This is a genomic window from Nocardia sp. FDAARGOS_372 (genome assembly GCF_002554515.1).
GTDB lineage: Bacteria > Actinomycetota > Actinomycetes > Mycobacteriales > Mycobacteriaceae > Nocardia > Nocardia farcinica.
Map to the genome: position 1 here is coordinate 4981678 of NZ_PDDW01000001.1, position 56599 is coordinate 5038276.

55 protein-coding genes and 1 tRNA gene (2 of these 56 running past the window's edge) are annotated in these 56599 nt (G+C 69.3%); 20 read left to right on the forward strand and 36 right to left on the reverse strand.

The genetic code is table 11. The features are described from left to right. Positions 1-2293 carry the 3' portion of a serine/threonine-protein kinase gene (locus CRM89_RS23360; protein ID WP_195013564.1) on the forward strand. Its footprint begins 1328 nt before the window's first position, so 2293 of the gene's 3621 nt are visible here — the last part of the coding sequence; its start codon lies off the left edge, out of view; it ends in the stop codon at positions 2291-2293. Between the two features lie 34 nt (positions 2294-2327). Here CRM89_RS23360 and CRM89_RS23365 read toward each other — a convergent pair whose 3' ends face one another. After that, the gene (locus CRM89_RS23365; protein WP_060593801.1) at positions 2328-3644 is read right to left on the reverse strand and encodes a class I SAM-dependent methyltransferase; all 1317 of its coding nucleotides are present in this window, start codon (positions 3642-3644) and stop codon (positions 2328-2330) included. Next, positions 3641-5098 (reverse strand): FAD-binding oxidoreductase, encoded by a 1458-nt coding sequence (locus tag CRM89_RS23370; protein WP_011206818.1) that lies wholly within the window; start codon positions 5096-5098, stop codon positions 3641-3643. The genes CRM89_RS23365 and CRM89_RS23370 overlap by 4 nt, the downstream gene beginning before the upstream one ends. Positions 5099-5288: 190 nt before the next feature. On the opposite strand from CRM89_RS23370, the gene CRM89_RS23375 reads away from it, so the two are divergent. After that, on the forward strand, positions 5289-5723 hold the full coding sequence (locus CRM89_RS23375) for an SRPBCC family protein (RefSeq protein ID WP_011206819.1): 435 nt from the start codon (positions 5289-5291) through the stop codon (positions 5721-5723). A gap of 18 nt (positions 5724-5741) precedes the next feature. Here CRM89_RS23375 and CRM89_RS23380 read toward each other — a convergent pair whose 3' ends face one another. From CRM89_RS23380 to CRM89_RS23390, 3 genes are read right to left on the reverse strand one after another with little or no spacing between them, the layout of a single operon-like run. Then, on the reverse strand, positions 5742-6089 hold the full coding sequence (locus tag CRM89_RS23380) for a VOC family protein (protein ID WP_098086235.1): 348 nt from the start codon (positions 6087-6089) through the stop codon (positions 5742-5744). A gap of 27 nt (positions 6090-6116) precedes the next feature. Further along, entirely contained in the window at positions 6117-6932 is an 816-nt protein-coding gene (locus tag CRM89_RS23385) for a MerR family transcriptional regulator (RefSeq protein WP_098086238.1), read from the reverse strand. Between the two features lie 58 nt (positions 6933-6990). Next, a complete protein-coding gene (locus tag CRM89_RS23390) occupies positions 6991-7569 on the reverse strand; it encodes a hypothetical protein (RefSeq protein WP_060593798.1) in 579 nt (192 codons plus the stop codon). 129 nt (positions 7570-7698) lie between these two features. Here CRM89_RS23390 and CRM89_RS23395 point away from each other — a divergent pair, with 129 nt between their 5' ends. Then, complete coding sequence (locus CRM89_RS23395; protein ID WP_011206823.1) at positions 7699-8031, forward strand: YbaB/EbfC family nucleoid-associated protein; 333 nt, start codon at positions 7699-7701, stop codon at positions 8029-8031. Positions 8032-8046: 15 nt separating this feature from the next. Continuing rightward, positions 8047-8655: a recombination mediator RecR gene (recR, locus tag CRM89_RS23400; RefSeq protein ID WP_011206824.1), complete on the forward strand. Its 609-nt coding sequence runs from the start codon at positions 8047-8049 to the stop codon at positions 8653-8655. Between the two features lie 134 nt (positions 8656-8789). On the opposite strand, the gene CRM89_RS23405 is transcribed toward recR, so the two are convergent. The 10 genes from CRM89_RS23405 to CRM89_RS23450 all read right to left on the reverse strand — a co-directional run bounded on the left by CRM89_RS23405 (position 8790) and on the right by CRM89_RS23450 (position 19614). Then, positions 8790-10415: an ATP-dependent DNA helicase RecQ gene (locus tag CRM89_RS23405; protein WP_098086241.1), complete on the reverse strand. Its 1626-nt coding sequence runs from the start codon at positions 10413-10415 to the stop codon at positions 8790-8792. A 90-nt stretch (positions 10416-10505) separates the two neighbouring features. Beyond that, positions 10506-11990: a PP2C family protein-serine/threonine phosphatase gene (locus tag CRM89_RS23410; RefSeq protein ID WP_098086243.1), complete on the reverse strand. Its 1485-nt coding sequence runs from the start codon at positions 11988-11990 to the stop codon at positions 10506-10508. Between the two features lie 15 nt (positions 11991-12005). Further along, complete coding sequence (locus tag CRM89_RS23415) at positions 12006-12707, reverse strand: GAF and ANTAR domain-containing protein (protein ID WP_197534139.1); 702 nt, start codon at positions 12705-12707, stop codon at positions 12006-12008. Positions 12708-12870: 163 nt separating this feature from the next. Further along, positions 12871-13518 (reverse strand): hypothetical protein, encoded by a 648-nt coding sequence (locus tag CRM89_RS23420; protein ID WP_098086245.1) that lies wholly within the window; start codon positions 13516-13518, stop codon positions 12871-12873. A 109-nt stretch (positions 13519-13627) separates the two neighbouring features. Further along, entirely contained in the window at positions 13628-13831 is a 204-nt protein-coding gene (locus CRM89_RS23425) for a hypothetical protein (protein ID WP_060593792.1), read from the reverse strand. A 234-nt stretch (positions 13832-14065) separates the two neighbouring features. Next, the gene (locus CRM89_RS23430) at positions 14066-14776 is read right to left on the reverse strand and encodes a type 1 glutamine amidotransferase (protein ID WP_060593791.1); all 711 of its coding nucleotides are present in this window, start codon (positions 14774-14776) and stop codon (positions 14066-14068) included. Between the two features lie 14 nt (positions 14777-14790). Further along, positions 14791-16029: a MurT ligase domain-containing protein gene (locus CRM89_RS23435; protein ID WP_011206831.1), complete on the reverse strand. Its 1239-nt coding sequence runs from the start codon at positions 16027-16029 to the stop codon at positions 14791-14793. 64 nt (positions 16030-16093) lie between these two features. Next, positions 16094-16723 (reverse strand): pyridoxamine 5'-phosphate oxidase family protein, encoded by a 630-nt coding sequence (locus CRM89_RS23440; protein WP_060595045.1) that lies wholly within the window; start codon positions 16721-16723, stop codon positions 16094-16096. Between the two features lie 39 nt (positions 16724-16762). Next, positions 16763-18454 (reverse strand): FAD-dependent oxidoreductase, encoded by a 1692-nt coding sequence (locus CRM89_RS23445; protein ID WP_228786811.1) that lies wholly within the window; start codon positions 18452-18454, stop codon positions 16763-16765. 110 nt (positions 18455-18564) lie between these two features. Continuing rightward, a complete protein-coding gene (locus tag CRM89_RS23450) occupies positions 18565-19614 on the reverse strand; it encodes an EamA family transporter (RefSeq protein ID WP_229434836.1) in 1050 nt (349 codons plus the stop codon). Between the two features lie 106 nt (positions 19615-19720). Here CRM89_RS23450 and CRM89_RS23455 point away from each other — a divergent pair, with 106 nt between their 5' ends. Further along, complete coding sequence (locus tag CRM89_RS23455; protein ID WP_041560580.1) at positions 19721-20617, forward strand: LysR family transcriptional regulator; 897 nt, start codon at positions 19721-19723, stop codon at positions 20615-20617. A gap of 3 nt (positions 20618-20620) precedes the next feature. On the opposite strand, the gene CRM89_RS23460 is transcribed toward CRM89_RS23455, so the two are convergent. Both CRM89_RS23460 and leuA read right to left on the reverse strand, forming a co-directional pair. Next, positions 20621-22195 (reverse strand): MinD/ParA family protein, encoded by a 1575-nt coding sequence (locus CRM89_RS23460; protein WP_098086247.1) that lies wholly within the window; start codon positions 22193-22195, stop codon positions 20621-20623. A 287-nt stretch (positions 22196-22482) separates the two neighbouring features. Beyond that, positions 22483-24276: a 2-isopropylmalate synthase gene (gene leuA, locus CRM89_RS23465; protein WP_041559760.1), complete on the reverse strand. Its 1794-nt coding sequence runs from the start codon at positions 24274-24276 to the stop codon at positions 22483-22485. Positions 24277-24540: 264 nt separating this feature from the next. On the opposite strand from leuA, the gene CRM89_RS23470 reads away from it, so the two are divergent. The 4 genes from CRM89_RS23470 to CRM89_RS23485 all read left to right on the forward strand — a co-directional run bounded on the left by CRM89_RS23470 (position 24541) and on the right by CRM89_RS23485 (position 29729). Beyond that, positions 24541-25308 carry a sulfite exporter TauE/SafE family protein gene (locus CRM89_RS23470; protein ID WP_086840555.1) on the forward strand — a complete coding sequence of 256 codons (768 nt, stop codon included), beginning with the start codon at positions 24541-24543 and terminating at the stop codon, positions 25306-25308. 71 nt (positions 25309-25379) lie between these two features. Beyond that, positions 25380-27056 (forward strand): alpha/beta hydrolase, encoded by a 1677-nt coding sequence (locus CRM89_RS23475; RefSeq protein ID WP_229434838.1) that lies wholly within the window; start codon positions 25380-25382, stop codon positions 27054-27056. A 91-nt stretch (positions 27057-27147) separates the two neighbouring features. Then, the gene (locus CRM89_RS23480) at positions 27148-28767 is read left to right on the forward strand and encodes a GMC oxidoreductase (protein ID WP_060593783.1); all 1620 of its coding nucleotides are present in this window, start codon (positions 27148-27150) and stop codon (positions 28765-28767) included. Between the two features lie 104 nt (positions 28768-28871). After that, positions 28872-29729, forward strand: coding sequence for a hypothetical protein (locus CRM89_RS23485; RefSeq protein ID WP_011206841.1), 858 nt, complete (start codon positions 28872-28874; stop codon positions 29727-29729). A 3-nt stretch (positions 29730-29732) separates the two neighbouring features. Here CRM89_RS23485 and CRM89_RS23490 read toward each other — a convergent pair whose 3' ends face one another. From CRM89_RS23490 to CRM89_RS23500, 3 genes are all read right to left on the reverse strand, one after another. Continuing rightward, a complete protein-coding gene (locus tag CRM89_RS23490; RefSeq protein ID WP_011206842.1) occupies positions 29733-30944 on the reverse strand; it encodes a low temperature requirement protein A in 1212 nt (403 codons plus the stop codon). A gap of 99 nt (positions 30945-31043) precedes the next feature. Further along, entirely contained in the window at positions 31044-31499 is a 456-nt protein-coding gene (locus CRM89_RS23495; RefSeq protein WP_011206843.1) for an SRPBCC family protein, read from the reverse strand. A gap of 245 nt (positions 31500-31744) precedes the next feature. Then, positions 31745-32317 carry a TetR/AcrR family transcriptional regulator gene (locus tag CRM89_RS23500; RefSeq protein WP_011206844.1) on the reverse strand — a complete coding sequence of 191 codons (573 nt, stop codon included), beginning with the start codon at positions 32315-32317 and terminating at the stop codon, positions 31745-31747. Between the two features lie 70 nt (positions 32318-32387). Here CRM89_RS23500 and CRM89_RS23505 point away from each other — a divergent pair, with 70 nt between their 5' ends. Beyond that, entirely contained in the window at positions 32388-32954 is a 567-nt protein-coding gene (locus tag CRM89_RS23505; protein ID WP_060593782.1) for a dihydrofolate reductase family protein, read from the forward strand. Positions 32955-32974: 20 nt separating this feature from the next. Beyond that, entirely contained in the window at positions 32975-33547 is a 573-nt protein-coding gene (locus tag CRM89_RS23510; RefSeq protein WP_060593781.1) for a dihydrofolate reductase family protein, read from the forward strand. Here CRM89_RS23510 and CRM89_RS23515 read toward each other — a convergent pair. Beyond that, positions 33544-33948: a secondary thiamine-phosphate synthase enzyme YjbQ gene (locus CRM89_RS23515; RefSeq protein WP_098086252.1), complete on the reverse strand. Its 405-nt coding sequence runs from the start codon at positions 33946-33948 to the stop codon at positions 33544-33546. The genes CRM89_RS23510 and CRM89_RS23515 overlap by 4 nt on opposite strands. A 163-nt stretch (positions 33949-34111) precedes the next feature. Between CRM89_RS23515 and CRM89_RS23520 the strand changes: the two genes are divergently transcribed. The 3 genes from CRM89_RS23520 (at position 34112) to CRM89_RS23530 (ending at position 37519) form a co-directional block, all read left to right on the forward strand. Next, positions 34112-35377 carry an aspartate kinase gene (locus CRM89_RS23520; RefSeq protein WP_011206847.1) on the forward strand — a complete coding sequence of 422 codons (1266 nt, stop codon included), beginning with the start codon at positions 34112-34114 and terminating at the stop codon, positions 35375-35377. A gap of 3 nt (positions 35378-35380) precedes the next feature. Next, positions 35381-36415: an aspartate-semialdehyde dehydrogenase gene (locus CRM89_RS23525; RefSeq protein ID WP_098086255.1), complete on the forward strand. Its 1035-nt coding sequence runs from the start codon at positions 35381-35383 to the stop codon at positions 36413-36415. A 189-nt stretch (positions 36416-36604) separates the two neighbouring features. Continuing rightward, positions 36605-37519, forward strand: coding sequence for an aminotransferase class IV (locus CRM89_RS23530; RefSeq protein ID WP_086840564.1), 915 nt, complete (start codon positions 36605-36607; stop codon positions 37517-37519). A gap of 3 nt (positions 37520-37522) precedes the next feature. Here CRM89_RS23530 and CRM89_RS23535 read toward each other — a convergent pair whose 3' ends face one another. After that, on the reverse strand, positions 37523-38866 hold the full coding sequence (locus tag CRM89_RS23535) for a serine hydrolase (protein ID WP_228800313.1): 1344 nt from the start codon (positions 38864-38866) through the stop codon (positions 37523-37525). Positions 38867-38950: 84 nt separating this feature from the next. After that, positions 38951-40198: an APC family permease gene (locus CRM89_RS23540; protein ID WP_098086258.1), complete on the reverse strand. Its 1248-nt coding sequence runs from the start codon at positions 40196-40198 to the stop codon at positions 38951-38953. Positions 40199-40369: 171 nt separating this feature from the next. Here CRM89_RS23540 and CRM89_RS23545 point away from each other — a divergent pair, with 171 nt between their 5' ends. After that, the gene (locus CRM89_RS23545) at positions 40370-40801 is read left to right on the forward strand and encodes a Fur family transcriptional regulator (protein ID WP_011206854.1); all 432 of its coding nucleotides are present in this window, start codon (positions 40370-40372) and stop codon (positions 40799-40801) included. A gap of 78 nt (positions 40802-40879) precedes the next feature. On the opposite strand, the gene CRM89_RS31105 is transcribed toward CRM89_RS23545, so the two are convergent. After that, positions 40880-41026: a hypothetical protein gene (locus CRM89_RS31105; protein WP_157838324.1), complete on the reverse strand. Its 147-nt coding sequence runs from the start codon at positions 41024-41026 to the stop codon at positions 40880-40882. A 463-nt stretch (positions 41027-41489) separates the two neighbouring features. Between CRM89_RS31105 and CRM89_RS23550 the strand changes: the two genes are divergently transcribed. After that, positions 41490-42365 (forward strand): aldo/keto reductase, encoded by an 876-nt coding sequence (locus tag CRM89_RS23550; protein WP_011206856.1) that lies wholly within the window; start codon positions 41490-41492, stop codon positions 42363-42365. A 248-nt stretch (positions 42366-42613) separates the two neighbouring features. Further along, positions 42614-42961, forward strand: coding sequence for a DUF397 domain-containing protein (locus CRM89_RS23555; RefSeq protein ID WP_098086261.1), 348 nt, complete (start codon positions 42614-42616; stop codon positions 42959-42961). A 254-nt stretch (positions 42962-43215) separates the two neighbouring features. On the opposite strand, the gene CRM89_RS32055 is transcribed toward CRM89_RS23555, so the two are convergent. Together CRM89_RS32055 and CRM89_RS23560 are read right to left on the reverse strand one after the other, a co-directional pair. After that, on the reverse strand, positions 43216-43347 hold the full coding sequence (locus tag CRM89_RS32055) for a hypothetical protein (RefSeq protein WP_256385952.1): 132 nt from the start codon (positions 43345-43347) through the stop codon (positions 43216-43218). 72 nt (positions 43348-43419) lie between these two features. Continuing rightward, a protein-coding gene (locus tag CRM89_RS23560) for an IS3 family transposase (RefSeq protein WP_371391985.1) occupies positions 43420-44585 on the reverse strand; the annotation gives its coding sequence in 2 pieces (ribosomal slippage) (positions 43420-44303 and positions 44303-44585; 1167 coding nt in all). 591 nt (positions 44586-45176) lie between these two features. Between CRM89_RS23560 and CRM89_RS23565 the strand changes: the two genes are divergently transcribed. Then, the gene (locus CRM89_RS23565; RefSeq protein WP_098086264.1) at positions 45177-45398 is read left to right on the forward strand and encodes a helix-turn-helix domain-containing protein; all 222 of its coding nucleotides are present in this window, start codon (positions 45177-45179) and stop codon (positions 45396-45398) included. Between the two features lie 88 nt (positions 45399-45486). On the opposite strand, the gene CRM89_RS30520 is transcribed toward CRM89_RS23565, so the two are convergent. The 8 genes from CRM89_RS30520 to CRM89_RS23600 all read right to left on the reverse strand — a co-directional run bounded on the left by CRM89_RS30520 (position 45487) and on the right by CRM89_RS23600 (position 51766). Beyond that, the gene (locus CRM89_RS30520) at positions 45487-46086 is read right to left on the reverse strand and encodes a HEPN domain-containing protein (protein ID WP_127516287.1); all 600 of its coding nucleotides are present in this window, start codon (positions 46084-46086) and stop codon (positions 45487-45489) included. Between the two features lie 5 nt (positions 46087-46091). Then, positions 46092-47144, reverse strand: a complete 1053-nt coding sequence (locus tag CRM89_RS23570; protein WP_098087100.1) for a ParA family protein — start codon at positions 47142-47144, stop codon at positions 46092-46094. A 197-nt stretch (positions 47145-47341) separates the two neighbouring features. Beyond that, positions 47342-48130 (reverse strand): toll/interleukin-1 receptor domain-containing protein, encoded by a 789-nt coding sequence (locus CRM89_RS23575; protein ID WP_098086267.1) that lies wholly within the window; start codon positions 48128-48130, stop codon positions 47342-47344. Between the two features lie 488 nt (positions 48131-48618). Continuing rightward, positions 48619-48930, reverse strand: a complete 312-nt coding sequence (locus CRM89_RS23580; RefSeq protein ID WP_098086269.1) for a type II toxin-antitoxin system PemK/MazF family toxin — start codon at positions 48928-48930, stop codon at positions 48619-48621. Further along, the gene (locus CRM89_RS23585) at positions 48927-49169 is read right to left on the reverse strand and encodes a ribbon-helix-helix protein, CopG family (RefSeq protein WP_098086271.1); all 243 of its coding nucleotides are present in this window, start codon (positions 49167-49169) and stop codon (positions 48927-48929) included. Before CRM89_RS23585 ends, CRM89_RS23580 begins: the two co-directional genes overlap by 4 nt. A 522-nt stretch (positions 49170-49691) precedes the next feature. After that, positions 49692-49765: transfer RNA gene (locus tag CRM89_RS23590), tRNA-Pro, on the reverse strand. Positions 49766-49825: 60 nt separating this feature from the next. Further along, positions 49826-50644 (reverse strand): hypothetical protein, encoded by an 819-nt coding sequence (locus CRM89_RS32060; protein WP_076573695.1) that lies wholly within the window; start codon positions 50642-50644, stop codon positions 49826-49828. Between the two features lie 162 nt (positions 50645-50806). Further along, complete coding sequence (locus CRM89_RS23600; RefSeq protein WP_060593777.1) at positions 50807-51766, reverse strand: metallophosphoesterase; 960 nt, start codon at positions 51764-51766, stop codon at positions 50807-50809. Positions 51767-51944: 178 nt separating this feature from the next. Here CRM89_RS23600 and CRM89_RS23605 point away from each other — a divergent pair, with 178 nt between their 5' ends. Continuing rightward, positions 51945-52409 (forward strand): GatB/YqeY domain-containing protein, encoded by a 465-nt coding sequence (locus tag CRM89_RS23605; RefSeq protein ID WP_098086277.1) that lies wholly within the window; start codon positions 51945-51947, stop codon positions 52407-52409. Positions 52410-52415: 6 nt separating this feature from the next. Here the strand turns inward: CRM89_RS23605 and CRM89_RS23610 are convergent, their stop codons facing one another. Beyond that, a complete protein-coding gene (locus tag CRM89_RS23610; protein ID WP_041559769.1) occupies positions 52416-54779 on the reverse strand; it encodes a penicillin-binding protein in 2364 nt (787 codons plus the stop codon). A 376-nt stretch (positions 54780-55155) separates the two neighbouring features. On the opposite strand from CRM89_RS23610, the gene CRM89_RS23615 reads away from it, so the two are divergent. Then, a complete protein-coding gene (locus CRM89_RS23615; RefSeq protein ID WP_011206869.1) occupies positions 55156-55479 on the forward strand; it encodes a WhiB family transcriptional regulator in 324 nt (107 codons plus the stop codon). 130 nt (positions 55480-55609) lie between these two features. Here the strand turns inward: CRM89_RS23615 and CRM89_RS23620 are convergent, their stop codons facing one another. Continuing rightward, on the reverse strand, positions 55610-56599 hold the 3' portion of the coding sequence (locus tag CRM89_RS23620) for an ArsA family ATPase (RefSeq protein WP_060593775.1). Its footprint extends 123 nt past the window's final position; the window shows 990 of its 1113 coding nt (coding positions 124-1113); its start codon lies off the right edge, out of view; its stop codon occupies positions 55610-55612.

A 56599-nucleotide genomic window follows, 5' to 3' on the forward strand; every position in this document is an offset into this window, starting at 1 on the left:
GCGGGCCGAGCTGACCGACCAGGGTGTCCCGGTGGCCTGGATCGGGCTGGACCACGACGACGACAACGAGGTGTGGTTCCTGGCGCACCTGTTGCAGGCCATCCACCGGGTGCGGCCGGCCATCGGCGCGGGTCTGGACCAGGCGCTCGAGGAACGCCCCGCCGACGCGGTGGCCTTCGTGATCAGCACGCTGATCGACGAGGTGCACGCGGGCGGGGAGACGATCGTGGTGGTGATCGAGGACTGGCATCGCATCACCGATCCCGGCGCCCACCGCGCGATGGCGGCGCTGCTGGACAACGGCTGCCATCACCTGCGGTTCGTGGTGACCAGCCGGGACCAGTCCGGGCTGCCGGTGAACTCGATGCGGGTGCACGACGAGCTGGTGGAGATCGGTTCGGCGCAGCTGCGGCTGACCCGCGCCGAGACCGGGCAGATCCTGGTGGAACGCAACGGCTTCGAGCTCACCGACAAGCAGGTCGAGCAGATCCACCGGGTGACCGACGGCTGGCCGGCCGCGGTGCAGCTGGTCAGCCTGGCGTTGCGCGGCAACCCCGACCCGCAGCGGCTGATCTCCGCGCTGCCCGAAGGCGGCCACGGTATTCGCGAGTATCTGGCCGAGAACGTCCTGGACACGCTCGAACCGCGGATGCTGGACTTCCTCACCGCGATCTCGGTGACCGAGCGGGTCAACGCCTCGCTGGCGGCGGCGTTGTCCGAGGACAGTGAGGCCGAGCTGCTGCTGGCGCAGGCCGAGCAGCGCGAGCTGTTCCTGCGCCGCATCGAACACGACCCCGAGTGGTACCGGATGCAGCCGTTGTTCGCCGAGCACCTGCGCGCCCGGCTCGAGCGCACCGACGCGGCGAAGCTGCGGGCGCTGCACCGCAAGGCGTCCCGCTGGTACGCCGAGCACCAGTTCCTGCGCAAATCGGTGGACCACGCGCTCGCCGCCACCGATCTCAAGCTGGCGCTGGATCTCGTCGAGGGCGGCGGCATGGATCTCATCGACGGCTCCCGGCTGGCCACGCTGCTCGGCACCGTCTCGAAACTGCCGGTGCAGCAGGTGACCTCGCGCTCCAAGTTGCTGATGGCGGTGGCCAGGGCGAATGTCAACCTGCAGCAGTCCGGCGCGGCCCGCAGCGCCCTCGGCAAGCTCACCAACATGCTGCCCGGCGGCAGCGGCGAGGACGAGACGAACCGGCAACGCTGCGAGGCCGCGGTGCTCGCGGCGGCCGACGCGGTGACCCGTGATCAGACCGACGGCGTGCTCGACCAGGTGGCCGACTGCCTGGACAATCCCGACGACCTGCCCGCCTGGACCGTCTCCACCGCGGCGAACGTGGTCTCCTACGTGCGGTTGTGCACGTTCGACTTCGACGGTGCGCGGCAGATCCAGGAGTGGGCCCAGCCCTATCACGAGAAGTCCAAGGATCCGCTGGGGACGGTGTTCGGATTGTGCGCGCAGGGCGCGGCCGCCTACGAACAGCTCGACATCCCCGGGGCGAACGACTATTTCGAGCGGGCGTGGGAGGTCGCGCACAGCCGGGCGGGTCCGCGTTCCCACGGCGTGCGGGTGGCTTCGGCGATGCTGGGCGAGTTGACGTACCGGGCGGGTGATCTCGCCACCGCGGACCGGTTGCTCGACGAGAGCCACCAGTTGGTGACCCGGGTCGGCACCGTCGACTTCCTGTTGGCGACCTTCGTGACCGGCGCGCGGGTCAAGGCCGTGCGCGGTGATCTCGCGACGGCGGCGGCGCGGCTCGAGGAGGGCGAGCGCATCGCCCGCGAATACGAGCTGCCCCGCCTCGCCGCGCACGTGCGCGCCGAACGGCTGCGCCTCGGACTTCCGGTGGAGCCCGCGACCGAGAGCGGGCCGGGGCCCGGCCTGCGCCGGGCCACCGGGGTGGCGGCGCTGATCGCCGAGGCCGAGGAGACCGCGGCCGTGCGCGCGATGCTGGCCGCGCGCCCCTCGCACACCGACGACGCGCCGGTGCGGCGAGCCCGCGCGCTCTACGGGCGCACCACCGAGCAGGGTCGCCCGCGCGCCGAACTCGACACCGCGCTGCTGCTGGCCGAGACCCTGGCCGCGTCGGGCTGGGTGGGGGAGGCCACGGCCATGCTCGTGCCCGCCGCCCAGGTGTGCGCGCGGCTGGGCTGGCCACGGCCGCTGCTCGACGCGGGACCCCGCGTGGTCGCGATCCTGCGGGTACTGCGCGGTGAACTGCACCTGAGCCCCGAGAACGCGGATGAGACGCGACTCCCCACCCACTTCCTCGACGAGGTGCTCGGCTGAACGGGTCAGCGGCCGGAGGCGGTAGCGCCTTTCGCTAGGGCTTCCACCAGGGGCGCAGCGGCACCGTCCAGTCGCCGTCGGCGGGCAGCTTGACGCCGAGTACCTGGTGCAGCTGCACGACATTGCGCTGGAAGCCCAGCCGCGAACCGGCCATGTACAGGCCCCACACCTTGGCGGTGCCCTCGCCGACCTCGGCGACGCAGGCGTCCCAGTTGGCGACCAGGTTCTTGCACCATTCGTGCAGCGTGAGCGCGTAGTGCTCGCGCAGGTTCTCCTCGTGCAGCACCTCGAGTCCGACGTTCTGGATGTCGGAGATGATGCGCCCGGAGCCGATCAGTTCGCCGTCGGGGAAGACGTAGCGGTCGATGAAGTCACCGGCCTTGGTGCTGCGGGTGTTGTCCGGGCGGGTGATGCAGTGGTTGAGGAACAGGCCGCCGTCGCGCAGCTTGCTCTTGATGTAGCCGAAATAGAACGGGTAGTTGTGCACGCCGATGTGTTCGGTGAGCCCGATCGAGGACACCGCGTCGAAATCGGTCTCCGGCACGTCGCGGTAGTCGCAGTGGCGCACCTCGGCCAGGTCGCCCAGGCCCTCCTCGGCGATCTTCTTCTGCGCCCAGTCGGCCTGCTCGGCCGACAGCGTCGCGCCGATCACGCGCACCCCGCGCCGGGCGGCATAGCGCACCATGCCGCCCCAGCCGCAGCCGATGTCGAGCAGCCGGTCGCCTTCCTTCAGCCGCAGCTTGTCGAAGATCAGCCGGTACTTGTTCTCCTGCGCCTGCTCCAGGGTCCAGTTCTCGTCGCCGTAGACCGCGCAGGTGTAGGTCATCGAGGGGCCGAGCACGTACTCGTAGAAGGTGTTCGAGACGTCGTAGTGGTGGTGGATCGCCTCGGCGTCGCGGCCCTTGGTGTGCCGCAGGCCCTCGAAGGCGATGCGGCGCCAGCGCGGCAGGGTCTCCTGCGGCGGCGGCGCGACCGGCTTGAGCCGCTCCCAGCCCAGCGAGCGGGCGATGGTCACCAGCGCCAGCGCCGAGGGCCGCCGGAACTTCATGTTCTGCAGGGCCTTCAGCGCCTCGTACGGGTCGCCCGGGTGGACCCCGCCCGCGGTCATGTCGCCGGAGATGTAGGCGCGCGCCATACCGAGGTCGCCCGGCGCGGTCGCCAGGTAGTTGATGCCGCGCGGGGTGCGGATGTCGAGGGAATACCGCGAATCGGCGGGTCCGGTCGAGCTGCCGTCGTAGGCGGTCAGCCGGATCGGGACCTCGCCGTCGATCAGGGTCTCGAAGATCTCGGCAATGCTGAGCTTGGTACCGAGATCCGCGAAGACGTCGGAACGGTCCTTGAATGTCGTCATTTGCGTTGCACCGCCTTCGAATACAAATCCAGCAGGCGCTGGTCCGGGTCGTAGCGTTTCTTCAGTTCGGTGTAGCTGTCGCCGCCGTACAGTGCCGCGAACTCATCCTTGTCGTAATACGAATCCGAGTACAGCGATTTGTGCCCGTCGAACTCGGTCACGGTGCGTTCGATCGCGCGGTTGGCCGCGCCCTCGGGTTGGCCGGGGACGGTGGGTACCGCCGACCAGAATCCGACGTTCACGTAGGTGCGGTCGCGCTCGAGCGGGTACAGGGGCCAGGCTCGCGTGCCGGCCGCCCCCGCGCCGGACACCGCCGGACCCTCGGCGCGCAGCCGCAACGGGCACAGCCAGATCGGCTCGATCGGGATCTCACGCAGGAACCACGACACGAAGTCGGCGGTGCGCTCCACCGGCACCTCGATGTCCTGCACCACCCGCTCGCGCGGCGGGTTGCCCTTGCGCGCCTCGATCTTGTCGCCGATGTGGTACTTGTGGTCGAGCGCGACCAGCTTCCAGTAGAAGCTGCTGCGCCGGTACCGCTTCGGCCAGAACCGGCGGATCTTCGGGTTCTGGGTGCCGAAGGCGCGCGAGCACCAGAACCAGTCGGTGTCCCAGCGCCACAGGTAGTCGTGGACGGTCAGCCGGTCCCGTTTCGGGTGCGGCGAGTCGTGCTGGATGGAGCGGTAGTAGATGTCCATCCCGGTGTAGTCGCTGACCGGGCCCGGTTCGTCGGTCTGCCTGCCCAGGGTCAGGTAGCTCTCGGTGGCGGTGAACACCACGCCGTCGAGGTAGTCGACGCGCTCGCCGTCGTAGCTGCGGTCCTCGACGACGGCGGCGATGGCGGCCTCGAGCTCGCGCAGGTCGTGGAAGCGCACGTGCCGCAGCGCCACGTAGGGCGGCACCGGCTCCAGTTCGATCTTCAGCCGGACGGTGTAGCCGAGGGTGCCGTAGGAGTTCGGGAAGCCGCGGAACAGGTCGGCGTGCTCGCCGTCCGGTGTCACGGTGAGGATCTCGCCCGCGCCGGTGAGCACGTCCATCTCCAGCACGGACTCGTGCGGCAGGCCGTTGCGGAAGGAGGTGGACTCGATGCCGAGCCCGGTCACCGCGCCACCCAGGGTGATGGTTTTGAGTTGCGGCACCACCAGCGGCGCCAGCCCGTAGGGGAGGGTGGTCGCGACCAGATCCTCGTAGGTGGTCATGCCCGCCACGTCGGCGGTGCGTGCCTCCGGGTCCACGGCGATGACCCGCGTCAGGCCGGAGACGTCCAGTCCGGGCGCCGGGTTCGCGGCCCTGGCCCGGAACAGGTTGGAGGTCTTCTTCGCCAGGCGCACGGTGGCCTCGGGCGGGATGGCGCGGTAACTCGCCAGAAGGCGGTCCACACCCGCTCGATGCGCGGCATACCCTGATTCGCGTGCGGCCGGAGTGTGACCGGCCTTCCCCAGACTCACTGCCACCCCTCGACGCTAGTACTCCCGTCGCGGGCGGGCCACCACGAGGTACCCGGCCGGGGAGAAATGTCACGGAGATGTTGCATCGGGAATACCCGGTGGTCACGGCGACAGTGCGAGGGTGAGGTCCCGTTCTGCCGTGCGGCAGGGCAGGATTGGTGTCGTCGAGACATCGCACCCGGACAAGGAGCTCATTGTGGGACAGGTCAGCGCCAGCAGTTCGATCACCGTTGCGGCCGATCCGAAGCGCGCGCTCGAGGCCATCGCGGACTACGAGACGGTGCGCCCGCGCATCCTCTCCGCGCACTACCGCGACTACAAGGTCGTCGAGGGCGGCAAGGGCGCGGGCACCGTGGCCGAATGGACGCTGCAGGCCACCCAGAAGCGCGCCCGGAACGTGCGGGCGGTCGTCTCGGTCTCCGATTCCATCGTGACCGAGCGCGACGCCAACTCCTCCCTGGTCAACACCTGGACCGTCACGCCGGAGGGCGCGGGCGCACGGGTCACGCTGCGCACCGCCTGGCAGGGCGCGGGCGGGGTGTCGGGCATCTTCGAGGGCATCTTCGCCCCGCTCGGCCTGAAGAAGATCCAGGCCGAGGTGCTGGAGAACCTGAAGCGCGAACTGGGCTGAGCCGCCCACCCGCGGCGGCTATTCGGCGGCGATGTCGAAGAGGTTGCCTTCGGGGTCGGCCAGGGTCGTCCACCGGATGCCGTATTCGTCGAATTCGCCGCGGTGCTCGGCGCCCAGCGCCAGCGCCCGGTCGACCTGGGCCTGCCGGTCGTCGGCGTGCAGGTCGAGATGGATGACGTTCTTGCCGGGCGTCCGGTCGGGCACCTGGATGAACATCAGCGCCTGACCGCCGGAGCCGCGCCCGATCGAGGCGAAGTACTGGTTGGCCTCGGGATCGACCGGGCGGTCGAGCAATTCGCTCCAGAATCCGGCCAGCTTCGCGGCGTCGGTGCAGTCGAAGGTGACGGCGGCGATGGACAGCGACATGGGTTTCTCCTCGATGGTGGGTCGGGTTCACGACCTGCTGACGGGCCAGCAGACCTCGGTGCGGTAGTCCTCGGGGTCGGGGGTGTCGCCGGGGCCGACGAGGTAGATCTCGCGGACCGGCTCGGGCAGTGCCCGGTCGTGTTCGGCGACGTGGCTGCCGAGCGCGCCGTAGGTGCGGTCGAAGTCCTCGAACGGGCCGCGGTGCACGGCGATCGCGACGTGGCGGGCGGGCAGGTCGAGCATCGTCAGCCCGTGCGGCGGGTCGAGCGCGAGCGCCGGGGCGATCGGCACGAACGCGGTCACCTCGCCGGCGTCCTCGGCGAAGAACTCCAGCGCGTAGGTGGCGCCGGCCGGCCCGGCGGGGGCGACGCCGACGCCCGCGAGCGCCGCGTACAGGCGCGGGAAGGCCGCGGCGCACCACAGGTCGATGTCGTCCTTGCTCACCACCTCGCGCAGCGCCAGCGCCCGGACCGCGGGCAGTTCGCGGTACTCGACGGGCAACGGGTCGGCGGGGGTCAGCAGCGCCCGCAGCGAGGCCACCACCTGGGCGGTGCGCCGCAGTTCGGCTTCCATCCTGGCCAGGTGGGCGCGCAGGGTGGCGTCGCGGGCGGCGGTGTCGGGGGCGGCGAGCACGGCGCGGATCTCCGGCAGCGGCATGTCGAGCTCGCGGAGCCTGCGGATCAGGTGCGCCCGGTCCACCTGGTCGGTGCCGTAGCGGCGGTAGCCGGTGTCCCGGTCGACCTCGGCGGGGGCGAGCAGGCCGATGTCGTGGTAGTACCGCAGCGTCTTCACGCTCAGGTGCGAGAGCCGGGCGAACTCACCGATGGTGACGGTCGCTGTCATGGGGACCAGCGAACACCCTCCAGCACGGGGAGAGTCAAGCCGCCGCGCTGCCCCGGGCTCAGTTCGCCAGCGCGAAGGTCAGCAGCAGCGTGGTCTGGAAGAAGCCCCGCCACCACGAGTACCCGAGCCACACACCGGGGGTGACCTCGCGGATCTCGTCGTAGAGCGGCGGGGTCGGCGAGGGGTTGTAGTTCAGCGCCCATGCCTCTTCGCCGTCCATCAGCGACGGTGCCCGGTAGACGTCGGCGCGCCAGGCCTCCAGGCCCGCGCCGGTCACCCGGTTCATCAGGAAGCCGCCGTCGGGCCCGGTGTAGAAGGTCTTGCCGACCCAGAAGGCGGGCGCGATCCCCTGCACGTAGACCGGGCGGACCACCCAACCGTTGGTGACACCCATCGGCACCGCGCCCGCGGGCGCGTCCCGGAAGATGGCGTCCTGCTGTTCCGGCGAGCAGCGCAGACGTAGCGAATCCAGGGTCGCCGCCTTGTTGTCCGGGTACAACACACAACCGCCGCCGTAGTCGGCGGCGACGGTACGGACATCGGCGTCGGCGGCGGCGTTCGCGGCGCCGAGGAACAGGGCGGGCAGGCTCAGCGCGAGGGCGAGCACGCCACGGAAGAGAAGTCGGTTAGCGCTCATTGCTGTCTCCAGAATTCACCGCACCGGGTCCCGACCCGGTTCCGAGCGTATGCCCGCACGGGTGCGCCACAAACGGGGTTCGGCGGCGACTACGCTGAACCGTGACAATCCCGCCAGAGAGGACGTGCCGTGCAGCCCGGTGGTCAGTTCGACATGCAGCAGTTGCTCGCCCAGGCCCAGCAGATGCAGGAGGCGGTGATGCAGGCGCAGGCCGAGATCGCCGCCACCGAGGTCGAGGGCCAGGCCGGTGGTGGGCTGGTGAAGGCCACCATCAAGGCCACCGGTGAGGTGCAGGCGCTGACCATCGACCCGAAGGTCGTCGACCCCGAGGACGTGGAGGGCCTGCAGGATCTGGTCATCGGCGCGATCAACGACGCGATGGCCCGGGCCCAGCAGTTGGCCGCCGAGCGCCTCGGCCCGCTCGCGGGCGGCGGTTCGATGCCGGGCCTGCCCGGTTTCTGAGCGAGGACGCCGCGGTTGTACGAAGGGCCGGTACAGGATCTGATCGACGAGTTGGGCAAGCTGCCCGGCGTCGGTCCCAAGAGCGCGCAGCGCATCGCCTTCCACCTGTTGCAGGTCGAGCCACCGGAGATCGACCGGTTGCAGGCGGCATTGCAGAAGGTCCGTGACGGGGTGCAGTTCTGCGTGGTGTGCGGCACCGTCTCCGACGGCGAGCTGTGCCGCATCTGCGCCGACCCGCGCCGCGACCGGACCATGATCTGCGTCGTCGAAGAGCCGAAGGACGTCCAGGCCATCGAGCGGACGCGCGAGTTCCGCGGCCGCTATCACGTGCTCGGCGGCGCGCTCGACCCGCTCAGCGGTGTCGGCCCCGATCAGCTGCGCATCCGGGAGTTGCTGGCGCGCATCGGTAATCAGGACGACGGGGTCGACGTCGCCGAGGTCATCATCGCCACCGACCCCAACACCGAGGGCGAGGCCACGGCGACCTACCTGGTGCGCATGTTGCGCGATTTCCCGGGGCTGACCGTGACCCGGCTGGCGTCGGGCTTGCCGATGGGCGGTGACCTGGAGTTCGCCGACGAACTGACGCTCGGCCGCGCGCTGTCCGGGCGTCGCGCGCTCTAGTCGGCGCGGTGTTGCCGGTCGGCACCGCACCGTAGGCGGGCGCTGCACCGTGGGCGGCGTTGTGCCGTGGGCGGGCGCTGTGCTGTGGGCGGGCGCTGTGCGGTGGGCGGGTGTTGCCCCGTGGGCCGGAGTGCTCAGTCGATGCGGGTCAGCAGGTCGCGCTCGCGCACCTGCGTCAGCGACAGCGTCTTGTAGCCGTAGTCGTCGAACAGCACGGTCAGGTGGTCCTCGTGTGCCGAAAGGACCACGCCCGCACCCCATTCCGGGTGCGTGACCCTGGCATCGGCCGGGAAGTCGGCGGCCTCGCCGGTACGTCGCTCGGCCGTGCCGGCCGCACAGGTGTCGCAGTTGCCGCACCGCTGCGGCAGCCGTTCCCCGAAGTACTCGAGCAGGAAGCGGCGGCGGCAGTCGGTGGTCTCGGCGTAGCCGCGCAGCATGTCCAGTCGGGAGCGGATCAGGGTTTCGTGCGCGTCGGCCGCCCGGTGGGCCTGGTCGGCGGCCTCGTCGGGGGTGAGGTCGGTCGTGAAGCCGAGCCGGCCGTCGGCGGTGGTGGTGAGCGCGCCGATCTGTTCGAGCAGGTTGATCGCCCGGGTGCGGCGGGCGGGCGGTGCGTCGACCGCCTCGGCCAGTCGGCGCGGCGGCAGGGGGTGGCGCGCGAGGGCGCGCGCGACCGCCTCCAGCGTGTCGGCGGGCGGCTTGTTGGTGGTGAGGAACCGCTGCAAGCTCAAATCCTCGGGGCGGTAGTACAACTCGACGCGCGCCGGTTCGCCGTCGCGTCCGGCTCGCCCGATCTGCTGGTAGTAGGAGTCCAGCGAATCCGGCACCGAGGCGTGCACGACGAACCGGACGCCGGGCTTGTCGATCCCCATGCCGAAGGCCGAGGTGGCCACCACCACGTCGACGGTGTCGGCGAGGAAGTCCTGATGCACCCGCTCGCGGTCGGCCGCCTTCATGCCCGCGTGGTAGCGGGCGGTACGGACGCCGGTGCCGGCCAGGTCGCGGGCGAACCGGTCGGCGCCGCTGCGGCTGGCGGTGTACACCAGGCCGCATCGGTTCTCGGCGGCCAGCTCACCCACCCGGGCGAGCGCGGCCGCGTGCTTGTCGGCCTCGGAGGTGAACCGGTGCGCGGCCAGAAACAGGTTCGGCCGGTCGAAGGAGGTGACCACCTCCCGGTGGTCGCGCATGCCAAGCCGCTCGACGATGTCGCGGCGCACCGGGGCCGCCGCGGTCGCGGTCAACGCGATCACCCGCGGGCCGCCCAGGCGCTCGCGCACCTCGCCCAACCGCAGGTAGTCGGGCCGGAAGTCGTGGCCCCAGGCCGAGATACAGTGCGCCTCGTCCACCGCGAACAGGGCGACACCGAGGTCGGCGAGTGCGTCGACGACCTCCGGCTTGGCCAGCTGTTCGGGGGAGAGGAACACATAGCGGGCGTCGCCGCGGCGCAGCGCCGCCCACGCCTCGCGCCGCGCCCGGCCGCGCTGGGCCGAGTTCAGCGCCACGGCGGGCGGCGCATCGGTCTCCTCGATGCCCTCCATCTGATCGTGCTGCAACGCGATCAGCGGCGACACCACCACCGTCGGCCCGTCCAGCAGCAGCGCGGGCACCTGGTAGATCGCGGACTTGCCACCGCCGCTGGGCAGCACGGCCAGCACGTCGTGCCCGGCCAGCACCAGCTCCATGGCGCGCAGTTGCTCGTCGTAGAGGTGGGGCAATCCGAAGGTCTGTTCGGCGATCCGGCGCAGGCGCGCGGCCGTCGTCATCGAACGCCGCCCGGCTGTGCGCGAACGGTGGTCGGTCGGGCGGTGGGCACGGGTGACGCGATATCGGGCATGTCCGGCGCGTAGCCGGAATCAGCGCCGGGAAACCGGATCGGCGACCGCCGGGACGGTCCAGCGGGCGAGCAGGACGGTGGCGTCGTCCTGGAGGGTGCCGCGCTGGTGGGTGGGGACGGCATTGATGAGCCGGCGGGCGGTCTCCGGCGGCGGGTGGCCCGACGCCGCCTCGCGCCGCAGGAAGTCGAACAGGCGGGTCTCGCCGAAGAAGGCGCCATCCGGATCACGGGCCTCGGTGATGCCGTCGGTGTAGAGCAGCAGCCAGTCCTGCGGTTGCAGCACCTCCTCACCGACGGTGAGATCACCGCTGCCCAGGCCGAGCGGCATCCGGCGCCCACCCGGCAGCGGTTTGACCATCTTGCCGCCGCGCATGATCATCGGCTCCGGGTGCCCGGCGTTGATGTAGCGCAACCGCCCGGTGCCCAGGTCCAGCTCGGCGAGCACGGCGGTGGCGAACTTGCTGTTGCCGAACTGGGTGGCGATCGCCTCATCGATGACGCGCGCCTGCTCGAACAGGCCGTGGCCCGCGCGGCGGACGCTGCGGTAGGCGGCCAGCGCGGTGGCCGCGATCAGGCCGCTCTGGGCGTCATGACCCACCGCGTCCAGCACGATCAGTTGCGCGGTGGTGCCGGACAGCGCGTAGTCGAAGGCGTCACCGTTGAGGTCGTGCCTGGGCTCCACCACGCCGGCGATCACGAAGCCGTCCACCACCGCGGTCAACGGCGGCAGCATCGACCAGATCAGCTCGGCGTTGGGGCTGCGGACCGCGCGCAACCGGACCCGCTCCAGACCGTCTCCGTATCCCGTCATCACCGAGACGAGGTGACCGATCAGCTTCGACACCCACCCGCATTGCGCTCGCAGCCGCGGGTCGGCCAGATCCTCGGGGTCGGCGACCTGGATGTCGAGCACCCCGACCCGCTCGTTGCCGTCCAGCAGCGGCATCCACAGCCGCGGGAGGTCGGGCGCGTAGGACGGTAGGGTCTGCACGAAACGGAAGGCCCGGCCCGCCAGGGTGGTGTCGATGTCGTATCCGGAATCCCCGCCCGGCTCGTCGGCGCGGAGCAATCGTCGCTGGCCGTAATCGATCAAGTACATCTCGATGTGCACGCCCAGTGCCCGGCCCGCGGCGGCGGCGAGGGTGGGCAGTCGCTCGGGCGGCGCCCCGTGGGCGCCCTCGAGAAGCTCGACCAGTGCCGACAACGGACCACCGGTGGGCTCGGACTCGCGCAGGGTCCGGCTGTAGGTGGCGCGTTTGGTGCGCGACCGCCGGTCCAGGTGTTCGTTGACGACCTGGGCGAGAATGTCGCGATCGAGCGCGGGCAGGCTGTCGCCACCGCGCACGTAGGCGTTGATCTGCGGGAAACCGAGCGTGCCGCTCAGCGCGAAATACTCCAGCCAGAGCTCCTCCATGCTCAGCTGGGCGCCTTTCAAGGCGAGCACGAGGCTGTGCCGCTGCTCACGGGCGCGGTCCGCGGCGTCGTGGGCTGGCCGGTCGGTCATCGACGTGGTCTCCGGTCACCGTCGACGGGGCACGGTCGACATCGCCACCCGTTCCGCGACCCGCCGCACCGGGACGTTCTGGTTGCGGGCGGTACTCGCCAGGATCAGGAAGGCGCCCCGTTCGTCGACCCGGTCCCTGGCCATGATGATGCCCTTGGCCAGATTGATCACGTCCCGCCCCCGCAGGCTCTCGGCGATCAACCCGCTGACACGTTCGGCGTCGTCGGCCGCGCGCATGTGCGCCAGCAGCATGGCGGCCTGGGAGGAGAACATCGACAGCAGATGTTCCTCGCGCTGCCCGCAGATGCCGGGCCGCGCACCGTAGATCTTGATCGCGCCCAGGGCCTGCGTACCCGCCACCAGCGGTGCGCTCAGCGACGACGCCAAACCCAGCCGCGCCGCCCGCCGCGACCACTCCGGCCAGCGCTGATCGGTCCCGAAGTCGTCGACGCGCACCACCACTCGGTCGGCCCACGCGGTCAGGCACGGGCCCGCGCCGAGTTGGTATTGCAGGCTGTCGGCCTCTTCGACGACCTCACCGGTCGCGGCCGCGGTCATCCGCGCGCCGCTGCCGTCCAGCATGCTGATCCCGGCGCCCGACGTGGGCGCCACCATCTCCGTCGCCAGCGAGGTGATCAGTTTCAGCGCCGTGCCCGCCGTGCCCGCGGTCAGGAAGAACCCCGACATCCGCGCGAAGGCAGCGACGAGTTGATCCACGGCGGGTTGAGCTTGCACCGCATCTGCGATCGTTCCGGTCACGGGTGCGGAGCGGGACTCCGGGGCCATGTCGACACCTTCCGTTCGCACCGGCACTGTCCTGGCATCGCAGTACCCAGGAATCCGTCCGATACGCCGACCGAGTGTGCGGGGACCGCCCAGCTCAGAACTCGACCCGTACCCAGGGCTGCGCCGCCACCGCCGCGTGGTCGCCGCTGGTCCACGACCAGATCAGGGCCGACACCTCGGCCGGGGTGGTGAGGGTGATGCCGAAATGGCGGTCCGGGCCGCCGTTGCGGTACTCGACGGTGAACTCCTCGGCCCCGCCCCGATAGGTCTGGATGTAGTGGTGCGGCGCCCGCTCCACGATGAGATACGGATTGGGGTCGGCCAGTTCCGGGACCCACTGCCGGACAAGGGCTTCGGTGAGGTACGGGAACTCGCCCGCGCCGCCGTGGGTGACCGTCACCGGGACGTGGCCCGCGGGATCGAGCAACCAGGCCAGCTGCGGATCGTAGACGGCGTAGCCGCGCGGAGTGGCGAGTTCGAACAGCAGCGCCCGCACGTGGCCGATCGCGTCGTACGGGCAGGCCACGTGCAGCACGTCGCCGGTGGGGCCGCCGCCCACCTCGGCGTTGTCGGCGAGGAAGGCATCCTCCTCCGGCAGCGCCGCGTTGCGTTCGTTGATCTGCCCGGCCATCGCCGCCACCGCCGCCGACTGCGGCAGGCCCCGCTGCGCCGTCAGGTAGGCGTCGACCTCGGACAGCGTCGTCGCGGCCCCCGAGGGCAGCAGCACGTGGTCGTAGTTCACCAGGCCAGCCTACGGGCGGGCGGGTGGTGCTCCGCCGCGGCCTGCGTGGTGACGCTTCGCCACCGCCTGCGTGGTGACGCTTCGCTGCCGCCTCCGGCCGCTGACCCGCTCAGGCGGTGCGCCGGACTTCGGTGGCCGCGCAGGCGCAGCCGCCCGCGATGTCGCCGCAGTCGACGACGAAGGTGTGCCGCGCGTGGTCGAGGTCGAAGCAGTCCGGCTCGGTGCACTCCTCGACCCGGCTCACGTGCACGATCAGCGTGCCGTGGCAGTGATCCACCGCGGTGTCGCAGGACCGGCAGCCCGGTGTGCGCATATGCCCTCCTGACGAGCGTCGATGATTCGGTCTTACACCGTGCTTACCCGGATGGGGGGACGCCGTTGGCGTGTCGTTCCCTCCGGGCGGATCCCATCACACCACGGCCCACCGACACCCGGCCCGACGCGGACGGTGTGGACGGAGACCGCGGCGCGCGGCGCGGGCCTGACGCCGGTGACGGCCGATCCGTGGTGCCGTCGACTGGGGCGGTGGGCCTGCCGGCCCGGTGAGTCAGGCGCGCAGCCGCTCGCGCCGCAGTTGCGTCACTTCGGGCAGGTCGAGCGGCGGCAGGGAGTCGACGCCGAGGGCGCGGCACAGCAGCAGGTCGGCGAGTTCGGGGTTGCGCGCCAGCGCGGGGCCGTGCATGTAGGTGCCGATGACCGAGCCCTGTACCACGCCCTCGCGGCCGTCGCCGACACCGTTGCCGACCCCGCGGGTGACCCGCGCCAGGCCGGTGGCGTCCGGGCCGAGAGTGGTTCCGCCGCGGTGGTTCTCGAAACCGGTGAGCGGTTCGGTGAGGCCGGGCACGGTGGGGGCGGTGACGACTTCGCCGATGGCGCGCTTGTCCTGGGGGGCGGTGGTCACGTCGATCAGGCCGACGCCCTCCACACGCTCGCCGGAGGAGGTCTCGTACCAGTTGCCGAGCACCTGGATGGCCGCGCAGATGGCGAGCACCGGCGCGCCTTTCGCGGCGGCCTGCTGCAGGCCGGGGTAGCGGCACAGGTGCCGGGTGGCCAGCCGCTGTGCCGAATCCTCGGCACCGCCGAGGGTGTAGATGTCCAGCGTCTCGGGCACCGGGTCGGTGAGGTTGATCTCCACGATCTCGGCGTCGTACCCGCGCATGCGCAGCCGCTGCCGCAGCACCAGCGCGTTGCCGCCGTCGCCGTAGGTGCCCATCACGTCGGGCAGCACCAGCCCGATCCGTACCGTCGACTCGCCCATCGTCCGTTCCCGCGTCATGCCCGCCGTGCCTCCAGATCGCGGTTGAGGTCACGGAAGGCGGTGTAGTTGGCCAGCACCTCCACCTGCCCGGGCGGGCAGGAGGCGATGGCGCGCAACGGATCCGGCACGGTGGTGTGCGCCACGCCCGCGTAGGTGAGCCGCACCGCCAGGTCGGTGGCGCGCTCGCCCGCGGCCACCACCTGCACGTCCTCGAAATGCTCGAACCGCACGTCCCACAGCCAGGACAGATCCTCGCCGTCGGGGACCTGCCCGTTCACCGCGATCACCAGACCCGAGGCGGAATGGTCGATCATCGACAGCGCCTCCTGCCAGCCCGCCGGGTTCTTCGCCAGCAGCAGCCGCGCCGAATGCGGCCCGACCTGCACGGTCTTGTAGCGTCCGGCGATCTCGCGCACGGTGCCGGTGGCGACCACCGCCTTGGCGGGCTCGGCGCCCAGCGCGACCGCCGCCGCGACCGCCTGCGCCGCGTTGCCCCGGTTGGCCCGGCCGGGCAGCGCCAGATGCAGCGGGTAACGGGTGCCGTCCGGGCCGACCAGTTCCTCGCCCTCCAGCCACCAATCCGGCTGCGGCCGTTCGAAATCGGCACCGGTGCTGCGCCAGTGCGTGCCCTCCCAGACGATCGGCTCGCCGCTGCGCGGGCAACTGGTGGCGTCCATCGCCCAGCCGCTGCCCGCGGCCACCCACACCACATTCGGGTGGTCGTAGGCGATCGAGGTCATCAGCACGTCGTCGCAGTTGGCGACGACGACGGTGTCGGGATGCTTGGCCAGCCCGGCGCGCAGCCTGCGCTCGATCATGTTGATCTCGCCGACCCGGTCGAGCTGGTCGCGGCTGAGATTGAGCAGCACCACCGCCGCCGGCTCGAGCGCGTCGCTGACGTGCGGCAGGTGCAGTTCGTCCACCTCGATCGCGGCCAGCGCCACACCGGGGTGCCTGCTGAGTGCCGCGACGATGCCCGCGTCCATGTTGGCGCCGTCGGCCTGGGTGGCGACCGCGCCGAGCGTGCCGAGCGCGGCCGTGGTCATCCTGGTGGTGGTCGATTTGCCGTTGGTTCCGGTGATCAGCACGGTCCGCCGCCCGCGGCCGAGCTGCGTCATGATCGTCGGGTCGATCTTCAGCGCGATCAGGCCGCCGATCATCGAACCGTTGCCGCGGCCCGCGCGCCGCGACGCCCACGACGCGGCCGCCGCGGCCCGCAGGGCGATCCGCCCGCGTATCGAAAAGTCCGCCACGCAGGCGAGTGTATGTGCGATCGGCGCATCGGGCGCGCGGCGGGTGCGCGCTCGTGCGGTCGGCTCAGGACTGGTAGAGCTTGCGCTCGTAGTTGGCCGGGCTGTAGTACTCCTCCAGCTCGGCCAGCGTCTCGGTCACCCCGCTCTGCACCTCTTTGACCAGGCACGCCGCACTCGGCAGGCGGTCTTCGGGCCACTGGTCGGGCTGCCACAGGTGGCTGCGCAGGAAGGCCTTGGCGCAGTGGAAGAAGATCTGTTCGATGGCGACTTCGACCGCCAGGACGGGCCGGTGTCCGCGCACCACCATCGCATCGAAGTAAGGAGCGTCACGCACCAGCCGGGCCCGGCCGTTGATGCGCAGCGTCTCCGGCCGACCCGGGATGAGGAACAGCAGGCCGACGTGCGGATTGGACAGGATGTTGCGGTAGCCGTCGGCGCGGCGGTTGCCGGGGCGCTCGGGGATGGCCAGGGTGTGGTCGTCGAGCACGTGCACGAAGCCCGCCGGGTCGCCCTTGGGGGAGGCATCGCAGCGGCCCTCGGCGTCGCAGGTGCTCATCACCAGGAACGGGGAGGTGGCGATCCATTCGCGATCGCGGGGGTGCAGCGCGGTACGGTCCTTGTTCGCCACGCGGGGCGACACCTCGCCGAGCAGTGCGCGCAGGTCGGCCGGGTCGGTGATCTCGGTGCTCGTCACCGTCCGATTGAAGCACCGCGCGCGGCGGCGCACCACGGGTCAGACGTCGAGGGCGTTGGGCAGGCCCGCCCGGTACCGGTCTTCGTCGATGCGGCGCAGCGGCTCGAGTTCCGCGGCCCGGTGCAGGGTGTACATCCGGCAGCGGGGCGCGTCGGAGCCGGTGACGTCGAGCAGGGTGTTCACCGCGGCGCGGGCCGATTCGTTGGCGCCCTCCATGGTGGCCAGATCCACGTTGGTGCGCACGTAATCGCCTGCCAAGTACAGGTTTTCCAGATCACCGTGCGGTTCCGGGCGCAGCTCCCACGAGCCCGCGGTGTTGATCAGCAGCGGGTCGGCGTTGGTGTTGCGCCCGGTGTCGGCCTGCCAGACGATCGCCGGGTCGAGGAACCAGGAGTGCAGGTCGGCATCGCGCAGCAATTCCTCCCGGTCGTTGAGGTGGGCGCGCAGCTGCGCCCAGACCTCGCGGGCGATCTCCTCGTGGGTGCACTCCATCGCCGGTTTGCCGTAGAGGATGCCGGGGGTGTGCCAGTCGGAGATGTCCACCGAGAGGCAGTCCTGCACGCTGCCGTCGCCGAACTCGGTGAGCTTGCGCGCCCACAGGTGGTTCTGGCCGATCGAGGTCAGCGACCACGGCGAATCGATGTAGGCGGTGTGGCCGGGGGAGATGTCGGTGGTGCGGCGCAGGTAGAACTGGATGCCGGTCATCCAGTCGACCACCAGCCGGTGCATGCCCTCCAGTTCCGGGCGCACCGCGAGTACCTCGGGCGACCACAGCGCCCGCGCCTGCTCGGCGGCCAGCGCGACCACGAAATGATCGGCCTCGACGGTGCGCGCGGCGCCGGTCTCGTCGACGATGCGCGCGCCCGTGACGCGCCGGTCGCGCACCTCGAGCCCGCGTACCTCGCTGCCCAGCGCGAACCGCACCCCCAGCGCCCGCAGCCGCTGGGTCCACGGGTCGATCCAGGCCAGATTGGTCGGGCCGTTGAGCACCCGGTCCAGCGCACCGTCGTTGCCGATCCCCAGCGGATTGCCGAGGAACTGTTCACCCATGTTGCCGATGGTGCGGACGCTGGCGAGGCTGTCCTTGGCGGCGACCATGATGCTGGTGAGGGTGCGCGAGAGCAGCGTGCGGAACTCGTGCGAGCGCTCGTGCCCGCGCACGAAGTCCAGCCACGCCATGTGCTCCCACTGACCGAATCGCCGTGCGTCGCAACTGGTGTTGAACACCATCAGCCGGTTGGCGAAGAACAGGCCCTCGGCGGCGCTGACCTTCAGCGCGGTGGCCAGTGCCGCGCCGAGGGTTTCGGCGAATCCGGGCGCGGACGGGTCCGGCGGCGCGGTGAGGTCGAGGCCGACCCGGAAATCGTCGCCGTCGCGGCGGGCGAACCGCGCTTCCGGCACCGCGACCAGGTTGTTCCACACCCCATCCGGGTTGGCGCCGAACGGGATTCGCCGCATGGTGTCGGGAATGTGCTGGTAGAAGCCGGGAAAGAAGCGGAAGCCGTGTTCGCCGGGCAGTTCGGGCCGTCCGCCCGCGGCGGTGCCGGGCACCGGGATGCTGCGGGCCTTGCCGCCGAGCGCCCTGCGTTCGTAGACGGTGACCTCGAATCCGCGTTCGGCCAGTTCGTGGGCTGCGGTGAGACCGGCGACGCCGCCGCCGAGCACCGCGACGCGCTTGCCGGCCGGCGCCGCGAGCGCGGGTCCGGCGCCCCAGGCGGCGCCCGCCGTCATCGCCCCCACCGCAACCGCTCCGCGAAGCATCGTCCGCCGGGAAACGGCCCACCGCTGATCTGCCATCCGCACTCTGCTGCCTAGCCTCGCCGAACCAACCTGCACCGTGCTCACACTGTAGGGATCACACCCGGGGCATTCCCAGCCGACCCCGCCGCGGTTCCCGACGCGCAGACGCCGGTTGCGGGAACGTCGCCCGCGCGCCGCGCATCGTCGGGGACACTACCGCGACCGGGCACACTGCGCGGCGCTTCGTCGATCCCGGCCGGGGTCGAGGCGGTACCGCGCCCGCCGACGGTGGTGAGGAAGGCGCCCGCGATCACCACCACCGCGCCGGCCAGCTCGGTGCCGCTCGGGGTTTCGTCGAGCACCAGCCAGGCCGCCGCGATCCCCACCACGGGCACCAGCAGCGACAGGGGCGCGACGGCGCCGGCCGGGTAGCGGCTCATCAGGTAGGTCCACAGCCCCGATCCGGCGACGGTGCCGAGCACCACGATGTAGGCCAGACCGGCCAGTGCGGCCGGGCCGGTCGGGCTCGCGAGCTCGGCCAGCGCCCGCACTCCCGCGCCGGGTCCTTCGGTGAGCGCCGAGAGCGCGAACAGCGGGATCGGCGGGACCACGGTCATCCACAGGGTCAGGTGCAGCGGGTCGACGCCCGGCCCGGACGCCACCGCGAGCCGGGAGCCGATGTTGCCGAAGGCCCAGCCGAGTCCGGCGGCCAGGGTCAGCAGCAGCGGCAGCAGCGCGGCCTGCTCCAGCCGGTCCGCGCCGATGACGGTGATGCCCCCGGTGGCGATCGCCAGACCGAGCAGTTGCCGCGGCGCGAGCCGCTCCCGCAGCAGCAGCGCACCCAGCACCACGGTGAACGGCGCCGAGGACTGCAAGACCAGCGAGGCCAGCCCGGTCGGCATGCCTTCGCGCATGGCGGTGAACAGGAAGGCGAATTGCAGGACGCCGAAACCGGTGCCGTAGAGCAGCAGCCAGCGCAGCGGCACCCGGGGTCTCGGCACGAACAGCAGCACCGGCACCGCCGGCACGACGAAGCGCAGGGCCGCGAAGAACAGCGGCGGGAAGTGGTCGAGCCCGGCGCGGATGGCCAGGAAGTTCAGGCCCCAGAGCAGGACGACGGTGAGGCCGAGCAGGCGGTCGCGGAAGGTCACGCGTCCCATCGTCGAGCCGTGGCAATCATCAGCACAATCGAATAAATATGGACTGATATTGTAGTTGCTCTACACGATTGTGAGGTGTGCGATGGCGGGGCCGTCGATGTCCCTGGATCGCCTGCGGGTGCTGCGCGCCTTCGCCGACCGCGGCACCATCGCCGCCACCGCCGCCGCGCTGTCCATGACGCCCTCGGCCGTCTCCCAGCAGCTCAAGGTGCTCGCCAAGGAGGCCGGGGTGCCGCTGCTGGAGCCCGACGGCCGCCGCATCCGGCTCACCGATGCCGGGCAGGCGCTGGTCGTGCGCGCCGACGAGGTGCTGGCCGCGATGGACCGGGCCGCCGCGGAAATGGCGCACTACCGCGAATCCCCGCGCGGGCGGGTGCGGGTGGCGTTGTTCCCCTCCGGCGCCGCGCTGCTGCTGCCGCTGGTGCTGCCCGCGCTGGCCGACAGCGAGATCGACGTGGTCGCCCGCGACGAGGACGTGCCGCCGAGCGCGGTGCCGCCGCTGCTGGCCGACTACGACATCGTGCTGACCCACCGCGACGAACGCTCCGGACCGCTCGCCGGGCCGCGCGTGAGCACCCGCTTCCTGATGCGCGAACCCATCGACGTCGTGGTCCCGCCCGGGCACCGGCTGGCCAGGCAGCGCGCCGTCGCCCCCGCCGAACTCGCCGAGGAGAGCTGGCTGAGCGTGCGCGGCGGCTTCCCCGTCGACGACGTGCTCGAGTCGATCGCGACCGTCACCGGGGTGCAGCCACGGATCGCTCAGCGCCTCAACGACTTCCGTGCCATCGAGGCGCTGGTCGCGGCCGGTTACGGGGTGGCGCTGATGCCGCGCTTCGCCGTGACCCACCCCGAGGTGGTGGTGCTCCGGCTGTCCGGCGTGCGCGCGGCGCGCAGTTACGACCTGGTCACCAGGCCGCACGCCGAGCGCCGCCCGGCGGTGGCGACCGTGCTGGCCGCCTTCGCCGAGGCGGCGCGGCGCATCACGGCCGAATGAGCCTCAGCGCCGGTCCATCGGGCCGGGCTGCTGATACTGCTGCGCACCGACGTAGCCGAAATCGTCGGCGACCATCGCGGCCAGCTCGAGCAGGGCCCGCCGGGTCGGTTTGCTCACCAGTTCCAGGTCGATCTCGGCGCCCTCGGCCAGGTGGTCGTCGAACGGCACGACCTGCACCGCGCGGGTGCGATCGAGGAACAGCTTGCGCAGCTGATCCAGGTCGACGGTGGACGCGCCGCGCCGGGAGGCGTTGACCACCACCACGGTTCGCTCGACCAGCTTGCCGTAGCCGTGGTGCTCGAGCCAGTCCAGGGTGGCCGAGGCGCTGCGCGCGCCGTCGATGGCGGGCGAGGTGACCAGCACCAGCGAGCTGGCCATGTCGAGCACGCCTGCCATCGCCGAGTGCATCAGGCCGGTGCCGCAGTCGGTGAGGATGATGTTGTAGAACGACTGCAGGATGCCGATCGCCTTGCGGTAATCGGCCTCGCTGAACGCCTCCGACACCGCCGGATCCTGTTCGGACGCCAGCACTTCCAGTCGGCTCGGCGCCTGCGAGGTGTGCGCGCGCACGTCGGAGTACCGGGAGATGTGCTGGTCTTCGAGCAGGTTGCGCACCGTCGACCGGGTCTGGCGGGGCACCCGGTGGGCGAGGGTGCCCAGGTCGGGATTGGCGTCGATGGCGATGACGCGGTCGCCGCGCAGCGAGGCGAAGGTGGAGCCGAGGCCGACGGTTGTGGTGGTCTTGCCGACGCCGCCCTTGAGCGAGAGGATCGCGATCCGGTAATCACCGCGCACCGGCTGATTGACGCGCTCGACCAGGTCGCGATAGACGATGTCGGCCGCGGACTCACCGGGATTGATGATGCCGCCGGAGGCCTTGTGCACGGCCCGGCGCCAGCCGCTGCGCGGTGCGCGCCTGGCCCGCTTGAGCAGATTCAGGTCGTTGACCGAATGCCCGGGCGGCATCTGCGGCTGACCGTACTGCGGCTGTGGCGGCTGCCCGAACTGCGGCTGGGGCTGCCCGAACTGCTGCGGCGGCTGGCCGTACTGCTGCGGTCCACCCGGCCACGGCTGGCCGGGATCCGGTGCGCCACCGGGCTGCTGGTACATCGGCGGCTGCTGCGGCGGCATCGGCGCCGTGGGCGGCGGCGGAGGCGCCCAACTGTAGCTCGACTGCTCACCCGTGGACGATTGCGGGCCAACGCCTTCCGCGCCGTCCTGGGGAACCCGGCGGACCATGCCGTCCGGACCGATCTCCTGGCGGTATTCGCTGTAGGGAGCGCTCGGCGGGCCGGGCTGCGGTGGTGGCGGCGCGAAACCGCCCGGGTGCGGCGCGCCCGCCTGCGCGAACTGGCCGGAGCCGTACGGGGCGAACTGATCGGGCGCGGGCCCGGCACCCTCGGGACCGAAACCGGGTGGCGCGAAGCCGGCCGCGGCCGGCTCGGGCGCGGGCTCACCGGCCTCGGGTGTGCGTGCGGCGGTGGCGGATTCGGCCTGCTCACCCGGCTCGGCGGCGGTGTCGGTGGGATCGTGCTCGTCCTGCGCCTTCGACGATGCGGAGGGTTCGGCCGTATCCACCGGATGACTCTGCAGCCACGGCGGAGAGGTCGGATTGTGGTCGTTGTTTGTCACAGTTCCCCCATCTGCTCGGGATATCGAGCAGAGAGCTCGGCGCTTGCGTGCAAACCAACGCTAGCAGGTGGTCCCGGGGGCGCGCAGGGCGTGCCCGGCACCGCCCCACCTGCTGATTTCCGCGGGCGACCGCGATCCGCTCGTGGCCCGGCCTGCCCGCACGCACCCCCGGCCCACGGGACACGAAACGGCCGGGCCCCGTAACGCGGTGGGGCCCGGCCGTGTTCGTTCGATCAGTGTGCCCGGTTGACCGCGGAGACGACCGCGCGCAGCGACGCGGTGGTGATCGACGTGGCGATACCGACGCCCCAGACCACCTTGTCGCCGATCGCGCACTCGACGTAGGCGGCCGCCTGCGCGTCGTCACCGGCGGACATCGCGTGCTCGGAGTAGTCCAGCACCCGCACGTCGTAGCCGACGGTCGCGATGGCGTCGACGAACGCCGCGAGCGGGCCGTTGCCCTGGCCGGTGATCTCCTGCTCGACACCGTCGACCTTGACCACCGCGGTGATCGAGTCGACGCCGCCGTCGGTCTCGGCCGCGGTCACCTTCTGCCGGATCCGCTCCAGCGGCCGGATCGGGGCCAGGTACTCCTCGTGGAAGACGTCCCACATCTCCTTCGGGGTGACCTCGCCGCCCTCGCCGTCGGTGATCTTCTGCACCACCTGGGAGAACTCGATCTGCAGCCGGCGCGGCAGCACCAGGCCGTGGTCGGTCTTCATGATGTAGGCGACGCCGCCCTTGCCGGACTGCGAGTTCACCCGGATGACGGCCTCGTAGGTGCGCCCCACGTCCTTCGGGTCGATCGGCAGGTAGGGCACCTCCCAGACGATGTCGGAGACGTCGGCGTTCTGCGCGTCCGCGGCGGCCTTCATCGCGTCCAGGCCCTTGTTGATGGCGTCCTGGTGGCTGCCGGAGAACGCGGTGTACACCAGGTCGCCGCCGTAGGGGTGGCGCTCGTGCACGGGCAGCTGGTTGCAGTACTCGACCGTGCGCCGGATCTCGTCGATGTCGGAGAAGTCGATCTGCGGGTCGATGCCCCGGGAGAACATGTTCATGCCCAGCGTCACCAGGCAGACGTTGCCGGTGCGCTCACCGTTGCCGAACAGGCAGCCCTCGATGCGGTCGGCGCCCGCCTGGTAGCCCAGCTCGGCCGCGGCCACCGCGGTGCCGCGATCGTTGTGCGGGTGCAGCGACAGCACGATCGATTCACGGCGGGCCAGGTTGCGGCTCATCCACTCGATCGAATCGGCGTAGACGTTCGGGGTCGCCATCTCGACGGTGGCGGGCAGGTTGATGATCAGCGGCTTCTCCGGCGTCGGCGCGATGATCTCCGACACCGCGTCGCACACCTCCCGCGCGTACTCCAGCTCGGTGCCGGTGTAGGACTCCGGGCTGTATTCGTAGCGCCAGTTGGTGTCGGGGTAGCGCTTCTCCACCTCCAGGCACAGCTTCGCCGCGTCGGTGGCGATCTTCTTCACCTGCTCGCGGTCGGCGCGGAACACCACCCGGCGCTGCAGGATGGAGGTCGAGTTGTAGAAGTGCACGATCACGTTGGCCGCGCCCGCGCACGCCTCGAAGGTGCGCTCGATCAGCTCGGGGCGACACTGGGTCAGCACCTGGATCGTGACGTCGTCGGGGATCGCGTTGTCCTCGATGATCTCGCGCACGAAGTCGTAGTCGGTCTGGCTGGCCGAGGGGAAACCGACCTCGATCTCCTTGTAGCCCATCCGCACCAGCAGATCGAACATGCGGCGCTTGCGGGCCGGGCTCATCGGGTCGATCAGCGCCTGGTTGCCGTCGCGCAGGTCCACCGCGCACCAGCCGGGCGCGCGATCGATGACCTTGTCGGGCCAGGTGCGGTCGGGCAGCGTGACGGGCTCGACCTCCTCGGCGAACGGCCGGTACCGGTAGGCAGGCATCGAGGAGTTCTTCTGCGCGTTCCAGGCGGGCTGGTCGGCGGGGGCCGGCTTCGACGGAGCGGTGATGTGGCGCGAGCCGGATACGTAGGCGTCAGCGGGGGACATGCAATTCTCCAGGGTTGGTGGAATCCCAGTAATGGGTCGACCGGCACGGCTTAACCCCGCGACGGGAGCCGGTCCGATCAGACCCCGTCGCGGCGGCCGAGAAGAAGAGCCCGCTGCATGATGTCGGCCAGTTTAGCGCCTGCCGCGCCGGGCGGGTAAGACCGGGTCCGATTGCGCGTGGTGTGCCGGGGTGCCGATACCGTGCTGTCGAACTGAAGGTTTGCTGCCCGGCCGGGTGCTCGGGGGACGTCGAAGGAACTGGCGATGACTTGGCTCGAACACCTGGCGATCCTCGGCGCGGGCGTGGCGGCGGGCGGCATCAACACCGTCGTCGGCTCGGGCACCCTCATCACCTTCCCGGTCCTGCTCGCCTTCGGGCTGCCGCCGGTGACGGCGAACGTGTCCAACACCATCGGCCTGGTGCCGGGGTCGCTCAGCGGCGCGATCGGCTACCGGCGCGAGCTCAGCGGGCAACGCACGCGGTTGCTGCAATTGGGCAGCGCCTCGCTGCTGGGCGGCATCACCGGCGCGGTGCTGCTGCTCGTGCTGCCCTCGGACGCCTTCGACGCGATCGTCCCGGTCCTCATCGTGCTGGCGTTGATCCTGGTGGTGGTGCAGCCGCGGCTGTCGGCCTGGGTGAAGAAGCGGCGCGAGGCCGCGACCGGGGAGGCGCCCGCGCACGGCGGACCGGTCCTGTGGGTCGCGGTCTACGCCACCGGCATCTACGGCGGCTACTTCGGCGCCGCGCAGGGCGTGTTGCTGCTCGGTCTGCTCGGTGTGCTGGTGCACGAGGACATCCAGCGCCTGAACGGGGTGAAGAACGTGCTCGCCCTGCTGGTGAACGGCGTCGCGGCGGTGATCTTCATCGTGGTGGCCGAGGTGAACTGGACGGTGGTGGCGTTGATCGCGGCGGGTGCGATCGTCGGCGGACAGCTGGGCGCCGGGGTGGGCAGGCGGCTGCCGCCGAACGTGCTGCGCGCGGTGATCGTGGTGGTGGGCAGCATCGCGGTGGTGCGGCTGCTCGCCACATGAGGGTCGGACACAGGGTGAAGTCGTCATCGAGGATGACGACAGCCCGGGGTGTGGCAGCGCAGGATGTGCACGTGGGTAGGTGGAGGATCGCGCTGGTGGTCGTGGCGATGCTGCCGCTGGCGGCCGGGTGCGCGGGGGCGGTACAGCAGCAGACGGCGCTGGGGCAGCTGGCCGCACAGGCCGACGCGGCGGCGACGCCGCGGCTGGACTGGACCGACTGTGCCGAGCAACAGCTGGCCGGATACGAGTGCGCGGCGGCGCGGGTGCCGCTGGATTACGCGCGGCCCGACGGCGAGACCATCGAGCTGGCCCTGGTCCGGCAGCGGGCAGGCGACCCGCAGCGGCGGCTCGGCACGCTGTTCGCCGCCGCGGGCGGTCCGGGCAATTCCGGGCTGGACTGGGCCCGTGGCGGGCCGATGTTCCCGGGCGAGATCAGCCGCCGGTTCGACGTGGTCACCTTCGATCAGCGCGGGGTGGGTGCCAGCGCGCCGGTGCGCTGTTTCGCGGATGCGGCCGAGCAGGAGCGGTTCTGGTCGACGATGGTCCTGCCGCCGGCCGACGCCGAGCAGCAGCTCGCCGCCGAGCGGGCCGCGCGGGCCTACGCGGAGGGCTGCGCCCGGCACAGCGGCGCGCTGCTCCCGCATCTGACCACCGTCGACGCCGCGCGCGATCTGGATCTGCTGCGCCGCGCGGTCGGCGAGGACCACCTGACCTTCACCGGCGGCTCGTACGCGACCTATCTGGGCCAGGTCTACGGCGCGTTGTTCGGTGAGCGGGTGCGCGCACTGCACCTCACCTCGGTGATCGATCCGGCGGTCTACGGCGGCGACACCCGCGCCGAGATCGCCGGCACCGCCGCGGGCACCGCCGAGGTGTTCGAGGAGTTCCTGCGGCTGTGCGCGCAGGCGGGCCGGCCGGAGTGCGCGTTCGCCGAGGGCGGTGAGCGCAGCGAACTGGTCGGCGAGAGCGGGCCGGGAGCAGCCGAGAAGGCGGGCAGTTCGGGTACCGAGCGGCCCAGCGTGACCCTCACCACCGCCGCGGGCCCGGCCGAGGCGGACGTCGAGCGCCTGCGGGCCAGGGACGCCGCGCTGCTCGAGCGGTTGCGCACCGGCCCGATCACCGTCGGCGCGGGCGAGCAGGCGGTGCGCGTCGGTTACGCCGAGGTCGTGCAGGCGCATGCGCTGCTGCTCTACGACCCGCGGCAGGGCTGGCCGGCGCTGGCGGGCCTGCTCGCCGAACTCGACCGCGGTCCCCACGGCGATCCGGCCCCGGTGCGGCAGGCGCTCGCCGGCGGCGCCACCCCGCTCGACTTCCTCGACTCCTTCACCGCGATCACCTGCGCCGACGCCACCCTGCCGCGCGACCCCGCCCGCTGGCCCGCGCTGGCGCAGGAGACACCCGCGGCGACACCGGACTTCGACGACTTCTGGCTGTACATGCGTCAGCCGTGCGCCGCCTGGCCCACCCCCGAGCAGGACGCCCGCCACGTCGCCGGGCCGTGGACGCTGATCTCCGACAAGCCCGCGCTGCTGGTGAACAACCGCTACGACCCGGCAACCCCGCTCGAGTTCGCTCGGCGGGCCCAGCAGGAGCTGGTCAACGCGCGCCTGGTGGTGGTCGAGGGCGGCTACGGCCACGAACCCGGCGGCGAGTGCGTGCGCTCCCTGCGCGAGCGGTACCTGATCGACCTGCAATTGCCCGCACCCGGCGCGACCTGCACCGCCGACCGGGCGCCCTTCGCCTCCTGACCGGGTAACGGACCGGAATCACCGTCGATACCCCGGATGCACGTGGCCCGCGCTATTCTGCGCTCGCCAGTGTGACGAGGGAGGTGGCCTGGTGCGCAGACGCGCCCTGTTCAAGGCGGCGGGTGTGGCGGCGCTGTTCGCCGGCGCGGGTTCGTTGCTGGGCGGTCGCCCGGCTGCGGCCGACCCGGTGTGGAACGGCCTGTTCCGCGAGTGGGTGCCCGAGATCTTCGCGCCGCTGCCCGATCCACCGGAGCATTCCCCGGCGCTCGTCGTCGGTTCCGGTTTCGGCGCCGCCGTCACCGCGCTGCGGCTGGCCGAGGCCGGCGTCGCGACCACCGTGCTCGAACGCGGTTCGCGCTGGCCCAACGACCCGTGGCGGGAGATCTTCACCGGCGACGATCTGCCCGACGGCCGTGGCTTCTGGCACCGCACCAGCTTCACCGGCGTCACCAAGGTGCCGATGCACTTCGCCTCCTTCGGCGGCGTGCTCGACTGCACCGAGTACCCGGGCATCGATGTGTGGCGGGCCGCCGCGGTGGGCGGCGGCTCGGTGATCTTCACCGGCGCGATGATCGCCCCGCAGCGCAAACTCTTCGACGAGGTCTTCCGCGGCAGCGTCGACTACGACGAACTCGACCGGGTCTACTACCCGCGGGTGCGACAGATGCTGCGGCTGAGCACGATGCCCGCCGACATCTACCACTCCGCGCCGTTCACCCATTCGCGCGCCTGGGACGAGCAGGTGCGCAAGGCCGGGTACGAGCCGCAGCCCAACGACTCGATCTTCACCTGGGACATCCTGCGCGGGGAACTGGCGGGCACCACCCGGCCCTCGGCCACCGTCGCCCGCAGCAACCTCGGCAACTCCAACGGCGCCAAGTTCGACCTGAACCAGAACTACCTGAAATACGCCCAGGACACCGGGAAGGCGGCGGTGTTCCCCGGCCACCGGGTCGACGCCATCGCGCAGGAGTCCGGTGGCCGCTACGCCGTCACCGTCACCAAGCTGGCTCCGACCGGTGACGTGCTGGCCACCCGCACGCTCACCTGCGACCGGCTCTTCCTCGGCGCCGGCTCGATCGGCACCTCGGAGCTGCTGGTCCGGGCGCAGGCCACCGGCGCGCTGCCGAATCTCAACGAGCACGTCGGCGACGGCTGGGGCACCAACGGCGACGTCGTGCTCGCCCGCGGCGCCAGCTCGCTGACCGGGCTCGGCCAGGGTGTGCCCAGCGCGAGCCGGATCTACGACGAGACCGACGCGCCGGTGACGTTGGAGAGCTGGTACATCCCCGGCATCCCGGTCGAGACCGGCGCGCTGGCCTCGCTCGGCATGGTGCTCGACCCGACCCGCACCCGCTTCGGCTACAACGCCGCCGACGGCCGCGTCGGGCTGAGCTGGGACCGGGTCAACCGTGACCAGGTGGTGGCGGCGGCCCGCACGGTCGACCAGCGCATCGCCGAACGCGCCGGTTCCCTGGTCGGCTACGGACCGATCGGCTACGACGCCAACGCCCTGTTCACCGCGCACCCGCTGGGCGGCGCCGTGCTCGGCAAGGCCACCGACGGCTACGGCCGGGTGCACGGACATCCCGGCCTGTACGTGATGGACGGCGCGGCGATTCCCGGCAGCACCGCCACGGTCAACCCGTCGCTGACCATCACCGCTCTCGCCGAACGCAACATCGAGCGGATCATCCGCGACGGACGCTGAGCCCGGGCGGTTCCCCAAAGTGGTTCGGGCGGGCCCGTGTTCGCCCGTCGCCGCGGCGGGGTGCGGTTACGCTCGGGCGGTGACCGGCGTCGAAGGGATCATCCGTGGTAGCTAGCACCGCAGGCTCGGATCTCGAGCCCGCACCGGAGTCCGAGACCTATCCGCGCAAGCCCCCCGCGCTGTGGACCGACTTCGTGATGCTCGCGCTGGCGGTGGTCTCGGTGGCGCTGGTGGTGTGGATCAGCTTCTTCGAGGTCTCCGGGCACACCTACCGGGTCGTGGTGACGATCGACTACGCGATCTGCGCGGTGTTCGCCGCGGAGTTCCTGTGGCGCTGGCGCCGGGCGGGCTGGCCGTGGACCTTCCCGCTGGTCTACTGGTACGAGGTGCTCGGCATGATCCCGGTGACCAGTCCGCTGTTCCGCGGCTTCCGGTTGCTGCGGATCGTCGTGATCCTGGTGCGCCTGGCCAGGGTCGCCGACCGGGTCTTCGGCGACCGGGTGACCGCGGCGGTGGTGAACCGCTTCGTGCGCACCATCGTCGAGGTGATCAAGCGGCCGATGACCATCGCCGTCCTGGACGAGGTGGCGCACGTGCTGCGCACCGGCCATTACACCCGCAACATCGCCGCGGCGCTGGAGGAGAACCGCGCCGAGATGGACGAGATGATCCTCGAACTCATCAAGAAGGACCCGCAGGCGGGCAAGGTCCGCTACATCCCCTTCCACGACGAGATCATCCGGCTGATCGCCGACACCACCTTCCGCATCGTCTTCCAGGTGCTGGCCGATCCGCGCACCGACGAGCTGGTCTCGGACATGATCCGGGAGAACGTGGAGCAGATCCGCGGCGCGGTGCGCGACGGTGTACGGGTGCGGCCCTCGGCGTACGGGCCGACGCCGCACCACGAGACCGTGCGCTACCACCTCGACAAGCGCGCGACGGCGCCGGACCAGCCGTGAGTGTCAGGCGCCGTTCGCGTGCCGGATCTGGTCGCGCGGTTCGGCGAAGCGCACCATCTCCCAGCCGATCAGGCACATCAGCACCGCCGCGAGCAGGCCGAGCGAGATCAGCGCGGGCAGCGCCGCGGCCAGCGGGATCAGGGCGAGCAGCACGACCGCGGTCAGCACCCGCTGGGTGGAGAACTCGCGGGTGGCGTAGTACTTGAACCCGGTCAGCGCCACCAGGTAGAGCACAACGCCGCCGTAGAGCGCGAACAGCGGGATGCCGTAGAGCGCGTCGTGCAGCGTGTGGTCGGACTGGTCGCCGACGTAGTAGAGCACCTTCTTCAGGCCGAGCGAGAGCGCGATGATGCCGACGATCATCGGGAAATGCCAGTAGGTGTAGCAGTTACGGGCGATCTGGATCTGGCGCTGTCCGTCGGCGGTCTTCAGTTCGTGTTCGACGGCGATGCTGGCCACGTCGAAGTAGGCCCACCACAGCAGTCCGGACACCGCGAGCCCGAGCATCGCGGCGACGGTGATCGGCCAGGAGATGGGCAGCCCGGCCACGCCGATGCCGATGGAGACGATCGATTCGCCGAGTGCGACGATGATGATCAGGCCGTATCGTTCGGCGAAGTGTTTGGCCGAGTTCAACCGCCAGTCGTCGCCTGCCACCATCGTCCACAGCATGTCGCCGACGATGGCCGCCAGCCACAGGGCCATCTGTACCACGCCGTGGGTCATGGCCGCGATGACCAGCAGGGTGGTGCCGATGGTGATCGAGCCGAGGCCCCATCGCGCGACCTGCCCGCGCAACTGTGCGTCCTCGGCGCTGGCCAGCCAGAACACCCACAGGTGCACCAGCCGGGCCACCAGGTAGGCGATGGCGAACACCAGCGGGCCGAACCAGCCGCCGGGCATGTCGTGGAAGGCCTCCGGGATGGTCAGCGCCGCGATGAACGCCGCACCCATCGCCACGAACATGGCGACCCGCGACAGGCCCTCGTCGGCGCGGACCACGTTGCCCACCCAGGAGTAGGAGATCCACACCCACCACATCACCGCGAGTACCAGCAGCGCCCGCAGCATGTTCTTGGCCGTCGTCTCCTCCGAGGCCAGGTCGGTGACCATCGTGAACGCGAACACGATGACCAGGTCGAAGAACAACTCGAGCTGCGTCACCGAGGCGCCCTCGGTGACGGGCTGGAAGCGCGCCCGCTTGGAACCGATCATGGTGCACATCGTCGCACCCACCACGCCCGGCGCGCGTGCTTCATCCAGGTGTGCGCGCCGGATTTCGCTCACCGCGACATCCGGGATCATGCGCATTCGCTATAGCGAGGGGAATTTCTCGTTCTCCGGATAGCTTTCGGCGAATTCGACGAAGTTCTGCGCCACCGTTTCGTGCCAGCGCTGCACCGTGCGCTTCATCAGCAAACCCGGCAGCGGCAGTCCGGATTGCAGTTCGGTGTGATACCAGACCCGGGTGCCCGCCGGGTCCTCGGCGACCTCGAACCAACCGCCGCCGCCGATTCCGCGCGAGCTGTCCACCACCTGCCAGGACGAGCGGTTGTCGGTCCATTCGTATTCCAGCACCTGCAGATCGGAGCTGCCCAGCACGTCGGCGGTGACGTACACGCGCCGCGGCCTGCCGTTCTCGTACCGGGTCGCCACCCGCGCGTCCCGGTACATCGACCATTCCGGGAGCAATTCGATCGCCGCCAAAACGTCGAGGACGTGGGCCGGGCCGGCATCGACGGTGAAGCGGATATCGGTTTTCGTGCGCATGCGGGTTCCTCCGCCCCCCGGTGGATCAACTGCGGCAGATTCTGCACAGCGCCGTTCCGTTCCGTCAACCTCGGGTTTTGCCGATTTCGGGGGCTACTGGCGGGTAGTGGTGGGGGGCCGGAATAACGGTGGTCGCTCGACCAGTTGGGGTTCGGGCCGATGGGTGGCCGTGTGGGGTGTCCAGGACGGGATTCCGCCCGGGGAGTGCGCATTGGCGAATGTGCGTGACGGGTATCACATTCCTATCACGAGTTGATCAATCTGGCGACCGCGGTCTCGATCAGGTGAGCGCTCCGATCGGCGTCGAAGATGTCGGGCAGGGTGAGGTGTTCCAAGATCAGCCAATTCAACGCCAGGTACAGCAGTTCCACGGTTTCGGCGTCGCCGGGTTGCCCGGATTCCAGGTGATTGCGCACATTGAATTCGAGGTCGGCGCGCACCCGATCGGTGAGCACCGCGCGCAGTTCCGGCCTGCGGGTGGCTTCCAGGCGAAGTTCCAGCATCGCCAGGAAGCCGGTGCGGAATCCCGACACCCTGGCCACGGTCTCGGTCATCAGGCTCACGATGTTCTCCCGTGTCCGGGGCCCGGCGCTCACCTGTGCCATCACCTCGGCGCTCGGCTGCAGCCGCTCGTAGAACCGGCTGCCCACCTGGGTGAGCAGGTCGTCGCGATTGCCGAAATAGTTCGACGCCGTCCCCGCGGGCACCCCGGCTCGCTTGTCCACGGCGCGGAAGGTCAGCCCGCGCGCACCCTCCTCGGCCAGTACTTCGATCGCGCCGTCCAACAGCGCGGCCCGCCGCTCGGGATTCGTCCGCATCTTGACACCACTCCATCTGTAGTACTACGTTCAAACCACTTCAATCAGAGTACTACGAACGGGGAAGCTCTTGCGCAAGCTCGTCTACTACGTCGGGGTGAGCCTGGACGGCTACATCGCGGGTCCGGCGGACCAGTGGGACTTCTTCCCCGTCAGCCCGGACATGTCCTGGATCACCGAGCAATACCCCGAGTTCGTCCCGGCTGACTTCCGCGAGCAGGCCGGGATCGCCGCGGACGCGCCGAACACGCGGTTCGACACCGTGTTGATGGGCAGGCGCACCTACGACGCGGGCCTGCCCGTCACCGACCCGTACCCGCACCTGTGCCAGTACGTCGTCTCGCGCGGCCTCCGCGCGGCGCCGGACCCGGCGGTGCGGCTGGTCCGCGACGACCCGGCGGAGTTCGTCCGCGCGCTGAAGGCGCGGGAAGGCGGTGACATCTGGCTGTGCGGTGGCGGTGTGCTAGCGGCGGCCCTGCTCGGAGAGATCGATGAACTGATCCTCAAGAGCTACCCGGTCGTCGTCGGTGCCGGGATGCCGATGGTGGCCGGCGGCTTCCGCCCCGGACAGTTCCGCCCCGTGCGGCGCCGACAGTTCGACAGCGGCGCCCAGATCAGCTGGTTCACCCGGGCTTGAGCCCGAGAAAGGAGCACACCGTGCCCAACCTCGTCTACTACGTCGGCGTCTCCCTCGACGGCTACATCGCGGGTCCGAACGGCGAGATCGACTTCATGCCGCTCGGTGAGGACTTCCTCGACTGGATGCGCGCCGACTACCCGGAGACCCTGCCTGCCCACGCGCGCCCGCACTTCGGCCTGGACGTGGACGCGCCCAATCGGCGCTTCGGCTCGATGATCATGGGCAGGGCGACCTACGAACCCGGACTCGCCGTCGGCGTGGCGAGCCCGTATCCGCACCTGACCCAGTACGTCGTGTCCACCACCCTGGACAGCGCGCCCGCGCCCGACGTGCGGGTGGTGCGCGACCCCCGCGCGCTGGTGCGCGAGCTGAAGGCGTCCGACGGGCCCGACATCTGGCTCGCGGGCGGCGGCAGATTGGCCGCCACCCTGCGGGACGAGATCGACGAGATGGTGGTCAAGCACTATCCGGTCGTCGCGGGCGACGGCATCCCGATGTTCTCGGGGGCGTTCGGGCCGACCCGGTTCACCCCGGTGCGGCGGCAAGGTTTCGCCAACGGCACCGAGGTCGCCGTCTACCGACCCGCCTAGCCCGCCAGGAACGACAGGCGCACCTGGCGATCGGGGTTGTCGATATTGAGGTCGACCAGCGCGATCGACTGCCAGGTGCCCAGCGCCAGCTCGCCGTCGAGTACGGGCACCGTCGCGTACGGCGCGATCATCGCGGGCATGACGTGCGAGCGGCCGTGCCCGCGCGAGCCGTGCGCGTGCCGCCAGCGGTCGTCGGCGGGCAGCATGTCGCGCAGCGCCGCGAGCAGGTCGTCGTCGCTGCGCCAGCCGAGCTCCATGATCGCGATACCGGCGGTCGCGTGCGGGACGAACACGTGCAGCAGGCCGTCGCCGAGATCGGCCACGAACTTCGCGCACTGCGGAGTGAGGTCGTGCACGACTTCGGTTCGGCCCGTGTGGACGTCGATCACGATGCTCTCCATGGCACCATGCTCGTCGCGACACCGGGTGTCGGCAACCGCCCGCGAGTCGATCACCGCAGCGTGGCGGGCGTCACCCTGGTGGAGGTAGCCGCCGGTCCGGCGGGCCCCGGCCGGTAGTCTGGGGAGCTGTCAGCAGCCGCTAGCGATCTTGGAGGACCCTGTCGTGGCTCTCGTTGTTCAGAAGTACGGAGGATCCTCGGTCGCCAGTGCCGAGCGCATCCGGCGCGTCGCTGAACGGATCGTCGAGACCAAGAAGCAGGGCCACGACGTGGTCGTCGTCTGCTCGGCGATGGGTGACACCACCGACGAACTGCTCGACCTCGCCGAACAGGTGGCTCCCGCCCCGCCCGCCCGCGAGATGGACATGCTGCTCACCGCGGGCGAGCGCATCTCCAACGCGCTGGTCGCGATGGCGATCCACTCGCTCGGCGCGCAGGCTCGCTCCTTCACCGGCTCGCAGGCCGGCGTCATCACCACCGGTGCGCACGGCAACGCCAAGATCATCGACGTCACCCCGAGCCGGCTGCGCGAGGCGCTCGACGAGGGCACCATCGTGCTCGTCGCCGGCTTCCAGGGCGTCAGCCAGGACAGCAAGGACGTCACCACGCTCGGCCGCGGCGGCTCCGACACCACCGCCGTCGCCCTGGCCGCGGCGCTGGAAGCCGACGTCTGCGAGATCTACACCGACGTGGACGGGGTGTTCACCGCCGATCCGCGCATCGTCTCCGACGCGCAGCGCCTCGAACAGGTCTCCTACGAGGAGATGCTGGAGATGGCGGCCTGCGGCTCCAAAGTGCTGATGCTGCGCTGCGTCGAGTACGCGCGTCGCTACAACGTGCCCGTGCATGTCCGCTCGTCCTACACCGACAAGCCGGGCACCTACGTATACGGATCGATGGAGGACATCCCCTTGGAGAAAGCAATCCTCACCGGCGTCGCGCACGACCGCAGCGAGGCCAAGGTGACCGTCGTCGGCCTGCCGGACGAGCCGGGCTACGCCGCCAAGGTGTTCCGCGCCGTCGCCGACGCCGAGATCAACATCGACATGGTGCTGCAGAACATCTCCAAGGTGGAGACGGGCAAGACCGACATCACCTTCACGCTGCCCAAGACCGAGGGCGCCCGCGCGGTGGAGATGCTCACCAAGCGGCAGGGCGAGATCGGCTTCTCGCAGGTGCTCTACGACGACCACATCGGCAAGGTCTCGCTGGTCGGCGCGGGCATGAAGAGCCACCCGGGCGTCACCGCCACCTTCTGCGAGGCGCTGGCGGACGCGGGCATCAACATCGATCTGATCTCCACCTCCGAGATCCGGATCTCGGTACTGGTCAAGGACACCGAACTCGACGACGCCGTGCAGGTGCTGCACCGCGCCTTCGACCTCGGCGGTGACGAGGTCGCCGTCGTGCACGCGGGAACGGGGCGATAACTCATGGGTGTACGGGTAGGAGTCGTCGGCGCGACCGGCCAGGTCGGCGCCGTCATGCGGAAACTGCTGGAGGAGCGCAACTTCCCGGCCGACGAGGTGCGGTTCTTCGCCTCGGCGCGCTCGGCGGGCAAGAAGCTGCCGTGGCGCGGCAGTGAGATCGTCGTCGAAGACACCGAGACCGCCGATCCCACCGGTCTCGACATCGCGCTGTTCTCCGCGGGCGCGACCATGTCGCGGGTGCAGGCGCCGCGTTTCGCGGCCGCGGGTGTCACCGTCATCGACAACTCCTCGGCCTGGCGCAAGGACCCCGAAGTGCCGCTGGTGGTCTCCGAGGTCAACCCGGAGCAGACCCGCAACCTGGTCAAGGGCATCATCGCCAACCCGAACTGCACCACGATGGCCGCCATGCCGGTGCTCAAACCGCTGCACGACGCGGCGGGCCTGCAGCGGTTGATCGTCTCCAGCTACCAGGCGGTGTCCGGCAGCGGCCTGGCCGGTGTGGAGGAACTGGCCTCGCAGGTGCGCGCGGTGGTCGACGACGCGGAGAAGCTGGTGCACGACGGCGGCGCCGTCGAGTTCCCGGCGCCGAACAAGTACGTCGCGCCGATCGCCTTCGACGTGATCCCGCTGGCGGGCTCGCTCGTCGACGACGGCTCCGGTGAGACCGACGAGGACCAGAAGCTGCGCAACGAGAGCCGCAAGATCCTCGGCCTGCCCGACCTCGCGGTCAGCGGCACCTGCGTGCGCGTGCCCGTGTTCACCGGTCACTCGCTGTCGATCAACGCCGAGTTCGCCGAGCCGCTCTCGGTGGAGCGCGCCGAGGAACTGCTCGGCAAGGCCCCCGGCGTCAAGCTCGTCGACGTCCCCACCCCGCTACAGGCCGCGGGCATCGACGAGTCCCTCGTCGGCCGCATCCGCCAGGACCCCGGCGTCCCCGACGGCCGCGGCCTCGCCCTGTTCGTCTCCGGCGACAACCTCCGAAAAGGCGCCGCGCTCAACACCATCCAGATCGCCGAAGTCCTCCTCAGCCAGCGCTGAGCGGACGAACCTCCCCAGCACCGGCCGGAATCGTCCCGGCCGGTGCTGCGTCTTGTCCGGTGTAGGGATTCATCACCGAGGAGCAGTGCGTCACCGAGGGCGGTGGGATCGTGATCTACGGAATGGATGGCCTGAGCCCGCCGGAAAATGGGGTCGCCGCTGCGAGCGGGCGGCTGTTAGCCTGCGGCGATGGCGAATCCGCATCCTCAGGTGTTTTTCGGTGATCGGCTCGTGGCGGCGCAGGACGCGCAGGTGGGGGTGGCCTCGGCGGCGGTCCTGTACGGGCTGAGCGTGTACACGGTGTTCCCGGTGCACGTGGACGGGGCACGGCGCACCGCGTTCCGGCTCGACGACCATTTCCGGCGGCTCGAGGAGTCCTGCAAGATCATCGGCATCGACCGGTTCGCCCACGAGTGGGATTTCAGCCGGTTCACCGCCGCGGTGCGTGCGCTGATCGCGGCCAACGCCCCGCGCGAGGACGTGTTCGTGCGCGCCACCGTGCACGTGGTGGAGTCGATTCCGGGCACGCGGGTGCGCGGCTGCGAGATCCGGATGAGCATGTTCGTCTACGACGCCGTGCCGATCGTCCCGCAGGACGGCATGCGCTTGAAGTCCAGTCCGTGGCGGCGGATCCCCGACAACGCGATTCCCTCGCGCGCCAAGGTCAACGGCGCCTACGTGAACTCGGTGCTGGCCAAGCAGGACGCCATCGACAGCGGCTACGACGACTGCATCTTCCTCGACGGCAACGGCCACGTCTGCGAACTCAGCGCCGCCAACATCTTCCTGGTCCGCGGCGGCACGCTGATCACCCCCGACGTCTCCTGCGACATCCTCGACGGCATCAACCGCCGCACCATCCTCACCCTGGCGGCCGAGGACGGCATCCCGGTGCAGGAGCGCACCGTCGACCTCACCGAGTTGTACATCGCCGACGAAGTCTTCGTCACCGGCACCTCGGCGGGCGCGGCGCCGGTGCTCGAGGTGGACGGTCGCGTGGTGGCCGACGGCGCGCCCGGCCCGGTGTCGCAGGCGCTGCGCAAACGGCATGCGGCCGCGCTGCGCACCGACGAGATGCACGGCTGGGTCACCGAACTGGACTGAGCCTCAGCGTATTCCGGGCGTGCGCGGGTCGGGCCCGAGGCAGGCCAGCACGTAGCAGCCGGGCGGGGCGTCGGCGAACGGCGCCGCGAGCTCGTAGTTCAGGCAGGAGAACACATTGCAGCCCGGATAGGCGGCGGGCCCGACCCCGAACACGGCCAGCAGCAGGCTGTTGTCGACGTACCGGCTCGGGTCGGTGCGCAACGGCGGCTCCACATACGGCCCGGGATCGGGGACCGGCGGCTCGTGCATGGCCGCGAACAGCTTGCGGAAGAACTCCCACGGCAGCTCGCCGGTGTTCTGCACGATGCCCTGCACCCCGTGCGCGCTGACGTTGCCGAACGCGCCCGTCCACACCACCACGAGGTCGAGTTCGGGCAGCACGAAGACGTTCTGCAATCCGAGCCCGGCCATCGCGTACACCCCGGACGGCAGGAACGCGGGGATCTCCGCGCAGCCCGGACCGAGCCAGAACAGGTAGCCGTAGCACCGGTTGGCGGGGGAGGGGGTGCGCGCCTGGCGCAGGTAGTCGGCGGGCACGATCTGCTGCGCACCCCAGCGTCCGTCGTCGGCGACGAGCAGGCCGAGCTTGGCGAAGTCGTCGGGCGGGAGCATCAGGTGCGCGTAGCCGTAGGTGTTGCCTGCCCGGTCCCTGGCCCAGTAGTAGTCCTCGCGCGCGATCCCGAGCGGGTCGAACAGCTCCCGCTGCGCGAACTGCTGCAACGGCTCGCCCAACGCCAGCTCGATCACGTAGGCGAGCAGGTCGACGTTGCGCTGGCTGTAGCTGAACACCGTCCCGGGCGGGTTGGCCAGCGGGACACCCAGCGCCTGCACAGCACTGTGCGGGTCGATGGGGATCACGCCGGTGATGCCTTCGGTGAGCACGCCGACCCGCATCCCGGAGGTCTCGGTGAGCAGGTTTTCGACGGTGATCGAGCGATGCTCGGCGTCGCCGAGCCCGACGGGCAGATACCGGTCGATCGGCGCGTGCAGATCCAGCAGCCCGCGTTCGGCGGCCATGCCCGCCAGCAGTGAGATCACGCTCTTGGTGGAGCTCCAGATGTTCCACGGCACGTGCCCGGTGTGCGCGTTGTTGGGGCCCTCCCCGACCAGGCAGTTGCGCCGGAAGACCTGCACGTTGAACCGATTTCGCTCGGCGGCGAAGCGCAGCGCCTCGTCGAGCCTTCCGCTGTCGAAGCCCGCGGCCTCGGGCGCGGCACGCTGCGGTGTCCGCCCCGAGGTCACCGCGCACTCGGCATACCCGGGATCGGGTGCGGCCTGCGCAGCACCGGCGAGCGCTCCCGCCACCAACGTCACCGCCGCCATCGCGGCCACCACCCCGCGCACCATGAGAACGAGGCTAACCCGCCGACCGCGCCGAAACCGGCGAAAGCGGTTCGCGCCGCGCGAGTGTCGCCGTGTCGATCGCCGCCGCTATGCCCGCCGGGCCGACCGGACCGCGTACCACCCGGCGCCCAGCGCGAGCACCGCCAGCCCCGCGAGCACCGACCCGATCGGCAGCGCGAATCCCACGATCACGCAGCCGGCCGCCCCGACGACGGGAATCCACCGCGCCGGACGGCCTTCGTCGGCGCCGAGCGTGCCCGCCGAGAGGTTGGCGACGAGGTAGTAGACGAGCACCGTGAAGGAGGAGAACCCGATGGCGGAGCGCAGATCGGCGGTCGCCGCGACGACCGCCACCACCGCGCCCACGGCCAGTTCCGCGCGGTGCGGCACGCCGAATCGTGGATGCACCGCCGCCAACGCGGAGGGCAGGTGGCCGTCGCGCGCCATCGCCAGCGTCGTCCGGGAGACGCCGAGAATCAGGGCGAGCAGCGAGCCCGCCGCGGCCAGCACCGCACCGGCCCGGACCAGCGGTGTCAGCCATCCCGCACCCGCCGCGTCCACCACCCGAGCCAGCGGGTCGACCGCCGTGGCGAGGCCCTGCGAACCCAGCGTCAGCAGCGCCGCCACGGCCACCAGCGCATACACCGCGAGCGCCAGGCCGAGCGCCAGCCGGATCGCCCGGGGAATCGTGCGGTGCGGCTCGCGGACCTCCTCGCCGAGCGTCGCGATGCGCGCATATCCCGCGAAGGCGAAGAACAGCAGTCCCGCCGCCTGGAGCACGTCGCCGGGCCCGACCCGTCCCGGCATCGGCGCGGCCGCCGAGTGCGACCCGGAGAACGCGACCACCACGACCACCACCAGCACCGTCAGCACCGCGCCGACGATGATCCGCGTCGCCAGCGCCGACTTCTGCACCCCGGTGTAGTTCACGGCGGTGATCGCCACGACGGTCGCCACCGCCACCCAGCGCGCGTGCTCGGGCCACGCGTAGTGCCCGACCGTCAGCGCCATCGCCGCGCACGAGGCGGTCTTGCCGACCACGAATCCCCATCCGGCGAGGTATCCCCAGAACGGTCCGAGCCGCTCCCGCCCGTAGACGTAGGTGCCGCCCGACACCGGGTAGCGCGCGGCCAGCCGCGCCGAAGACATCGCATTGCAGTAGGCCAACAGCGCGGCCACCCCCAGCGCGAGCAGCAGCCAGCTGCCCGCCGCGGCCGCCGCCGGAGCGAGTGCGGCGAAGATCCCCGCGCCGACCATCGAACCGAGCCCGATCACCACCGAATCGGTGAGTCCGAGTCGTCGGTGCAGCGCGTTGCCGGGGTCCGCCGAGGTCATGGGCCAATCCTGGCCGGTCGCGGCGCGTCGTGCGAGCCGAGCGCGTCGATCGGTCCGGGCGAAGCGATGAACACCCCGTGAACAGCGAATCGCCGCCAGGTGGGCTACATCACGCCGCGATATACACCACGATTTTCTTGATTAGTTCCATATTCGTACGACCATGGAGTCATGCATACCGAGACCGCCGAACCCCGCGACCGCCTGCGCGCCGCGGGCCTGCGCGTCACCGCGCCGCGGCTGGCGGTGTTGAAGGCCGTCAGCGCGCACCCGCACGCCGACGCCGACACCATCGCCGCCGAGGTACGCGCCGCGCTCGGCTCGGTCTCCACCCAGGGCATCTACGACGTGCTGCACGCCTGTGTCGGCGCCGGGCTGCTGCGCCGCATCGAGCCGGCGGGTTCGCCGGCCCGCTACGAGACCCGCACCGGCGACAATCACCACCACCTGGTGTGCCGGCGTTGCGGGGCGGTTGCCGACGTCGACTGCGCGGTCGGCGCGGCCCCCTGCCTGGAGCCCAGCGAGACCCACGGATACGCCGTCGACGAGGCCGAGGTGGTCTTCTGGGGCCTGTGCCCGGACTGCCGAGCCGCCCAGGACTGACCCCCGACGCACGAGCCGGGCGGGTGCGGAACACGCACCCGCCCGGCTCTTTTCGTCTGTCTCGTGCCGTTCCCGTCGCTACAGCAGACCCCACCAGTACAGCAGGCAGGCGAGGGCCCAGACCACCACGGTTTCCATCGTCGCTCCCATTCTCTTCGCGCCGCTTCCATCATCGCTCGCGTCGCCACCCAGTGTTAGCAGAACCACGCCTGCCAGCGCATTCACCGCGTACAAGGTCTTCTTAAGTCCTTCTCGAGCAGCGGGCCGCATTGTCTTCCTCGACACCGGATCACCACACCAGCCACCACCGGGGTGGGACCCGGCGCACGACCTGTCTTTTCGAGGGGTGGCAGGTCGCGCGCCGGCGGCGCGGCCGGCCGGGTCGGTCCACGAGGGGTGACCGACCCGCCGGCCGCACCACGCACCGGCGACGGCTCTTCCCGGAGCTCGCGGCACACCCGCCGCTGCCGACGGTAACCACGCCGACGCGCACCGAGCCCACCATGCGGGCGGGCCGGTTCACGAGGGGTAACCGGCCCGCCCACGGGGTGCATGTCGAGGCCCTCCGGCCGCTGCCAGGCCGGAGGGCCTCGTCGCGCGCGGGAACAAGAAGCCGCTCCACGCCCGTTGTGCAGCGAGAGCGTTGACGCCCCGCGTCACCCCCGCATCGACGACGAAAGGCCAACCCATGAGCACGAACGTCGCATCCCGTCCCGCCGACGCCGCCGGCACCTTCCGGCTCGGCGGTGATCTCCCCGTCAACCGTCTCGGCTACGGCGCCATGCAACTGACCGGCCCCGGCGTCTGGGGCGACCCCCGCGATCCCGAGGAAGCCGTGCGCGTGCTGCGCCGCGCCGTCGAGCTGGGCGTGAACTTCATCGACACCGCCGACTCCTACGGCCCCTTCGTCAGCGAACAGCTGATCCGCACCGCCCTGCACCCCTACCCCGACGACCTGGTGATCGCCACCAAGGCCGGGCTCACCCGCTCCGGCCCCGGCGATTGGCGCCCGGTCGGCCGCCCCGAGTACCTGCGCCAGCAGGCCGAGTTGAGCCTGCGCCACCTCGGCGTCGACCGCATCGACCTCTACCAGCTGCACCGCATCGACCCCCAGGTGCCGCTGGCCGACCAGCTCGGCGAGCTGGTCGCGCTGCAACAGGAGGGCAAGATCCGCCACATCGGCGTCTCCCAGGTCAGTGTCGAGCAGTTGCAGCAGGCCCGCGAGATCGCCGAGATCGTCTCCGTCCAGAACCTCTACAACCTCGCCAACCGCACCGACGAGGCCGTCCTCGACTACGCCGAACGCGAGAACATCGCCTTCATCCCGTGGTTCCCCATCGCCACCGGCGAACTCGCCCGCCCCGGCGGCCCCCTCGACGCCATCGCCACCCGCCACGGCGCGACCCCCGCCCAGCTCGCCCTGGCCTGGCTGCTGCGCCGATCACCGGTGATGCTCCCGATCCCGGGCACGTCGTCGGTCGCGCACGTGGAGGAGAACACCGCCGCCGCGCAGATCACCTTGAGCGACAGCGAGTTCGAAGAGTTGTCAGCCGCCGCGGAGTAGGTGGACTCGGGGGCTCCGACCGACGCTGGTCAAAGCCCCCGCACTTCTCGACCTCACGAACCTCGAACCCCGCTCAGATACCGGGCCAGCGTGTCGGGTGGCAATCCATATCTCGACTAGAGTCGAGGAAGACCCGAGGGAGGTCGAGCGATTGCAGTGCATCTACGAGCAGTTGCAACGTATCGCACTCGATTCAGCCGATTCGCACGCGCTGATCCAGGAGTTGCCCAGCCGGTACCGTACTTGATGTGAGTACGCGGTTCTACAAGTCGAGCTACAGCGGAGCGAACAACTCGTGTGTGGAGGTTGCCCACCGTAGCGACGCTGTGCTCATCCAGGACAGCAAATACACCGGGAATCGGTCATCGCAGCCACGGATCAGGGTGGCGCGTAGTGAGTGGCCATCGGTTCTCGACCTCGCGGTGAGCCGCCGATCCGGTCGGGTCGGAGACCTGACCGTCGACGTCGCGAGCGACGGAAGCTCGATCCTGACCGGCCTCTCGGAAGCCGGTGACAAGGTGACCCTCCACTACACGCCCGCCGAATGGGACGCCTTCGCCAAGGGCGTTGTCGACGGACAGTTCGACCTTCGATAAGCGGTTCCATGCCATGTGAGGAGTGCGAGATGACGGCGCTCCAAGCGCAATCCCGCCGGCCCATCCTCGCGCAAGCTGACCGGGCCGTGGCGACCTCGAACCCTGCGAGTGCCCGTTCTCCCGATCGCGAAAGTGCTCATACGTTCCGTTTCGGAGCGTCTTCCGCGCCCGTGCGGGCTGTACTCGGCGCGTTCCTTGTCCGTACTCGTCCATTGGTGCGACACCCCCTCTGCGGGCATCGTGGAGCTGAGTCGCTAACGGTCAGTGGATTGGAGCCTGTCTTCCTGCTCGGCTCGGTGATCTTCGACGTACTGCCGTAACTTGGCAGCCGCGTAAGAGAACATGCCGTCGTAGGTGTCGGGCGCGTAGTTGATCATGTCGTTCATCAACGACCACGCTGAAATCTCATCCTCGTCGTAGGTATCGCACGGGGCTGGTGCACGAACAGGTGACAGTGGTTAGGCAGCCTGTCGGGCTGCCGGGGTCATGATCGCTTCGTACTCGATCGGGGTCAACCGGCCGAGCCGGTCCTGGCGCCGCCGCCGGTGGTAGGTGCGCTCGATCCAGACCACGATCGCGATCCGGAGCTGTTCACGGGTGCCCCAGCCGCGCCGGTCCAAGACGTTGCGTTGCAGCAGGCTGAAGAAGCTCTCCATCGCCGCGTTGTCACCCGCGGCGCCGACCCGGCCCATCGAGCCCACCATGCGAAACCTGTTCAGCGTGTGCACGAAGCGCCGCGAACGGAATTGCGACCCTCGGTCGGTGTGGACCACGCAGCCAGCCACCTCACCGCGGCGAGCGACCGCGTTGCGCAGAGCGGTCACCGCCAGCCGCGAGGTCATCCGGGAGTCGATCGAATAGCCGACGATCCGACCGGAGAACACGTCCTTGACCGCGCAGATATAGAGCTTTCCCTCACCCGTCCGATGCTCGCTGATATCGGCCAGCCACAACCGATTCGGGCGATCAGCGGTGAAGTCCCGGTGGACTCGGTCGTCGTGGACCGGTGGTCCTGGCCGTTTTCCCGAGCCGCGGCGGGGTTTGCCGAACGCACTCCACCACCGGTTCGCCGAGCAGATCCGCCACGCTGTCCGACCGGCCATCGGCTCACCCGCGGCACCGGCTTCGTCGGCGAGGAACCGATAGCCGAATTCCGGGTCGTCGCGGTGAGCGTCGAACAGGGCGTTCGCCCGGTAGGCCTCGGCGAGTTCCGCGGCGGTGACCGGGCTCGCCAGCCACCGATAGTAGGGCTGGCGAGCGAGCTTGAGCACCCGGCACGTCACCACGACGGGTATCCCGTCGGCGGCGAGCTCTTTCACGAGCGGGTAGATCTTTTTCCCGGCAGCTGAGCCTGGGACAGATAGGCAGCGGCCCGGCGCAGGACCTCGTTCTCCTGCTCGAGCAGCCGGTTACGGCGCCGCAGTTCCCGCAACTCAGCCGACTCCGAGGTCGTTGCTCCCGGCTTCACGCCCTCGTCGACATCAGCTTGGCGCATCCATTTCGACAAGGTCATCGGATGGATCCCGAAGTCGGCGGCGATCTGGTCCAGGGTCACCCCTTCGTCGCGGTTGCGGGCAACGCGGACGACGTCGTCACGGAACTCGCGGGGATAGGGCTTGGGCACGATGACATCCTTCCAGGCCCGCCTCCCGGCAAGCCAGATCGATGACACCTATCCCTGCAGCAGCCCCAAGTGAAGCGTGTTCGGAGACGGTAGACGCGGCGTCACCCAGTCGAGGAAAGCGCTCGTTCCCCCATCGAATTCGATGGTGAAGCTGCCACCGTCCAACATGCCAGGGTCGCGGCTGGCCGACGACGGATACCGCCACACATGATCGCGGTGGCGATTGGGCATGGGAATGTGGCGACGACCTACTGGTACAAGATCCGGAAGACCGGGCGAACGCCACACGGTAGGCCGCTCGATGGGAGACAACGAATGAGCGGCCCCGCTGCCTGCCCGGGCCTGCTGACCGCGCGAATGCGCCGGGCGAAAATGGCCCTGGCCAGGGGAAGTGGTCAGGGCCTCCTCGGTGTCTCAACCAACACGTCGGGGTTAGCAGACGGTATTTGAAACAGTGGGATCCGGACTGGCTGAAGACGATCATGGCCAAGATCGAGGCTGCTCCGGCCCGCCGGCCTGGGAAGACGAACAGCAGCACCGTTCAGCCGCGGCGGTTGGATCGTCGGGCTCTCACCTACCACCGTCGCCGAGTTGGTTGACGCCTACCGCTCTGGCACCTCCACGAACACGCTGTGCGAGCAGCACGGCTTGTCCAAGGGCTGGCTCTTGAAGATCCTTCAGGAGCACGGCGTCCAAATGCGGTACCAGCCAATGACTGAGGAGGAGATCAAATGGGCAGTACGCCTTTACGGCGAGGGGCGGTCCATCAATTCCGTCGCCCGCAAGCTCGGCAAGAGCAAGGGGAGTGTGTGAAGGCGTTACGCGATCGAGGGGTGAAAATGCGCCCATAAAGGACTTTGACAGCTATTCCGCCTGCACGCGCATCTCATGCTCCGAAATTCTATATCACCGTGACGATCGCGTTGACGAGCACACCGAGGAACGTAAGGCTATCGCGCACATCGCCTTCGTTTATGGGATACCGAGTGCGAGGAGGCGTTACATCAGTATCCGCCTCGTGAGCAATTTTGTTTCGACGATCCACAATCAGTTTTAGCTGCCTCCTTGCTGATGCTGGACTAGAACCAATTTGAAGAGCAATTGCTTGCCACAGGCTGACATCGGTCACGTATCGGAACGCATCAGCAACTTTGTCTGGATGTTGAAAGCTCAGATAACCATGCTGCTCTCGAATTTCAGACTCAAGCCATGTAGTGTCGGTGGCGCTCATGGACACAGCCACAGATCGCAGGCTCACACGAAAACGATCGAATCCGGCAGGGCGAGGCAGCTTTCCCTGTTGGATCAATATCATGCGAGCGCGAACTTCCTCATGGACGAAGTGATCGAATGCGCTCACACCTTGAACAAGAGCAGAACGCAGTAGATCGTCCGTATTAATTGCGGCAGTGACTTGGGCAGACAAAGCCACGGCTGTGGCCACAAGATCTTCTGCGTAGGTCAGATTTTGCCGAAATAGCTGAAGTTCGTCTTGTGGCATCTTGATTAAGACGCCCCTACCATCTCCGCCATGGCGGATACCTTGCGAGCTAGCGAGTTGAATTCGATATGGAACGAGTCCCTCGACTCCTTAAAATTTTCAAGCACATCACCTACAGCCTCCAGTTGGCTTTCAGTAAGCGCAAAGACTGGCGTCAGGTGCTCTTGGGATCGAGAGATCAAACTGTTGAAATCGGCAATGAGAGCCAAATTCAGCGACTCTCCGACCGATCCGGCAGCATACACCTCATCGGGTAGCAACAAACCTGCCGATTGCGCTGCTGGACGAAGCCTGCTCATCACCGCCTTATCTATTTCGTCAATCCACTTTTGAAAGGCGCTAGCTGGTTGCCCCTTCCTAGGGCGATACTTTTGGATTACCGTTCCCATGATCTTGAGTCTGGGAGTAGGAAAAGGGTATGCGGCATCTCGCAAAACCGGCAAACTGCTAGCTTGGTCTGCCCATTGCTTCCACCGTGGCAGCACTCGACTCAAAGAATCGATGGCCATCACGGAGAACACGTCCGGCGAAGTAGGGAGTATCAAATAATCACTTGTTGCGACAAGATTCTGATTGATTGGCCCTAGACCTGGGCTCATATCAATGAGCACATAGTCGGCGCTGATTGAACTAGCGGTTTCATCAATAAGAAACGCGAGACTGCCTGGGAGATTCTGCAAAGCTTGTATAGCGGCCGACAACTCCTGCGCTATGCCCAAGGTGACTTCGTACTCGGCAAGTCTGAGATCGCCCGCGAGTAGATGAAGCCCTGGCCTGTTCTCTACTTCTACGGTTGCAACGGCCGCTATCGATCGGGGCTGAGCTTCGAACGCTGGAGTTAGTCCGGATCGAAGAGTGTTGTGTCCTTCCCTCTCGTAGAATTTCTCCAATTCAAACGAACCTTTGAAGCCCAAAACCATTCCAGTCAGGTTGCACTGAGGATCCGAATCAACCATCAGTACAGTGTGGCCTTGCTCAGCAAGCATCCAACCTAAGTTAAAGACTGTCGTAGTCTTGCTAACTCCACCTTTGTGGTTGAAGAGCGCGATCTTAGACATGCCCGCCTCTCTGTTGGAATCAACGTAGTCCGAACAGACTCCGACCTTGCCGCCCCACATTACATGGGCGACCCCTCAATGCGGTTGGCGTGCAGGCCCATCAAGAGCAGGAGCAGTGTGCCGAAGGTGCTGAGTAGTGAGCCGAAGCACAGCAGCCACACAGTGGTGCATCGCGTACGCAATGACGACGCCAGGAGCTACGCAGCGGCGGTGTTGGGCAGGACTATCGCGGCGATCTTCTGGGCCAGCAGCGGAACTGCATCTTGGTGCGTAGAGAGGCCCACAAGATCTCCGAGAAACCCTGAGTACTTGGCGATTTCAGCAAAGCTGACGTTGTGAGCGACCGGAATCAGAGTCGCCTTATGCAGGAGAACGCCTAGCTCGCGCTCGGTCCAGAACCGACCGGTGACATACGCGGGCGTGAGCACTGCAACACCACAGCGGGAGGCGACCAGGCCACGGTCCATTTGTCGAGCCATGCCCTGCCCCAGGGCCATCACGTCATCCATCCAGACGCGTACGCCAAGATACCTGAGCTCGGAAGTAAGCTGACGGGCAACGTCTGCTCCATCGATGTGCGCGTAGCTGACGAACACGTCGTACTCACGATCGTCCTGCTGCATTAGAACTTGCTGCACTCGGTCGGCCAGCTGTTGCTCATCCTGAGTGAAGACCACCCTTGGGCTCCTTCGGGCGAGGCTTGAGATGAGTGTTCGGTTGTGGGCGTCCACTTTCTGGTTGTGTGAGTTGACTTCCGTCACGTGACGGTTGTAGGCGTCAACCCGCCGCTGTTCCTGGCGGTTGGCATCATCTGCCGCACGTCGCAGACGGCGGTTGAAGTCATCGACAGCCTTCTGATTCGCCTTGTTGACGCGGTCGACTTCCCGGTTGTACGCGTTGATTCGGCGACGCTGTTCCTGCATGGCCTTGCGCTGAGCTTCCTGGGCCGCCCGCCTGAATTGCGCAGCGTTCCTGTTCGTTGCCATCTTGTCCCTTCCCGCCGCTGCGACAACATGCACTGTCGATGCAGCTCTGGCCGAAGCTGTGTCAGCCCACCTCCAGATTCGGCTAGCCAGAAAGGAGCCGGGCTATCTCGGTGAGCTGATTCTTGCATGGCCGACATCGATCATGCGTTCGACACGCGGTACATGTGGGGTGCAGATTGCTATCTTGACACAAGATGTGCAGCCTTGGTGTCGCTAGTAACCCGGATCCCGACGTGCGCTGAATGATCGCGGTGACATCAGCCGTGCCGACTGGCGTCATGCGGTTCATGTACCGTCCTCCATCCCCCTCCCAGTCGGGGTGGCAGGATTTGAACCTGCGACCTCTTCGTCCCGAACTATGGAGGTCGGTAGATGCGCAGGTCAGAGCGGTTGGTGAACGTGTTGGTTGTGCCAGCTGACTTGGCTTCGGGTGTTGGCAGGATTGGCCGCAGCGGTTGGGGGTCGGTGGCGTTGCGTACTGACCGGGATCAGGGAATGCCGAGCGCGATGGTGAGCGCGCGGTTGACTTCCAAGATCGCGCTCGCAGAGAGCGAACCCAGGTAGTCGCCGAGCTCATCCTTGGCCAGAGTCTCGATGTTGTCCGTATTGACGAAACCGGTCAGCGGCTCATTGGATCCCAGCTCCACCCAGGTGGGCAGCTCTCGCCGGGTGGTGGTGATCCGAACCGCGAGCACGTCCAAGGTCACGCGGTTGCGCTGGTTGTTGGACACGATCAACCAGGGCTTGGGCCCGTAGCCCAGATCCGCCCGGTAGACCTGGCCACGTACAGGCGCGTTCACGCGGGGATCTGGCGCTTGTTACGCCGGGCACGCAGTACGGCGCGCTCGTCCTCGTCCTCGTACGGGTAGGTGGGCGACTGGGCTACTGCCGCCTCGTAGGCTCGGGCCAACTGCTCATCCTGGAGCCGGTTCCACGCCTCGTGGATTGCTGCCACCACTGCCGCTGACCGCGAGGGAGCGCCTGCCTGCTCCAGCTCTTGGAGACGGCGGAACGTCTCGTCGTCCAATCTGACGGTCATCGCATGTGTCATGCGTAGATGATACCAATTGCCGGTTCATTGACCGCATCAGTTTTGTCACACATCACGTGGATCGTTGGTCAGAGCAGATACGCACTTGTGTTCCCGTTTCCGAAGAGCGAAATGGTGCGGGGCTCGACCAACCGACCGCGCGGGTCTTCGACCATGCCGTGTAGCTTCAACAGGGCCGTGCAGCGTCTCATATCCACCCGCGCCACAGGACATCCGGCACACCGCAGCCTCACTCGCGATAAGTGCCGGTGCGAACGTGAAGGACCTCCCGGGCGCTGCTGCTCGGGCACAAATCGGCAGTGCTCACGCACGAAACCTACGCCGATCTGTTCGCCGACGATCTGGAGGCGGTGGTCGAAGCCCTCGACTTTGCCGCGCGCGGACCGCTCGTGAACGAGCTGTGTATCAACTGGGTACTCGGCTGGCGTCGGTGCGCGGCTGACCTGGAAATGCGAGAAGGCGCTGACCAAAACTACTGGTCAGGGCCTTCTCGGTGTCTCAACCAACACGTCGGGGTGACAGGATTTGAACCTGCGACCTCTTCGTCCCGAACGAAGCGCGCTACCAAGCTGCGCCACACCCCGTGAAGCGAACCTGGATTAGCTTACATCAGGGTGGGCTCCGGCGTTAAACCGGCAGGTCAATCAGGGTTTATAGGGGCGGATGCTGGTGAAGATGCGCTTGGCGGTGTCGGGGTCGACGGCCTTGGCGACGCCGGTGTCGGCGGCGATCACCATGACGAGGCTGCCGGTGTCGGCGGGGGTGGCGAAGGTGTAGATGGAGAAGGTGGGGGCGCAGCCGGGGGCCGGGTCGCGGATGAGGCCGCGGGTTTCGGCGAAGGTGCCGTGCTGGGTGCCGTCGAGGGAGTGCAGTGGCTCGGGTGCGGTGGGGGTGGGGTCGGCGAGGTAGGCGATGCGGGCGGCGCGGGCGCCGACTTCGAGGGCGGCGGCGGTGGTGTCGGTGGTGGGGGAGCCGGTGAGGAAGGCGACGGTGCGGGTGGAGCCGGGGCAGTAGTCCTTGCCCTCGGAGGCGTATCCCTTGCCGCCGATGGTGTTGGGTGGTTTGCCGAAGCCACCGGAGCGGTCGGGGGGCGCGATGGTCCAGTCGGCGGGCACGTCGTAGGCGGCGTCGCTGTCCGGGGCGACGACGGCGCGGTAGCCGGGGACGACGGCGGGGGCGGAGATCACCGGTTGCTCGGTGGTGCGGGTGCGGGTGGACGGGGTCAGCGCGCTCACCATGCCCGTGGCGTCGTCGGCCTCGGCCGCATCGGAGCCGTCGGCCAGCACGGCGACGGCGGTGCCACCGAGCACGGCCAGGACGGCCATGCCCAGGCCGATCCAGCGGTGCCCGCCGGAGCTCGGCCGGTAGAGCTCCCGGGCCACCGCCATGTCGTCGTGGTCGCCGGGCGGTGCCGAAAGGCCCTGCGGCGGTATGGGAGTGGTCCGGGTCGCCGTGTCCCCCATGTCGCGATCGAATCCACCGTGCACCGTCGTCCCCTCCTCGACCGACGTTCGTTCTCGGCACGCGACCCTACCCACCCGGGCCGGACATTGCCTAGTCGCGGGCGTGAGTCACCCCCCGTCGCATCGGGATTCGATGCGACGGTTCACCGGACGAGGTCGGTGTCAGCCCGCGACGGAGGAGGTGGACAGCCCCTCGTTGCTCTCGGCGAGCGGCCGCTTGGGCGGCGCGGCGACGAGCGTGAGCAGGGTGGCCTCGGGACGGCAGCAGAACCGGTACGGCGCCCACGGCGACGTGCCGATGCCCGCCGAGACGTGCAGGCGGGTGTGCTCGCCCCACCGCGAAGGACCCTTCACGCGCGACTTGTCGATGCCGCAGTTGGTGACGAGGGCGCCGTAACCGGGCAGCACCAGCTGGCCGCCGTGCGTGTGGCCGGCGAGCACCAGGTCGTAGCCGTCCTCGGCGAAGCGGTCGAGCACGCGCGGCTCGGGCGAATGGGTGAGGCCGATGCTCAGCTCGGCCAACGGGTTGGGCGCACCCGCGACGGTGTCGTAGCGGTCGCGGCGCAGGTGCGGGTCGTCCACGCCCGCCGACGCGATGCGGATACCGGCCACCTCGAGGTCGCGGCGCACATGGGTCAGGTCCATCCAGCCGCGTTCGGTGAACGCCGCGCGCAGGTCCTTCCAGGGCAGCGGGGCGCCGTGGACGCGGCGATGGTCGGTCTTGAAGTACTTCAGCGGGTTCTTCGGCACCGGGGCGAAGTAGTCGTTGCTGCCGAAGACGAACAGGCCCGGCCGCGCCAGCAGTCCGCCGAGCGCCTGCACGACGGCGGGCACCGCCTTCTGGTGGGACAGATTGTCACCGGTGTTCACGACGAGGTCCGGCTCGAGCCGATCCAGCTCGCGCAGCCACTGCTGCTTGAGTTTCTGGCCGGGCATCATGTGCAGATCGCTGATGTGCAGCACGCGTAGGCTCGACGACCCGGGCGGCAGCACCGGCATGGTCGCCTCCCGCAGCACGAACGCGTTGCGCTCGATGAGCGAGGCGTAGCCGATGCCGGCCACCGCGGCCCCAGTGGCTCCCAGCGCGGTTCTGCGGACAGCGGAGGTCGAGATCACGGACATTTGCCCAGCATAGGTGAGGCGGGCGGAGAACGCTGAGTGTGTTTCCGCACACGCCTGGCGAATTCGGCCGCACCCGGTCCGACCTGGGAAATCACCGAACATACCGGGCCGCGACGGGTCGGGCGGCACAGCCGAAATGTGGTGGGGCGGCACCGGCGGACCGACTACCGTGAGGCCCATGTCGGAACTCAAAGAGCGCCTGCGTGCGGACATGACCGCCGCGATGAAAGCCAAGGACACCCTGCGCCTGGCCACCCTGCGCATGCTGCTGGCCGCGATCCAGAACGCCGAGGTCGCGGGTGCGCAGGCGCGGGAGCTGTCCGATGCCGAGGTGATCGCCGTCCTGCAGAAGGAGGCGAAGAAGCGCAACGAGTCGGCCGAGGTCTACACCCAGGCCGGGCGCGGGGAGCTGGCGGCCAACGAGCACGCCGAAGCCCGCATCATCGACGAGTACCTGCCCACCCAGCTCAGCGAGGCGGAGGTGGCCGACCTCGCCGACACCGCGATCGCCCAGGTCGCCGAGCAGCTGGGGGAGCGGCCGGGCATGCCCCAGATGGGCCAGGTCATGAAGATCGCCACCCAGCTGGCCCAGGGCAAGGCCGACGGCTCGCGGATCTCCGCGGCCGTCAAAGCCCGCCTCTAGCGCTGGCTACCGCGGCCACCACGGTGGCAGCGGGATGTTCGGCAGCGGCGGCGGCGCCGGCAGGTTCGGCGCGGGCGCCGGCGCCGCCGGACTCGGCGCCTGCCGCTGGGTGCCGTCGCTGATGTAGATGGTGATGACCGAGCCCGGAATCGCCGAGCCGTTCGGCGCCATGCTCATCACGCTGCCCTTCGGCGGCGGTCCGGAACCGTTCACGGCCGACACCTGGAAGCCCGCCGAGACCAGCGCCGTGGTCGCCTCGCTCTGCGACATCCCGACCACATCGGGCACCTGCGCGTTGTTCGCGCCGCGCACGTATTTGTCGTCCAGCGGCGGCAGCGCGGGCGGCGGGAAGTTGCCCACCACGCCCTTCACCGCGCTGAACCAGGTGCGCGCAGGCTCGTTACCACCGAACAGGTCGCCGCTGCCGCAGTTGCGCAGCGGGAACGAGCAGATCTCGCCGGGCGTCGGGCTGTCACCGTAGACGTAGACCGCGCCGGCCAGCGAGTTGGTGAAGCCGAGGAACGCCGAGGAGCGGTGGCTCTCGGTGGTGCCCGTCTTACCCGCCATCGGCAGGCCGCCCCAGCCCATCGCCTGCGCCGCGCCCGCGGCGGTGCCGGAGGTGTCGTCCTTGCTCATGGCGTTGGCCAGGGTGTTGGCCAGCCCCGGCTCGACCACCTGCTCGCAGGCCTGCTGGGTGAGCGGCACCGGCTTGCCGTAGCGGTCGATGACCTCCTTGATCGGCGAGGGCGGGCACCAGCGACCACCGGAGGCCAGCGTCGCGGCCACGTTGGACAGCTCGAGCGGGTTGATCGCGACCGGGCCCAGGGTGAACGAGCCGAGGTTCTGGTCCTTGATCATGTCGGCCAGGCTCTGGTTGCCGTGGCCGGAGGTGCCCGGCTTGGTGAACGAACGCATGCCGAGCCGGACCGCCATGTCGACGGTCGGCGTCACGCCGACGGCCTGGATGAGCTTGACGAACGCGGTGTTCGGCGAGGTGGCCAGCGCCTCGGTCACCGACATCGGCGACTTGTAGCGGCCCGCGTTCTCGACGCAGTAGGTGGCCGGCGGGCAGCCGCGCGCGCCGCCGTTGCCCATGCCCTGGGCGTCGAAGCGGGCGGGCACATCGAGCTGGGAGTTGATGCCGAGACCCTTCTCCATCGCGGCGGCGGTGGTGAAGATCTTGAAGACCGAGCCCGCGCCGTCGCCGACCATCGAGAACGGCTGCGGCTGCACCGTCTCGTTGGCGTCCTGGTTCAGGCCGTAGGTGCGGCTGCTGGCCATCGCCAGCACCGGATGCGAGTCCTGTCCCGGCGCGACGACCGACATCACCTCGGCGATGTGGTCGAGGTCCGGCTTGGCGTGGTCGTTGATCGCGCGCTTGACCGAGTCCTGCACGGCCGGGTCGAGCGTGGTCCTGATCAGGAAGCCGCCCTTGTCGATCTGCTCGCGGCTGATGCCCGCTTCGGCCAGGTACTGCAGCGCGTAGTCGCAGAAGAAGCCGCGGTCGTTGGCCGCGATGCAGCCGCGCGGCAGCCCCTTCGGCTCCGGCAGCACGCCCAGCGGCTCCTGCTTGGCCTTGCGGAACTCCTCGGCACGGCCGGGGATGTTCTGGATCATCGTGTCCAGCACGGTGTTGCGACGGTCCAGCACGCCCTGGGGATTGGTGTACGGGTTCAGCTTGGAGCTGGACTGCACCATACCGGCCAGCATGGCCGCCTGCGGCACGTTCAGGTCCGCGGCATCGATGCCGAAATAGGTCTGCGCGGCGTCCTGGATGCCGTACGAGGAGTTGCCGAACGGGACGAGGTTGAGATACCGGGTGAGGATCTCGTCCTTGGTGAGCTCCTTGTCCAGCGTCAGCGCCATGCGGATCTCGCGGATCTTGCGCGCGGGGGTGGTCTCGATGGCGGCCCGGCGCTCGGCGTCGGTCTTGGCGACCACCAGCAGCTGGAAGTTCTTCACGTACTGCTGGTCCAGCGTGGAGGCGCCCTGCTGGACCTCGCCGCTGGTGGTGTTGGTCAGGAAGGCACGCACGGTGCCCTGCCAGTCGACGCCGTCGTGTTCGGCGAAGCGGCGGTCCTCGATGGAGATGATCGCCAGCTTCATGTCGTTGGAGATGCGGTCGCTGGGCACCTCGAAGCGCCGCTGCTCGTAGAGCCAGGCGATCGGGTTGCCCGCCGCGTCCACCATCGTCGACACCGCGGGGACGGTGCCCTCGACGAGTTCGGCGGAGACGTTGTCGACGGCGTCGGCGGCGCGGTTGGAGACGAACCCGAAACCACCGGCGAGCGGGAACAGCAATCCGGCGACGAGTACCGCGGCCAGCGCGCAGCTGCCTGCGAGCTTCGCGAGGGTATGTGTGATCGGCACGTTCGACACGGTGCCAAGCCTACGGGGTGGCGCCGCGGCGTTTGCGGGTGTGTTTGTCCCGCAGTGCGAGCCACGCCAGGAAACGCTGCGATCAGCGTGTCTCCCGCGCATGTTCGGCGTGTCGCCTCGGCGAGTCGGACATCCACGCAGACCGATCGGTCTCGTGCTGGCAGGTGCATGGACGGGCGTACCAAAAAATCTCGAGACGGTCTTGCGCTCGGGCCATACCTTTACCTAGATTGAGAACCCAGTGTGATGGAGCTAACACTAAAAGTGGAATGTGGTTCAGTTCGCAGCAGGGTACGGGTAGCTGCGCACTGGCACGCGATTCTGGAGCGCCGTTGACCGGTGTTCGGACTGCAAAGGGGCACACCAAATGCATATGACAACCCCCATCGCTCGATTGGACGTGGAGCAGGCCGAAGCTCGAATCGCCTGGGTTTCCCAGGCCCGATGCAAGGAAGTGGATCCCGATCAGTTGTTCGTCCGCGGCGCGGCGCAGCGCAAGGCGGCGACGATCTGCAGGCACTGCCCGGTGTTGATGCAGTGTGGAGCCGATGCTCTCGACAATCGAGTGGAATTCGGTGTGTGGGGTGGGATGACCGAACGGCAGCGTCGCGCGCTGCTCAAGCAGCATCCGGAGGTGACCTCCTGGGCCGACTTCTTCCAGGCCCAGCGCCAGCACCAAGTGGCGATGTGAGACAGACCGGCAGGACCGACAACCAGCGAACTGAGCCCGCGATCGCGGGCTCAGTTCCATTTTCAGGGTAAGGCGTTGCGGCCCCTGTTCTTTCGGCGACCCAGGCCAATTCGCTATCGAGCGGAACCGATCACACGGGGGCGGGCGCGCCGGTGAGCTGATCGGCGACCGCGCGCAACGCCGTGAGATCGGAGACCTCGAACGGCAGCGCCGTCACGGGCGCGATCGGCACCCGCGGGTGGGCGCCGGTGAACCGCACCAGCAGATGCCGTTCCCGCTTCGCGGTCGCGACCCGTTCGGCGTGGATGCGCAGCACCGCCGCGGTCAGCGGATCGTCCTCGGCGAGCCGGTCGGCGGCGGTGAGCGCGTGATCGCCCGGCAAGCTGCTCAGCACCGGGTGGGTCCGGTTGAGCACCAGCCCGGCCAGCGGCATGCCCTCGCTGGAGAGCCGGTCCACGAAGAACGACGCCTCCCGCAGCGCGTCCGGTTCGGGCGCCGCCACCACCAGGAAGTGGGTGCCCGGCTTGGCGAGCATGGCGTAGGTGCGGTCGGCGCGGTCCTGGAAGCCGCCGAACAGCGACTCCAGCGATTGCAGGAAGTTCGAGGCGTCCTTGAGCATCTGCCCGCCCACGATCGTGGACACACCGCGCATGGCCAGGCTCATCGCGCCGGTCACGAACCGGCCGACCCCGCGACCGGGCGCCATGATCAGGCGGATCATCTTGCCGTTGAGGAAGGTGCCCAGGCGCTTGGGCGCGTCGAGGAAGTCCAGCGCGTTGCGCGAGGGCGGGGTGTCGACCACGATCAGGTCCCACTCGCGCCGGGACACCAGCTGGCCCAGCTTCTCCATCGCCATGTATTCCTGCGTGCCGCCGAAGGACGAGGCCACGGTCTGGTAGATCGGGTTGGCGAAGATCTGCTCGGCCTTGTCCCGGCTGGTGTGCTCGAGCACCATCTCGTCGAAGGTGCGGCGCATGTTGAGCATCATCGCGTGCAGCTCACCCTTGGCCTCGGGGCCGAGGATCACCCGCTGCGGCGCGTTGTCCAGCTCGGCCACCCCGAGCGACTGGGCCAGCCTGCGCGCCGGGTCGATGGTGAGCACCACGACCTTGCGGCCCAG

Bases quoted from the DNA above. Each gene is read 5' to 3' on its own strand.
- CRM89_RS30520 (WP_127516287.1), bottom strand. From the start codon at position 46,086: ATGCCACAAGACGAACTTCAGCTATTTCGGCAAAATCTGACCTACGCA.
- CRM89_RS32055 (WP_256385952.1), bottom strand. From the start codon at position 43,347: ATGAACGACATGATCAACTACGCGCCCGACACCTACGACGGCATGTTC.
- CRM89_RS23540 (WP_098086258.1), bottom strand. From the start codon at position 40,198: ATGACCTCGGCGGACCCCGGCAACGCGCTGCACCGACGACTCGGACTC.
- CRM89_RS23575 (WP_098086267.1), bottom strand. From the start codon at position 48,130: ATGGCAACGAACAGGAACGCTGCGCAATTCAGGCGGGCGGCCCAGGAA.
- CRM89_RS23470 (WP_086840555.1), top strand. From the start codon at position 24,541: ATGACTTGGCTCGAACACCTGGCGATCCTCGGCGCGGGCGTGGCGGCG.
- CRM89_RS23385 (WP_098086238.1), bottom strand. From the start codon at position 6,932: ATGACAGCGACCGTCACCATCGGTGAGTTCGCCCGGCTCTCGCACCTG.
- CRM89_RS23605 (WP_098086277.1), top strand. From the start codon at position 51,945: ATGTCGGAACTCAAAGAGCGCCTGCGTGCGGACATGACCGCCGCGATG.
- CRM89_RS23585 (WP_098086271.1), bottom strand. From the start codon at position 49,169: ATGACCGTCAGATTGGACGACGAGACGTTCCGCCGTCTCCAAGAGCTG.
- CRM89_RS23495 (WP_011206843.1), bottom strand. From the start codon at position 31,499: ATGCGCACGAAAACCGATATCCGCTTCACCGTCGATGCCGGCCCGGCC.
- leuA (WP_041559760.1), bottom strand. From the start codon at position 24,276: ATGTCCCCCGCTGACGCCTACGTATCCGGCTCGCGCCACATCACCGCT.
- CRM89_RS23405 (WP_098086241.1), bottom strand. From the start codon at position 10,415: ATGACGACGGCCGCGCGCCTGCGCCGGATCGCCGAACAGACCTTCGGA.
- CRM89_RS23615 (WP_011206869.1), top strand. From the start codon at position 55,156: ATGCATATGACAACCCCCATCGCTCGATTGGACGTGGAGCAGGCCGAA.
- CRM89_RS23425 (WP_060593792.1), bottom strand. From the start codon at position 13,831: ATGCGCACACCGGGCTGCCGGTCCTGCGACACCGCGGTGGATCACTGC.
- CRM89_RS23570 (WP_098087100.1), bottom strand. From the start codon at position 47,144: ATGTCTAAGATCGCGCTCTTCAACCACAAAGGTGGAGTTAGCAAGACT.
- CRM89_RS23535 (WP_228800313.1), bottom strand. From the start codon at position 38,866: ATGGTGCGCGGGGTGGTGGCCGCGATGGCGGCGGTGACGTTGGTGGCG.
- CRM89_RS23410 (WP_098086243.1), bottom strand. From the start codon at position 11,990: ATGACCGACCGGCCAGCCCACGACGCCGCGGACCGCGCCCGTGAGCAG.
- CRM89_RS23500 (WP_011206844.1), bottom strand. From the start codon at position 32,317: ATGCGGACGAATCCCGAGCGGCGGGCCGCGCTGTTGGACGGCGCGATC.
- CRM89_RS23550 (WP_011206856.1), top strand. From the start codon at position 41,490: ATGAGCACGAACGTCGCATCCCGTCCCGCCGACGCCGCCGGCACCTTC.
- CRM89_RS23445 (WP_228786811.1), bottom strand. From the start codon at position 18,454: ATGACGGCGGGCGCCGCCTGGGGCGCCGGACCCGCGCTCGCGGCGCCG.
- CRM89_RS23365 (WP_060593801.1), bottom strand. From the start codon at position 3,644: ATGACGACATTCAAGGACCGTTCCGACGTCTTCGCGGATCTCGGTACC.
- CRM89_RS23430 (WP_060593791.1), bottom strand. From the start codon at position 14,776: ATGGGCGAGTCGACGGTACGGATCGGGCTGGTGCTGCCCGACGTGATG.
- CRM89_RS23545 (WP_011206854.1), top strand. From the start codon at position 40,370: ATGCATACCGAGACCGCCGAACCCCGCGACCGCCTGCGCGCCGCGGGC.
- CRM89_RS32060 (WP_076573695.1), bottom strand. From the start codon at position 50,644: ATGGGGGACACGGCGACCCGGACCACTCCCATACCGCCGCAGGGCCTT.
- CRM89_RS23490 (WP_011206842.1), bottom strand. From the start codon at position 30,944: ATGATCGGTTCCAAGCGGGCGCGCTTCCAGCCCGTCACCGAGGGCGCC.
- CRM89_RS23380 (WP_098086235.1), bottom strand. From the start codon at position 6,089: ATGTCGCTGTCCATCGCCGCCGTCACCTTCGACTGCACCGACGCCGCG.
- CRM89_RS23515 (WP_098086252.1), bottom strand. From the start codon at position 33,948: ATGGAGAGCATCGTGATCGACGTCCACACGGGCCGAACCGAAGTCGTG.
- CRM89_RS23455 (WP_041560580.1), top strand. From the start codon at position 19,721: ATGTCCCTGGATCGCCTGCGGGTGCTGCGCGCCTTCGCCGACCGCGGC.
- CRM89_RS23530 (WP_086840564.1), top strand. From the start codon at position 36,605: ATGGCGAATCCGCATCCTCAGGTGTTTTTCGGTGATCGGCTCGTGGCG.
- CRM89_RS23390 (WP_060593798.1), bottom strand. From the start codon at position 7,569: ATGAGCGCTAACCGACTTCTCTTCCGTGGCGTGCTCGCCCTCGCGCTG.
- CRM89_RS23525 (WP_098086255.1), top strand. From the start codon at position 35,381: ATGGGTGTACGGGTAGGAGTCGTCGGCGCGACCGGCCAGGTCGGCGCC.
- CRM89_RS23600 (WP_060593777.1), bottom strand. From the start codon at position 51,766: ATGTCCGTGATCTCGACCTCCGCTGTCCGCAGAACCGCGCTGGGAGCC.